Source organism: Nocardiopsis yanglingensis (assembly GCF_045809185.1).
GTDB classification, from domain to species: Bacteria; Pseudomonadota; Gammaproteobacteria; order Xanthomonadales; family Xanthomonadaceae; genus Stenotrophomonas; species Stenotrophomonas yanglingensis.
Genome location: NZ_JBJNRH010000021.1, coordinates 1 through 49,373, shown reverse-complemented (window position 1 = coordinate 49,373; position 49,373 = coordinate 1). Strand labels below are relative to the sequence as shown.

Annotated in this window: 49 protein-coding genes, 2 pseudogenes and 1 riboswitch; of the genes and pseudogenes, 21 read left to right on the top strand and 30 right to left on the bottom strand. The window is 67.5% G+C overall.

The window, feature by feature from the left end; all coding sequences use genetic code 11:
- Positions 1-153: 153 nt before the first annotated feature.
- A pseudogene (locus ACJ7C5_RS19760) lies at positions 154-1,569 on the top strand (aminotransferase-like domain-containing protein); the annotation flags it as partial.
- A 159-nt stretch (positions 1,570-1,728) separates the two neighbouring features.
- Here ACJ7C5_RS19760 and bioD read toward each other — a convergent pair.
- The gene (bioD, locus tag ACJ7C5_RS19755) at positions 1,729-2,412 is read right to left on the bottom strand and encodes a dethiobiotin synthase (protein ID WP_097048430.1); all 684 of its coding nucleotides are present in this window, start codon (positions 2,410-2,412) and stop codon (positions 1,729-1,731) included.
- Positions 2,413-2,480: 68 nt separating this feature from the next.
- On the opposite strand from bioD, the gene ACJ7C5_RS19750 reads away from it, so the two are divergent.
- Together ACJ7C5_RS19750 and ACJ7C5_RS19745 are read left to right on the top strand one after the other, a co-directional pair.
- Positions 2,481-2,963 (top strand): GAF domain-containing protein, encoded by a 483-nt coding sequence (locus ACJ7C5_RS19750; protein ID WP_004140850.1) that lies wholly within the window; start codon positions 2,481-2,483, stop codon positions 2,961-2,963.
- Positions 2,960-3,322 carry a TfoX/Sxy family protein gene (locus ACJ7C5_RS19745; RefSeq protein WP_032128727.1) on the top strand — a complete coding sequence of 121 codons (363 nt, stop codon included), beginning with the start codon at positions 2,960-2,962 and terminating at the stop codon, positions 3,320-3,322. Before ACJ7C5_RS19750 ends, ACJ7C5_RS19745 begins: the two co-directional genes overlap by 4 nt.
- Before the next feature lie 90 nt (positions 3,323-3,412).
- On the opposite strand, the gene ACJ7C5_RS19740 is transcribed toward ACJ7C5_RS19745, so the two are convergent.
- Positions 3,413-3,991, bottom strand: a complete 579-nt coding sequence (locus ACJ7C5_RS19740) for a histidine phosphatase family protein (protein ID WP_004140776.1) — start codon at positions 3,989-3,991, stop codon at positions 3,413-3,415.
- 132 nt (positions 3,992-4,123) lie between these two features.
- Positions 4,124-4,346, top strand: a riboswitch (cobalamin riboswitch).
- A 115-nt stretch (positions 4,347-4,461) separates the two neighbouring features.
- Between ACJ7C5_RS19740 and btuB the strand changes: the two genes are divergently transcribed.
- Complete coding sequence (btuB, locus tag ACJ7C5_RS19735; RefSeq protein WP_412704856.1) at positions 4,462-6,303, top strand: TonB-dependent vitamin B12 receptor; 1,842 nt, start codon at positions 4,462-4,464, stop codon at positions 6,301-6,303.
- A 141-nt stretch (positions 6,304-6,444) separates the two neighbouring features.
- Here the strand turns inward: btuB and gph are convergent, their stop codons facing one another.
- The 3 genes from gph to ACJ7C5_RS19720 all read right to left on the bottom strand — a co-directional run bounded on the left by gph (position 6,445) and on the right by ACJ7C5_RS19720 (position 8,883).
- A complete protein-coding gene (gene gph, locus ACJ7C5_RS19730; RefSeq protein WP_412704855.1) occupies positions 6,445-7,101 on the bottom strand; it encodes a phosphoglycolate phosphatase in 657 nt (218 codons plus the stop codon).
- Positions 7,102-7,165: 64 nt separating this feature from the next.
- Entirely contained in the window at positions 7,166-7,957 is a 792-nt protein-coding gene (locus ACJ7C5_RS19725) for a class I SAM-dependent methyltransferase (protein ID WP_412704854.1), read from the bottom strand.
- Positions 7,954-8,883, bottom strand: coding sequence for a LysR family transcriptional regulator (locus ACJ7C5_RS19720; protein ID WP_019338000.1), 930 nt, complete (start codon positions 8,881-8,883; stop codon positions 7,954-7,956). Before ACJ7C5_RS19720 ends, ACJ7C5_RS19725 begins: the two co-directional genes overlap by 4 nt.
- A 108-nt stretch (positions 8,884-8,991) precedes the next feature.
- Here ACJ7C5_RS19720 and ACJ7C5_RS19715 point away from each other — a divergent pair, with 108 nt between their 5' ends.
- Positions 8,992-9,630 (top strand): NAD(P)-dependent oxidoreductase, encoded by a 639-nt coding sequence (locus tag ACJ7C5_RS19715; RefSeq protein ID WP_412704853.1) that lies wholly within the window; start codon positions 8,992-8,994, stop codon positions 9,628-9,630.
- Between the two features lie 85 nt (positions 9,631-9,715).
- On the top strand, positions 9,716-10,627 hold the full coding sequence (locus ACJ7C5_RS19710; RefSeq protein WP_412704852.1) for an MBL fold metallo-hydrolase: 912 nt from the start codon (positions 9,716-9,718) through the stop codon (positions 10,625-10,627).
- Between the two features lie 306 nt (positions 10,628-10,933).
- Here the strand turns inward: ACJ7C5_RS19710 and dinB are convergent, their stop codons facing one another.
- Together dinB and ACJ7C5_RS19700 are read right to left on the bottom strand one after the other, a co-directional pair.
- Entirely contained in the window at positions 10,934-12,004 is a 1,071-nt protein-coding gene (gene dinB / locus ACJ7C5_RS19705) for a DNA polymerase IV (RefSeq protein WP_412704851.1), read from the bottom strand.
- A gap of 1 nt (position 12,005) precedes the next feature.
- Positions 12,006-12,197, bottom strand: coding sequence for a hypothetical protein (locus tag ACJ7C5_RS19700; RefSeq protein ID WP_141137970.1), 192 nt, complete (start codon positions 12,195-12,197; stop codon positions 12,006-12,008).
- Here ACJ7C5_RS19700 and fabA point away from each other — a divergent pair.
- Entirely contained in the window at positions 12,196-12,711 is a 516-nt protein-coding gene (gene fabA, locus ACJ7C5_RS19695) for a 3-hydroxyacyl-[acyl-carrier-protein] dehydratase FabA (RefSeq protein WP_005407930.1), read from the top strand. The two genes, ACJ7C5_RS19700 and fabA, sit on opposite strands and share 2 nt — an antisense overlap.
- Positions 12,711-13,919 carry a beta-ketoacyl-ACP synthase I gene (gene fabB / locus ACJ7C5_RS19690; RefSeq protein ID WP_412704850.1) on the top strand — a complete coding sequence of 403 codons (1,209 nt, stop codon included), beginning with the start codon at positions 12,711-12,713 and terminating at the stop codon, positions 13,917-13,919. The genes fabA and fabB overlap by 1 nt, the downstream gene beginning before the upstream one ends.
- 143 nt (positions 13,920-14,062) lie before the next feature.
- Here fabB and ACJ7C5_RS19685 read toward each other — a convergent pair whose 3' ends face one another.
- From ACJ7C5_RS19685 to ACJ7C5_RS19675, 3 genes are read right to left on the bottom strand one after another with little or no spacing between them, the layout of a single operon-like run.
- Positions 14,063-14,746 (bottom strand): HAD family hydrolase, encoded by a 684-nt coding sequence (locus ACJ7C5_RS19685; RefSeq protein WP_412704849.1) that lies wholly within the window; start codon positions 14,744-14,746, stop codon positions 14,063-14,065.
- A complete protein-coding gene (locus tag ACJ7C5_RS19680) occupies positions 14,743-15,444 on the bottom strand; it encodes a pseudouridine synthase (RefSeq protein WP_126928779.1) in 702 nt (233 codons plus the stop codon). Before ACJ7C5_RS19680 ends, ACJ7C5_RS19685 begins: the two co-directional genes overlap by 4 nt.
- Positions 15,441-16,505 carry a class I SAM-dependent methyltransferase gene (locus tag ACJ7C5_RS19675; RefSeq protein ID WP_043398893.1) on the bottom strand — a complete coding sequence of 355 codons (1,065 nt, stop codon included), beginning with the start codon at positions 16,503-16,505 and terminating at the stop codon, positions 15,441-15,443. The genes ACJ7C5_RS19680 and ACJ7C5_RS19675 overlap by 4 nt, the downstream gene beginning before the upstream one ends.
- Positions 16,506-16,662: 157 nt before the next feature.
- Here ACJ7C5_RS19675 and ACJ7C5_RS19670 point away from each other — a divergent pair, with 157 nt between their 5' ends.
- Entirely contained in the window at positions 16,663-16,926 is a 264-nt protein-coding gene (locus ACJ7C5_RS19670) for a hypothetical protein (protein ID WP_005407925.1), read from the top strand.
- A 162-nt stretch (positions 16,927-17,088) separates the two neighbouring features.
- Here the strand turns inward: ACJ7C5_RS19670 and ACJ7C5_RS19665 are convergent, their stop codons facing one another.
- On the bottom strand, positions 17,089-17,379 hold the full coding sequence (locus ACJ7C5_RS19665; RefSeq protein WP_119007517.1) for a DUF3247 family protein: 291 nt from the start codon (positions 17,377-17,379) through the stop codon (positions 17,089-17,091).
- A 43-nt stretch (positions 17,380-17,422) separates the two neighbouring features.
- Positions 17,423-19,411: a hybrid sensor histidine kinase/response regulator gene (locus ACJ7C5_RS19660; protein ID WP_412704848.1), complete on the bottom strand. Its 1,989-nt coding sequence runs from the start codon at positions 19,409-19,411 to the stop codon at positions 17,423-17,425.
- Positions 19,412-19,655: 244 nt separating this feature from the next.
- On the opposite strand from ACJ7C5_RS19660, the gene ACJ7C5_RS19655 reads away from it, so the two are divergent.
- The gene (locus ACJ7C5_RS19655) at positions 19,656-20,222 is read left to right on the top strand and encodes a DUF3016 domain-containing protein (RefSeq protein WP_088023925.1); all 567 of its coding nucleotides are present in this window, start codon (positions 19,656-19,658) and stop codon (positions 20,220-20,222) included.
- Between the two features lie 128 nt (positions 20,223-20,350).
- Here ACJ7C5_RS19655 and alr read toward each other — a convergent pair whose 3' ends face one another.
- Positions 20,351-21,418, bottom strand: coding sequence for an alanine racemase (alr, locus tag ACJ7C5_RS19650; RefSeq protein WP_412704847.1), 1,068 nt, complete (start codon positions 21,416-21,418; stop codon positions 20,351-20,353).
- Positions 21,397-22,701, bottom strand: coding sequence for a D-amino acid dehydrogenase (locus ACJ7C5_RS19645; protein WP_032128742.1), 1,305 nt, complete (start codon positions 22,699-22,701; stop codon positions 21,397-21,399). The genes alr and ACJ7C5_RS19645 overlap by 22 nt, the downstream gene beginning before the upstream one ends.
- Positions 22,702-22,850: 149 nt before the next feature.
- Here ACJ7C5_RS19645 and ACJ7C5_RS19640 point away from each other — a divergent pair, with 149 nt between their 5' ends.
- Positions 22,851-23,330 (top strand): Lrp/AsnC ligand binding domain-containing protein, encoded by a 480-nt coding sequence (locus tag ACJ7C5_RS19640; protein WP_004140558.1) that lies wholly within the window; start codon positions 22,851-22,853, stop codon positions 23,328-23,330.
- A gap of 57 nt (positions 23,331-23,387) precedes the next feature.
- On the opposite strand, the gene ACJ7C5_RS19635 is transcribed toward ACJ7C5_RS19640, so the two are convergent.
- A complete protein-coding gene (locus tag ACJ7C5_RS19635) occupies positions 23,388-23,555 on the bottom strand; it encodes a hypothetical protein (protein ID WP_194936649.1) in 168 nt (55 codons plus the stop codon).
- A gap of 171 nt (positions 23,556-23,726) precedes the next feature.
- On the bottom strand, positions 23,727-24,101 hold the full coding sequence (locus tag ACJ7C5_RS19630; RefSeq protein ID WP_412704846.1) for a hypothetical protein: 375 nt from the start codon (positions 24,099-24,101) through the stop codon (positions 23,727-23,729).
- 140 nt (positions 24,102-24,241) lie between these two features.
- Between ACJ7C5_RS19630 and msrB the strand changes: the two genes are divergently transcribed.
- The 5 genes from msrB (at position 24,242) to ACJ7C5_RS19605 (ending at position 27,518) form a co-directional block, all read left to right on the top strand.
- Complete coding sequence (gene msrB, locus ACJ7C5_RS19625) at positions 24,242-24,709, top strand: peptide-methionine (R)-S-oxide reductase MsrB (RefSeq protein ID WP_005412124.1); 468 nt, start codon at positions 24,242-24,244, stop codon at positions 24,707-24,709.
- A 91-nt stretch (positions 24,710-24,800) separates the two neighbouring features.
- Positions 24,801-25,655, top strand: coding sequence for a flagellar motor stator protein MotA (gene motA / locus ACJ7C5_RS19620; protein WP_032128746.1), 855 nt, complete (start codon positions 24,801-24,803; stop codon positions 25,653-25,655).
- A gap of 3 nt (positions 25,656-25,658) precedes the next feature.
- Positions 25,659-26,597 (top strand): flagellar motor protein MotB, encoded by a 939-nt coding sequence (motB, locus tag ACJ7C5_RS19615; RefSeq protein WP_088023908.1) that lies wholly within the window; start codon positions 25,659-25,661, stop codon positions 26,595-26,597.
- Between the two features lie 143 nt (positions 26,598-26,740).
- Positions 26,741-27,229 carry a hypothetical protein gene (locus ACJ7C5_RS19610; protein ID WP_412704845.1) on the top strand — a complete coding sequence of 163 codons (489 nt, stop codon included), beginning with the start codon at positions 26,741-26,743 and terminating at the stop codon, positions 27,227-27,229.
- 13 nt (positions 27,230-27,242) lie between these two features.
- Complete coding sequence (locus ACJ7C5_RS19605) at positions 27,243-27,518, top strand: DUF4031 domain-containing protein (protein WP_094000535.1); 276 nt, start codon at positions 27,243-27,245, stop codon at positions 27,516-27,518.
- An 81-nt stretch (positions 27,519-27,599) separates the two neighbouring features.
- Here ACJ7C5_RS19605 and ACJ7C5_RS19600 read toward each other — a convergent pair whose 3' ends face one another.
- Complete coding sequence (locus ACJ7C5_RS19600) at positions 27,600-28,142, bottom strand: DUF6630 family protein (protein WP_094000536.1); 543 nt, start codon at positions 28,140-28,142, stop codon at positions 27,600-27,602.
- A gap of 90 nt (positions 28,143-28,232) precedes the next feature.
- On the opposite strand from ACJ7C5_RS19600, the gene ACJ7C5_RS19595 reads away from it, so the two are divergent.
- The gene (locus ACJ7C5_RS19595; protein ID WP_012509930.1) at positions 28,233-28,481 is read left to right on the top strand and encodes a DUF3297 family protein; all 249 of its coding nucleotides are present in this window, start codon (positions 28,233-28,235) and stop codon (positions 28,479-28,481) included.
- 81 nt (positions 28,482-28,562) lie between these two features.
- Here the strand turns inward: ACJ7C5_RS19595 and ACJ7C5_RS19590 are convergent, their stop codons facing one another.
- The 3 genes from ACJ7C5_RS19590 to ACJ7C5_RS19580 form a co-directional block, all read right to left on the bottom strand.
- The gene (locus ACJ7C5_RS19590; protein WP_032128751.1) at positions 28,563-30,212 is read right to left on the bottom strand and encodes a Na+/H+ antiporter; all 1,650 of its coding nucleotides are present in this window, start codon (positions 30,210-30,212) and stop codon (positions 28,563-28,565) included.
- Between the two features lie 117 nt (positions 30,213-30,329).
- A complete protein-coding gene (locus tag ACJ7C5_RS19585; protein ID WP_412704844.1) occupies positions 30,330-31,118 on the bottom strand; it encodes a dioxygenase family protein in 789 nt (262 codons plus the stop codon).
- 31 nt (positions 31,119-31,149) lie between these two features.
- Positions 31,150-31,560 (bottom strand): DoxX family protein, encoded by a 411-nt coding sequence (locus tag ACJ7C5_RS19580; protein ID WP_412704843.1) that lies wholly within the window; start codon positions 31,558-31,560, stop codon positions 31,150-31,152.
- Positions 31,561-31,656: 96 nt separating this feature from the next.
- Here ACJ7C5_RS19580 and ACJ7C5_RS19575 point away from each other — a divergent pair, with 96 nt between their 5' ends.
- On the top strand, positions 31,657-32,538 hold the full coding sequence (locus ACJ7C5_RS19575; RefSeq protein WP_412704842.1) for a LysR family transcriptional regulator: 882 nt from the start codon (positions 31,657-31,659) through the stop codon (positions 32,536-32,538).
- A gap of 91 nt (positions 32,539-32,629) precedes the next feature.
- Here ACJ7C5_RS19575 and ACJ7C5_RS19570 read toward each other — a convergent pair whose 3' ends face one another.
- The gene (locus ACJ7C5_RS19570) at positions 32,630-35,581 is read right to left on the bottom strand and encodes a bifunctional diguanylate cyclase/phosphodiesterase (RefSeq protein ID WP_412704841.1); all 2,952 of its coding nucleotides are present in this window, start codon (positions 35,579-35,581) and stop codon (positions 32,630-32,632) included.
- A 287-nt stretch (positions 35,582-35,868) separates the two neighbouring features.
- Here ACJ7C5_RS19570 and ACJ7C5_RS19565 point away from each other — a divergent pair, with 287 nt between their 5' ends.
- Entirely contained in the window at positions 35,869-37,980 is a 2,112-nt protein-coding gene (locus tag ACJ7C5_RS19565; protein ID WP_412704840.1) for a M13 family metallopeptidase, read from the top strand.
- A gap of 245 nt (positions 37,981-38,225) precedes the next feature.
- Here the strand turns inward: ACJ7C5_RS19565 and ACJ7C5_RS19560 are convergent, their stop codons facing one another.
- On the bottom strand, positions 38,226-39,398 hold the full coding sequence (locus tag ACJ7C5_RS19560; protein ID WP_412704839.1) for an MFS transporter: 1,173 nt from the start codon (positions 39,396-39,398) through the stop codon (positions 38,226-38,228).
- Positions 39,395-40,609 carry an MFS transporter gene (locus ACJ7C5_RS19555; protein WP_412704838.1) on the bottom strand — a complete coding sequence of 405 codons (1,215 nt, stop codon included), beginning with the start codon at positions 40,607-40,609 and terminating at the stop codon, positions 39,395-39,397. Before ACJ7C5_RS19555 ends, ACJ7C5_RS19560 begins: the two co-directional genes overlap by 4 nt.
- 133 nt (positions 40,610-40,742) lie before the next feature.
- Here ACJ7C5_RS19555 and ACJ7C5_RS19550 point away from each other — a divergent pair, with 133 nt between their 5' ends.
- Positions 40,743-41,330, top strand: a complete 588-nt coding sequence (locus ACJ7C5_RS19550) for a TetR/AcrR family transcriptional regulator (protein ID WP_412704837.1) — start codon at positions 40,743-40,745, stop codon at positions 41,328-41,330.
- 230 nt (positions 41,331-41,560) lie between these two features.
- Here the strand turns inward: ACJ7C5_RS19550 and ACJ7C5_RS19545 are convergent, their stop codons facing one another.
- On the bottom strand, positions 41,561-42,490 hold the full coding sequence (locus tag ACJ7C5_RS19545) for an oxygenase MpaB family protein (RefSeq protein WP_412704836.1): 930 nt from the start codon (positions 42,488-42,490) through the stop codon (positions 41,561-41,563).
- Positions 42,491-42,799: 309 nt separating this feature from the next.
- Here ACJ7C5_RS19545 and ACJ7C5_RS19540 point away from each other — a divergent pair, with 309 nt between their 5' ends.
- The gene (locus ACJ7C5_RS19540) at positions 42,800-43,414 is read left to right on the top strand and encodes a hypothetical protein (protein WP_088023876.1); all 615 of its coding nucleotides are present in this window, start codon (positions 42,800-42,802) and stop codon (positions 43,412-43,414) included.
- Positions 43,415-43,453: 39 nt separating this feature from the next.
- On the opposite strand, the gene ACJ7C5_RS19535 is transcribed toward ACJ7C5_RS19540, so the two are convergent.
- The 6 genes and pseudogenes from ACJ7C5_RS19535 to ACJ7C5_RS19510 all read right to left on the bottom strand — a co-directional run bounded on the left by ACJ7C5_RS19535 (position 43,454) and on the right by ACJ7C5_RS19510 (position 49,314).
- Positions 43,454-43,798, bottom strand: a complete 345-nt coding sequence (locus ACJ7C5_RS19535) for a hypothetical protein (protein ID WP_412704835.1) — start codon at positions 43,796-43,798, stop codon at positions 43,454-43,456.
- An 18-nt stretch (positions 43,799-43,816) separates the two neighbouring features.
- A complete protein-coding gene (locus ACJ7C5_RS19530; protein ID WP_412704865.1) occupies positions 43,817-44,092 on the bottom strand; it encodes a LytTR family DNA-binding domain-containing protein in 276 nt (91 codons plus the stop codon).
- 168 nt (positions 44,093-44,260) lie between these two features.
- Positions 44,261-44,587 (bottom strand): annotated as a pseudogene (locus ACJ7C5_RS19525) (LytR/AlgR family response regulator transcription factor); the annotation flags it as partial.
- Complete coding sequence (locus ACJ7C5_RS19520) at positions 44,577-45,836, bottom strand: sensor histidine kinase (protein ID WP_094000548.1); 1,260 nt, start codon at positions 45,834-45,836, stop codon at positions 44,577-44,579. The pseudogene ACJ7C5_RS19525 and the gene ACJ7C5_RS19520, both read right to left, overlap by 11 nt.
- A 285-nt stretch (positions 45,837-46,121) precedes the next feature.
- Entirely contained in the window at positions 46,122-47,771 is a 1,650-nt protein-coding gene (locus tag ACJ7C5_RS19515; protein WP_088023866.1) for a M28 family metallopeptidase, read from the bottom strand.
- Between the two features lie 191 nt (positions 47,772-47,962).
- Positions 47,963-49,314, bottom strand: a protein-coding gene (locus tag ACJ7C5_RS19510; RefSeq protein WP_088026290.1) for an IS3 family transposase whose coding sequence is annotated in 2 segments (ribosomal slippage) — positions 47,963-48,867 and positions 48,867-49,314 — 1,353 coding nt in all. Because the reading frame shifts where the segments join, the coding sequence is not laid out codon by codon here.
- Positions 49,315-49,373: the final 59 nt, after the last annotated feature.

Here is a 49,373-nt window from a genome sequence, read left to right as displayed (position 1 = left end):
GCGGGCCGCCGGGGGGCCGAACCCCCCGCCGTCCCGGCGGGGGTGTGCGCCGCCCCGCGCCCGGCACTACCTGCACAAAAAAAACGCACGGCCATCCAGCCGTGCGTTTCGAAAGTATCGGCCGCACCCCGATCAGGCCCGGCCGACAACGACATGCTAGGCTCGCCATCATCATGGGTACAGCACCAGATGGCGGGCAGTTCGATGGATACAGATGACCAGAGCGCGATGATCCCACCCCGCTACCAACGGCTGTCCGACGAACTGGCCGAGGCCATTCACGGCGGTCGCCTTCCGGTTGGCAGCCGCCTGCCCTCGCTGCGGCAGATGGCCTCACAACGCAGGCTCAGCCTCAACACGGTAATTGCCGCCTATCGCCAGCTGGAGGACGCCGGCCTGGTCATTCCGCGGCCCAAGGCCGGCTTCGAGGTCGCGCCGCGGCTGTCGGTGCCGGAACGTTCGCTGCGCGACACCCCGTCCGCGCCCACCGCGCCGCTGCAGCAGGTGCTCATGGCCCGCGTGCTGGAGGCACAACGCCGCCCCGGTGTGATCGATCTGGCCTTTGCCGGTCCGCGTGGACGCCAGTTCTATCCCGGCGCGCAGCTGGCCCGGCATACCGCGCAGGTGCTGCGCCACGGCCAGCAGACGGTGGAGACCTATGCGCGACCGAACGGTTCGCCGCGGCTGCTGGCCCAGATCGTGCGACGTGGCCCGCGCATGGGCCTGCATACCCACAGCGAACGCCTGCTGCTGACCCACGGTGCGATGGAGGCCCTGCAGCTAGCGCTGCGCGCGGTCACCCAGCCCGGTGATGCGGTCGGCATCGAGGCGCCGTCCTACTTCAACCTCTACCCGTTGCTGGCCAACCTCGGCCTGCAGGCCATCGAACTGCCCACCCACCCGCAGCACGGCCTGGATGTCGATGCACTGGAATCGATGCTGGAGCACACGCCGCTGGCCGCACTGGTGGTGATGCCGACCGTGCACAACCCGCTGGGCTGCACCATGCCGACACCCGCCAAACAACGCCTGGCCGAACTGGTCAACGCGCGCCAGCTGCCGCTGATCGAAGATGCGGTGTACGCAGAACTGCAGTTCTGCGAGCCGCCGGCACCGCTGCTGAAGGCGTTTGATCGCGACGGCTGGGTGATGGTGGTCGGAGGTTTCTCCAAGACACTGGCACCGGATTACCGCATCGGCTGGCTGGATGGCGGCCGCTTCGCCGAGCGCATCGCGCTGCTGAAATTCCAGTCCACCGGTGGCGAACCGCAGCTGCTGGGCGACGCGGTGGCGGCGTATCTGGAAGCGGGCAGCTACGAGCACCATCTCCACCGCATGCGCCGGCTGTACCGCGAGCAGGTCGGGCGGCTGCGCCAGCTGGTGGCCGAACACTTCCCGGCCGGCACCCGTGCCACCGAGCCACAGGGCGGATTCCTGCTGTGGCTGGAACTGCCGGGCGTGGACACGCGCGAGCTGTTCGAGCGTGCACTGCAGGAGGACATCGTGTTCATGCCCGGCCAGGTGTATTCGCGCGGCGCTCGCTACCGCCACTGCCTGCGGTTGTCGTGCTGCCAGACGCTGGATGCGCGCTTCATCGGCGCGGTGGAGCGACTGGGTGGGATTGCGAGGGAGCTGGCGGCTGCAGCTGGGTTGGGCGGGCGGGTGGCGGCAAACCGGGGTTGCGCGGGGGGTCGGTTGTGCCCGCCCCGCGCCCGGCACTACCCAGGATCACTCAAGCAGATGCGCCGACAGCGCTTCGCCATTCGCACCCGGCAGATGCGGCAGCCGTCCCCAGCACGGCATCGGCAGGCGCTGCTGCAACGTCGCGATGTTCTCGTCCTGGCGCTGCATCGCCGGGTCGATGTGGTTGCCGATCCAGCCCAGGCACTCCACGCCGCTGGCCTGCAGCGACTGCGCAGTCAGCCGAGCATGGTTGACGCAGCCCAGTCGCATGCCCACCACCAGCAGTACTGGCAGCCGCAGTGCACGTACCAGGTCCAGCTGGTCCAGCGTGGCCGAGACCGGCGCCAGCCAGCCGCCAACGCCCTCCACCACCACGACATCGGCCTGCGCGCGCAATCGTGCGAACGCGGCCACGATCGGCGCCAACTCCACCTGCACGCCATCCTCGGCAGCGGCCAGCTCCGGTGCCAGCGGCTGCCGCAGCGCATACGGGTTCAGGTCGGCATAGTCCGGCACCGGCCAACTGGCCGCCTGCAGCGCCAATGCATCCTCGTTGCGCAGGCCCTGACCCAGGTCTTCGCTGCCGCTGGCCACCGGCTTCATGCCCACCGCGCGCAGGCCGCGCCGGCGCAGCGCATGCAGCAGCGCGGTGCTGGCCGCGGTCTTGCCGATCTCGGTATCGGTGCCGGTGACGAACAGGGCAGGCGGCAGCGTGGCAGGCAACAGCATCGACAAGCTCCAACGGGGCAACAGAGCGTGCATTATCGCCGGCCCGGCGCGCTTGCTAGACTGCGGGCATGTTCGCCAATGCCTCGCTCACCGGCAGCAAGCCGGAACAATACGCCCAGCTGCTGGAACAGGCCCGTGGCCTGGTCTACGCCGAGTCCGACCGCATCGCCAACGCGGCCAACCTCTCCGCACTGGTCTACCACGCCCTGCCCGACCTGAACTGGGTGGGCTTCTACCTGTACGACGGCAAAGAGCTGGTGGTCGGACCGTTCCAGGGCCTGCCGGCCTGCGTGCGCATCCCCCTGGACAAGGGCGTGTGCGGTGCCGCTGCCAGCCAGCGCGTGACCCAGCGCGTGGATGATGTCGATGCCTTCCCCGGCCACATCGCCTGCGATTCGGCCTCGCGTTCGGAGCTGGTGGTGCCGCTGCTGCGCGGCGATGAACTGATCGGCGTATTCGACATCGACAGCCCGAAGGTCGGCCGCTTCGATGCCGATGACCAGGCCGGCCTGGAAGCCATCGCCCGCGTGTTCGTCGAGGCGCTGGGATGAGCGCACCGAAGCTGCGCAACATCGGCCCCAAGAGTGCGGCGTGGCTGCGCCAGGTCGGCCTGCGCAGCCGCGAAGACCTGGTTGCGATCGGTGCCGTGGGCGCCTTTGTCAAGGTCAAGCGCGCGGGCTTCAAGCCCAGCCTGAACCTGCTGTACTCACTGGAAGGCGCACTGCTGGACTGCCACTGGCAGGAACTGAGCGAGCCGCAGCGTGAGGCGCTGGTGCAGGATTACGAAGCGCGCATCGCCGCGCATCCGTTGAAAGCGGCCGGCCCGGCCTCGGGCCCGGTACATGAGCAGCGCTTCGATGCCGACGATGACGCTGAGGACAGCGTGGCCGAGCGCGCGGACGAGGATTGACGGCCTGGTAGTGCCGGCCGCTGGCCGGCAACCTCAGGAACGTTGCAAAGATCGTGCAGCTGCCGGCCAGCGGCCGGCACTACCGATCGGTTACGGCTGCTGCAGCTCCAGCAGCTCGCCCACCAGCCCGACCTCACCGCGTTCCAGCCACACCCGCAGACGGGTGCCGTGGTCGATGCGCAATGCCCAGCACAGCGACATCGGCAGGCCACAGACCTGCGACAGCACCATGCGCAGCGGGCCGCCATGGCTGACCACCAGCGTCGGCACCGGGTCGTCATCATCGAGCAGGCGATCCAGCGCGCGCGCGATGCGCCGCTCGAAGTGGCCCCAGCTTTCACCGTTCGGCGGCGGGAATGCATGCGGATCGGCATGGAAGGCCGCCAGTGCATCCTCCGGCAGGTCGAACAGCGACTGCCCGTCCCAATCACCGAAATCCAGCTCTTCCCATTCCTCGTCCGCGTCCACGTCCAGCCCGCGCGGGGTGGCCAGTGCCATGGCGGTGTGCAGCGAGCGCAGGCGCGGCGAGCTGATCACCCGCTCCCAGGGATGCGCGGCGTAGGCCTCGACCAGTTCCTGTGGCAGGCGGGCCAGCTGCGGCGGATCGCTGCGGCCATCAAGGAATTCATCGCGACCATTGCCGGCGTGGCGGACCAGGTCGAGGATCATGCGTGCGTCCCATGCGGGCGACGCAGGTACAACGGAAAACGGGCGGACATCGGCAACGGCACCACGGGATCTGAGGGGCCATTCTAAGGGCAGTCGAGCAAGCTCGACGCTACGCGCTGCCTGCGATGCCGTAGACTGCGCGCACTTCCAGGTGACCTGCGGCCATGGCCGGCAGGTTGAAACGGGAAGCCGGTGACGCGTGTTTCCACGCCATGCCGGCGCTGCCCCCGCAACGGTAAGCACGTCAGTTCCAGGCAACACCGCCACTGTGCCGCAGGCATGGGAAGGCGCCTGGACGGTGGCCTCGCGCCACCTGGCGGCGAGCCCGGAGACCGGCCCGGAAGCCTAAGGTCGCGATGCGGTGGGCATGGCGCTGGATGATCGCGGCCTGTGCTGCGGCATCGGCGCGTGCCTGCCTTCGCGGCTCTTCCCCTTCGCCACGCGGGCGTGCGTGGCACCTGGAGTCCCCCATGAAGCTGCAGTCCCGAATGCTGTCCCTGGCCGTGCTGGCCGCCCTGCCCGCGCTGGCCCAGGCCACCGATGACACCACCGCGCTCGACCAGATCCTGGTCACCGCCACCCGCACCCCCATCGCCCTGCAGGACAGCATCGCGCCGGCGCAGGTGATCGACCGCGCGCAGATCGAATCCAGCCAGGCTACGTCGCTGCAGGAACTGCTGCGCGGCCGTGCCGGCATCAACCTGACCAACTCCGGCGGCCTCGGCAAGCAGAGCTCGCTGTTCCTGCGCGGCACCAACTCGGGCCACACCGTGGTGCTGGTCGATGGCGTGCGCATCAACAGTGCCGACCTCGGCCTGGCCATGTACCAGGACCTGCCGCTGGCGCAGATCGAACGCGTCGAAATCGTACGCGGCCCGCAGTCCAGCCTGTACGGTGCAGACGCCATCGGCGGCGTGATCCAGATCTTCACCCGCCGCAACCAGGGCGATTTCGCCCCGCACTTCCAGCTCGGTGGTGGCAGCAACGGGCTGCGTGAAGCCAGCGGCGGCATCGGTGGTGGCACCGAGCGCGGCTGGTTCGGCGCCGACATCGCCTACCAGCATTCCGATGGCATCGATGCCTGCCGTGGCTCGGCGACGCTGTTCACCGGTTGCTTCGCCGACGAGCCAGACCGCGACGGCTACCGCAACCTGTCCAAGAGCCTGCGTGGCGGCTACACCTTCAACGACCAGTGGAACGTGGAAGGCAGCGCGCTGCGCGCCGACGGCAAGAACCACTACGACGGTTACTACAACTACTCCGAAACCCGCCAGCAGGTCCTGGCCGGCAAGGTGCGCTACACCCCGTCCGAACGCCTGGCATTCACCGCCAATGTCGGCCGCAGCGACAACGAGTCGGACAACTTCGGCGCACCGGGTGTGTTCGGCAGTGCTCAGACCCATCGCGACAGCGCCTCGCTGCAGGGTGACATCACGCTGGCCGAGGGTCAGCTGCTGAGCACCGGCGTGGACTGGAGCGAAGACAACCTGGATGGCAGCAGCGCCGGATATCTGGTCGACAGCCGCCGCAACACCGGCGTGTTCGTGCAGTACCAGGGCCGCTTCGGCCGCCACCAGCTGCAGGTCAGTGCCCGCAACGACGACAACCAGCAGTTCGGCAATCACGCCACCGGCAGCGTTGGCTGGGCCATGGAGCTGGGCCACGGCCTGCGCGTCAATGCCAGCTACGGCACGGCGTTCAAGGCACCGACCTTCAGCGACCTGTACGACCCGTGGAGCGGCGTGCCGACGTTGAACCCGGAGAAGTCCAAGAGCGCCAACCTCGGTGTTTCGCAGCAGGGCCAAGGCTGGCACTGGGGCCTGGACGTGTACGAAACGCGCATCGATGACCTGATCACCTACGATGCGTCCACGATGAAAATGCAGCAGGTGGAGAAGGCGCGCATCCGTGGTGCCGAGCTGACCGGTGGCGTGCTGCTGGCCGGCTTCGACATCAATGCGCAGCTGAGCTACACCGACCCGCGCAACCGCACCCATGGCAGCACCCAGTTCGACAACTGGCTGCCGCGCCGCGCGCAGCAGACCGCGCGCCTGGACATTGATCGCCGCTTCGGTGATTTCCGCGCCGGCCTGACCGTGCAGGGTGCGGGCAAGCGCTATGACGATGCCGCCAACGCAGTGAAGGTCGGCGGCTACGGCACGCTGGACCTGCGCGCCGAATACGCGCTGACGCCGGAGTGGTCGCTGCTGGCGCGTGCCGCCAACGTGTTCGACCGCCGCTACGAGACGGTGGCGTGGTTCAACCAGCCTGGTCGCGAGTACCAGCTGAGCGTGCGTTACCAGCCGAAGTGACCGCATGGTTTTTGTTTGGGCGGGCGGGGGGCGGCAAACATCATGACCTTCGGCAACGTCCCCGGGGTTGCCGGCCAGCGGCCGGCACTACCCCTTGCGTCGGCCCGGATCACTGCCCGGCGACCGGCGTTATCCGTTGCATCAGTCCTGCAACCCCGGCAGTTCACGCAGGTCGTCGATCACCGCCACCGCATGCGCAGTGGCCAGGTCCAGGCCGCGCGGATAGCCGTAACGCACCAGCGCGATCGGCATCCCTGCATCTTCGGCGGCGCGGTAGTCGGTCAACGAATCGCCCACCATCAGGCAGGCGTCCACCGGCAGCCCGAAGTGCGCGGCGATGTGCCGCAGCGGCTCACCGCTGGGCTTGCGCTGTGGCAGCGAGTCGCCGCCCAGCACCAGCGCGAACGCATCACCGATGCCCAGGTGCTGCAGCAGCGGCGGCACCAGCGCTTCGGGCTTGTTGGTACAGATCGCCAGCGGCACGTTGCGTGCACGCAGTTGCGCCAGCGCTTCACCCACGCCATCGAACAGACGCGGGCTGCGCAGCAGGCATTCGCGATAGTGCACCATGAATACCGGCATCACTTCGGCCAGGTCGACCTCACGACCAGCGGCATGCACGGCCTGTTCGACCAGGCGGCGCACACCGTCGCCGATCCAGCCCAGCACCGTGGTTTCCGGCACGCGTGCCACGCCGATGTCCTCCAGCGTGCGGTTCAGTGCTTCGGCGATATCGGCGGCGCTGTCGACCAGCGTGCCATCGAGGTCGAACACGACCAGCGGATAGGGATACGACAAGGGACGGCACCTGCATGACGTGGGGCCGTCCATTGTACGCCGCTGGTTTTTGCGCCGATCCGCTTCAACCGATGCGGCGCGCGCGGGTGGCCAGGAAGGTGGGCAGATAGCGGTCGATCAGGAAACGCGGCTGCGGCTGCCAGTCTTCCATGAAGCGATCGATGACGAAGCCGGCATCGAGCTGACCACCGATCAGTTCGGTCAGACTGTGGCCGAAGGTCAGCGCGTCGCCACGGGCCAGCTTCGCCTCGCGCTCGGACGGCGCCAGGTCTTCCAGGTCCGAATAGGGAATGGCGTACTTCGGCCGGATCAGGCCTTGTGCATCCAGCTGCGGATCGCGCGCACCAACGAACAGCACCGGGTTGTAGAAGCTGGCCATCAGCATGCCATCGCGTGCCAGCACGCGGCGGCATTCGGTCCACACCGGGCGCACATCAGGCACATACAGGTTCGAGATCGGGTGGAACACCACATCGAAACTGTCGTTGGCGAATACGTGCAGATCGCGCATGTCACCCTGCACGGTGCGCAGCTGCAGGCCATCGCGCGCAGCGACCCTGCGGTCCTGTTCCAGCTGCCCATCGGACAGGTCGAACACGGTGACGTCTGCCCCGGCCGCCGCCAGCACCGGCGCCTGCTGTCCACCGCCCGACGCCAGGCACAGGATGCGGCGGCCGCGCACATCGCCCAACCAGTCCAGCGGCAGCGCGCGCGGGGTCAGATGTACCTGCCAGCGGCCCTCGCGCGCGGCGGCAATCGTTGAGCTTTCCACCGGGCGCGACCATTCGCGCACTTCGCTGGCCTGGCGGTCCCAGGCAGCACGGTTGTGGTCGATCAAGGCCTGTCCATGGTTCATGTGTTCTCCTTGCCCGGTGGGCGCCAATCCAGATCCTGGAAGGCCGGGCTGGCGAAACACTCGCCCAGGAAATCCAGGAATCGCCGCATGATAGCGGGCTGCTGGCGCCGTGATGCGTACACGGCATGAATGCCGAGTTCGTCCAGACTGAATTCGGGCAGCAGTTCGATCAGCTCACCACTGCGCAGCAGCGGCGCCACCTGGTAGGTCGGCAGCATGGCGATGCCGGCGCCGGCGCGCACCGCCTCCAGCAGCAGCGAGGCCTCGTTGGCGCTGATGTTGCCGCCCACCGCCACCGACAGCGAACGCCCATCGCGGTGCAGCTGCCACAGGCTCTTGCCGACGTAATGGTGGGTCAGGCAGTTGTGCGCGGCCAGGTGCTCCGGGGCGGTCGGTGTACCACGCGCCTGCAGGTAGGACGGCGTCGCGCACAGCACCGAGCGGCAGGTGGCCAGCCGCCGTGCGATCAGGCTGGGGTCGATCTGGCGCGCGATACGCACGGCCAGGTCCACCCGCTCCTCCACCAGGTTCACGGTGCGGTCGACCAGCAGCAGCTCGATGCGTGCCGCCGGATGACGCGCAACAAAGCCGGCCACCGCCCGGGCCAGGTGACTCTGCCCGAACGAGACGCTGGCGGTCACCCGCAGCGTGCCGTGCGGCTCGGGATCATCACTGGCCAGCTCGCCCTGCAGTTCTTCGCCGATCGCCAGCATTTGCCGGAAGCGCGCCAGCGCCGCCTCACCGGGGCCGGTCAGGCTGATCCGACGCGTGGTCCGGTGCAGCAGGCGCGCACCCAGCCAGCCCTCGACCTCTGCCAGGTAGCGGCTGACCATCGCCCGTGACATGTCCAGCACTTCGGCGGCGGCGGTGAGGCTGCCGCGCTCGGCGACCTCGACGAACACGGTCATGGCGGTCAATCGGTCCATATGCTCGATCCATGCAACAAACAAGCGCGTTATACGCTGTTTTTCGATCAACTACAGCAGCCTAGAGTGGCCCCATTCCCACCCCACACCGCCCCACGGAGTCCTGCCATGAAGATCGCCCTCGTTGGTTCCACCGGCAACATCGGCCGCCAGATCGCCCGCCACGTGCTGGCCCGCGGCCACGAACTCACCGTCATCGTGCGCAGCGCACAGGACCTTCCGGCTGAACTGGCCGGCGCCCACCCGGTGATCGCTTCGCTGGATGACCAGGACGCGCTGGTCGCCGCCATCGCCGGCCACGACGTGCTGGCCAGTGCCTACGGCCCGCGCCCGGGCGATGACATCGGCCGCGTCGGCGAGGTCGCCGCGCAGCTGGCTGCCGCCGCACGCAAGGCCGGCGTGCCGCGCCTGGTGGTGGTCGGTGGTGCCGGCAGCCTGGAAGTCGCACCCGGCGTGCAGCTGGTCGATACCCCCAACTTCCCGGAGGCCTACAAGCCGTACGCGCTGGCCCACCGTGAGGCGTTCAACCGCCTGCAGGCGGTGGACGACCTGGACTGGACCTTCTTCTCGCCGGCCGCGGAAATCGGCCCGGGTGAAGAGCGCGGCCAGTACCGCGTGCAGGCCAAGGCCTTCCTGGCCGATGCCAGCGGCCACAGCCGCATCAGCTACGCCGACTACGGCGCGGCGTTCGTCGCCGAGCTGGAAGCGCACGCGTATCCGAAGCAGATCATCACCGCGGCGTACTGATGCCAGGCCGCCGGGCATGGCCCGGCGCTACCCACCTGTAGAGCCAGGCCCACGCTCGGCTCGCCGTCCGCCACAAGGAATTCCCATGCGTACCGCTGCCCTGCTGCTTCCCCTCGCCCTGGCCGCCACTTTCACCAGTGCGCCGCTGCTGGCCGCGCCGGCCGCCGCTGCCCCGGCCACGGCAACGAAATCCCAGCTGCACCTGCAGACCTTCCATCCCGGCCCGCAGGCGATGTTCTCGGTGTCCTCGGTGCTGATCGAAGGCCGCCACGACGCGATCCTGGTCAATGCGCAGTTTGGTGCCAGTGACGCGCGCAAGCTGGTCGAGCTGATCCGTGCCAGCGGCAAGCAGCTGACCACGATCTACATCAGCCACGGCGATCCGGATTACTACTTCGGCCTGGCCACCCTGCAGGACGCGTTCCCGCAGGCACGCATCGTCGCTACCGCGCAGACCGTCGCCCACATCCAGCAGACCCAGGCCGGCAAGCTGGCCTACTGGGGGCCGAAGATGGGTGCCGACGTGCCGGCGCGCATCGTGGTGCCGCAGGTGCTGGACGGCGATGCCCTGCAGCTGGAAGGCCAGCGCCTGCCGCTGATCGGCCTGGATGGCCCGACCCCGGATCGCACGGTGCTGTGGGTGCCGTCGCTGCGCGCGATCGTCGGTGGCATTCCGGTGGTGGCCGGCGAGCACGTGTGGATGGCCGATACGCAGACGCCGAAATCACATGCCGACTGGCTGCAGACCCTGCAGCGGCTGCAGGCACTGAAGCCGAAGGTGGTGGTGCCGGGGCATTACGCGCCGGGCGCGGCGCTGGATGCCAGTGCGCTGCGGTTCACCGCGGACTACATCCGTGCGTTCGACGTTGAGGCGGCAAAGGCGAAGGACAGTGCGGCGTTGGTGAAGGCGATGCAGGCACGTTATCCGACGCTGGACGGCGTGGCGTCGCTGGAGCTGAGTGCGAAGGTGGCCAAGGGCGAGATGCAGTGGCCATGAGGTAGGAGTTTCTTTTGCAGGGCTGCGCCCTGCACCCGCTCAATGCAACAGCAACAGCCGAAGCAACAGCAGCAGCTGGCTATCCGTGGGATGGCGAGGTGGGTCCGGTTGCGGGGGACGCCGTGAATCCGTCCATGGAGGCTCGGTCGCGCCATCCATGGCGCTCACGCCCCCGCAACCGGACCCACCCCGCCTTCGACAGTTTCCCGCTATCTGTCGGAACCTGCTGCTGATGGTGGAGCCTGCTGCTGATGGTGGAACCTGCTGCTGTTGGTGGGTGCCGACCGTTGGTCGGCACGGCAATGATCAGTGCTCGAACAATTCCCCCTGCACCACCGGCTCTTTCTCACGGAACCCACCAAGCCCGACACCCACCAGGCGGTAGCGGGTCTCTGCCGGCAGGTCGACGCGGGCGCGCAGGGCCAGGGCGATGTCGCGCAGTTCTTCCATCGATTCCGGCGGGCGCTCCGGGGTGAAGCTGCGGGTGAGGATGCGGAACTGCGCGGTCTTCAGTTTCAGCACCACGGTGTGGCCGACGCGTTCGGTCTTGCGCGTGGCATTCCAAGTCTTCTCCGCCAGCTGCACGATCGCTTCGCCCAGGTCTTCCAGCGGCAGGTCTTCGGCGAAGGTGTCCTCCGAGGAAATCGACTGCACCTGCTGGTCCGGCTCCACCGGCCGCTCGTCGATGCCGCGTGCGCGGTTGTACAGGCTGCGGCCGAAGCTGCCGAACGCCTCTTCCAGATCGATCAAGGCCCACTGCCGCAGATCGCCACAGGTGACGATGCCACGCGCCGCAAGTTTTCCTTCCATCACCTTGCCGACGCCGGGCACGCGGTTCACCGGCAGCGGCAGCAGGAACGCATCCACCCGCTGCGGCGGAATCACGAACTGGCCATCAGGCTTGCGCCAGTCCGAAGCGATCTTGGCCAGGAACTTGTTTGGCGCGATCCCGGCTGAAGCGGTCAGGTTCGTCTCCTCGCGGATCTGCGCACGGATGGTGCGGGCGATATCGGTGGCCAGTTCGATGCCGCTCTTCGGCTCGGTCACATCCAGGTAGGCCTCGTCCAGCGACAGCGGCTCGACCAGGTCGGTGTGGCGCAGGAAGATCCCGCGCACCTGCTGTGACACCGCCTTGTAACGTGCGAAGTCCGGCGGTACGAAGATCGCATCCGGGCACAGGCGCTCGGCACGCACGGCCGGCATCGCCGAACGCACGCCGAACACGCGCGCCTCGTAGGACGCCGCGCACACCACCGAACGCGCGCCACGCCATGCCACAACCACCGGCTTGCCGCGCAGTGACGGATCGTCGCGCTGCTCCACCGACGCGTAGAACGCGTCCATGTCGACGTGGATGATCTTGCGCAGTCGGGTCATGTCAGGCGGAAAGGGCGGGGGCGTGCACAACGGGCCACACGCCGAAGTATGGTCGTTGCACATCAACAGGATGCGCGTATTCCATTGAAAACACTACGGTTGCGTACGGTTGAAATGTTTGATCGGCGCAGTTTCCACGGGCATCCTCGAGCGCTTGTTTCCCTGTTTCCCCGCTTCCAGGATTGTGCTTCATGACCCGTCTCCACGCGTTCAACCGCGAACAGCTGCTGGCCAGCGCACGCGGTGAACTGTTCGGCACCGCCGCCGGCCGTTTGCCCAACGATCCGATGCTGATGTTCGACCGCATCACCGACATCCGCGAGGATGGCGGACCGCATGGCAAGGGCATGGTACGCGCCGAACTGGATATCCGCCCGGACCTGTGGTTCTTCGGCTGCCACTTCATCGGCGACCCGGTGATGCCCGGCTGCCTCGGCCTGGATGCCATGTGGCAGCTGACCGGCTTCTTCCTGACCTGGCTGGGCGCCCCCGGCAAGGGCCGCGCACTGGGCTGCGGCGAGGTGAAGTTCACCGGCCAGGTCCTGCCGGAGGCCAAGCTGGTGCGCTACGAGATCGACATCAGCCGTGTCATCAACCGCAAACTGGTGATGGCCCAGTCGGACGCCCGCATGTACGTGGATGACCGTGAAATCTACAGCGCGCGCGACCTGCGCGTCGGCCTGTTCACTGAAACCGGGAGCTTCTGATGCGTCGCGTCGTCATCACCGGCATGGGCATCACGTCCTGCCTTGGCAATGATCTGGATACCGTTTCGACCGCGCTGCGTGAAGGGCGCTCGGGCATCACCGCCCTGGCCGACCACGCCGAAGCGGGCCTGCGCAGCCAGGTCGGCGGTCGTGTCGACCTCGATCTGGAGGCGCTGATCGACCGCAAGCAGAAGCGCTTCATGAGCGATGCGGCGGCCTTCGCCTACCTGTCCATGCGCGATGCCATCGCCGATGCCGGGCTCAGCCCCGAGCAGGTCAGCAACCTGCGCACCGGCCTGATCGCCGGTTCCGGCGGCGGCTCCAGCGAATGGCAGATCGGCGCGGTCGACCTGCTGCGCGAACGTGGTGTGCGCAAGGTCGGCCCGTACATGGTGCCGCGCACGATGTGCTCGACGGTCTCGGCCTGCCTGGCCACTGCCTACCAGATCAAGGGCGTCAGCTACTCGCTGTCGGCCGCCTGCGCGACCTCGGCACACTGCATCGGCGCCGCCGCGGACATGATCCGCCATGGCGCGCAGGACATCATGTTCGCCGGTGGCGGTGAAGACCTGCACTGGTCGATGAGCGTGATGTTCGATGCGATGGGCGCGTTGTCGACCAGCTTCAACGAGACCCCGGCCAGCGCCTCGCGTCCGTACGACAAGGACCGCGACGGCTTCGTCATCGCCGGTGGCGGCGGCATGCTGGTGCTGGAGGATTACGACCACGCCGTTGCGCGCGGCGCGCACATCCATGCCGAGCTGATCGGCTATGGCGTGACCTCCGACGGCGCCGACATGGTCGCCCCGTCCGGCGAAGGCGCGGTGCGATGCATGAAGATGGCGCTGCAGGGCGTCGATCGCCCGCTGGACTACCTCAACACCCACGGCACCTCCACGCCGCTGGGCGACGTCACCGAGCTCAATGCGATCCGCGAAGTGTTCGGCGATGCGGTGCCGCCGCTGTCCTCGACCAAGGCGCTGTCCGGCCATTCGCTGGGTGCGGCAAGCGTGCACGAGGCGATCTACTGCCTGCTGATGATGCGCGATGGCTTCGTCGCCGGTTCGGCCAACATCGGCGAACTGGACCCGAAGGTGGAGGGCTTCCCGATCCTGCGTGAGAGCCGCGATCAGAAGCTGGATACGGTGATGTCCAACAGCTTCGGCTTCGGTGGCACCAACGCCGCGCTGGTGTTCGGGCGGGTGTGACTGGGCTGGTGTGCCGACCAACGGTCGGCACCCACCGACGGATGTAGAGCCGAGCCATGCTCGGCTGCATTGAAAAGCGTGCCAACCAAGGTTGGCACCCACCAAAGCAGTAAAGAGTGCCGACAAACGGTCGGCACCCACCGTTACCTCGGCAGCAGCGGCAGCAGCAGTGCGTGCGCATCCACCAGCGAGCCGACGATGCGGTGGCCCAGCGCGCGCAGTTCTTCATCCGGATGCACCAGGTCCGGCACCTGGATCACGGTCATGCCGGCCGCCAATGCCGCGCGCGTACCGGCCGGTGAGTCTTCCAGCGCCAGGCAGCGTTCCGGGGCCTGGCCCAGCCGCTGCGCGGCCAGCAGGTAGATGTCCGGCGCCGGCTTCGGCCGCGCCACATCACCACTGGTGATAACGGCATCGAAGTACGGCAGCAGCCCAGCAGCGGCCAGCTTGCGGTTGGCCCGGGGCTGCCGCGTGGTGGTTGCCACCGCACGCGGTACCGCATTTGCCTTCAGCAGCTCCAGCAGCTCCAGGATGCCCGGCCGCAGCGGCAGCCCGGTCTGCGTGCGTGCTTCGTACAGCTCATGGCAACGTGCCGCCACTGCGTCGATCACACCGTCCTCGATGCCCTGCGCGCGCAGCAGCGCGTGCGTGTCACGGTCGCCAAGGCCGACCATGCGCAGGAACACCGCCTCGTCCAGGCCCAGCCCGAACTCGTCGGCGGCCTCGCTCCAGCAGGCCAGCGAGACCCGCTCGCTGTCGATCATCAGGCCGTCCATGTCGAAGATGACGGCGTCGGGGAGGAACGGCAGCGCAGCGATGGTGGTCATGGAGCGAACAGCGTATCCAGGTCGGTGGAGGTGAGCTGCCGCCATTGCCCCTCGTCCAGTCCCTGCAGGTCCAGCCCGCCAACACGACTGCGGTGCAGGGCCTGCACGTGGTTGCCGGTGGCGGCGAACATGCGGCGCACCTGATGGTAGCGGCCTTCATGCAGCACCAGGCGCGCGCGACGCGCATCCAGCACTTCCAGTTCAGCCGGCAGCAGGGGCGTCTTCTCGGACTCCAGCATCAGCGTGCCACTGGCGAACAGCGCTACCTCGTCGCCGCGCAGGTCGTCGCTCAACTCGACCTCATAGACTTTCGGCAGCTTCGACTTCGGCGAGATGATCCGGTGCAGCAGGCTGCCATCGTCGGTCAGCAGCAGCAGGCCGCTGGTCTCGCGGTCGAGGCGGCCCACGGTGGACAGCACCGGGTCGCGGTCGCGGAAGCGCGGCGGCAGCAGGTCGTAGATCAGGCGGCCGGTGTCCTTGGTCGAGCAGGTGTAGCCGGCCGGCTTGTGCAGCGCGATCGACAGGCCCACCGGCGGGTCCAGCGGCTCGCCATCAACCCGGATCGCCTCGTGCGGCACCTGGTCGTCGGCGTACAGCACCTCGCCGTCGGCGTCGGTAACGCGGCCTTCGCGGAACATCCACTGCACCTGCTTGCGGCTGCCATAGCCCAGGTTGGCGATGAGCTTGACCAGCTTCACTTGCCCTTCCCCTTCACCGCTTCCACCAGCTTGAAGCCATCACGCTCGGCGATCACACGCACTGCGCCAAAGCTCTCGTTGAGCGTGTACTCGTACGGCAGATGGCGGTTGGCCACTACGTACAGGCGTCCGCCCGGGCGCAGCGCCTGCGCGGCCACGGCGATGAAGCGCTGGCCGATGTCCGGGCGATCGGCGCGCGAGGGCGTGTGGAACGGCGGGTTGCTGATGATCACGTCGTAGCCCGGCTCGATGCCGGCGGTGACGTCCTGCCACAGGAAGCGCAGCGGCAGCGGGCGCGGCGGTGGTGCCAGGTTCAGCTCGGCCAGTGCCAGCGCGCGCTGCTCGGCTTCGTACAGGTCCAGCGCGGTGATCTTCGGGCAACGCTCCAGCAGCTCGCGCGACAGATAGCCGTAGCCGGCGCCAAGGTCGGCGGCGCGGCCGGCCAGGTCGGCCGGCAGGTGCTCGGCCAACAGCGCCGACGCCGGATCGATGCGGTCCCAGGCGAACACGCCCGGGCGGCTGAGGAAACGGCCGCCGACGATCGGCCGCACCGCGTCCAGTGCCGACCAGCGCTTGGCCAGGTCGGCGTCGTGCTGGCCCTGCATCGGGGCGGTCCAGTACACGCGGCAATGGTTCTTGGTCAGGCTGCCACCCAGGCCGGTCAGCTGCTTCAGATCGCCCTCACCCGAGCGCGCTCCTTCGTTGTTGGACTGGCAGGCAACGATGCGGCCGCCGTCGGCGACCAGCGCCAGCGCGCGGGCGAACAGCGCACGGGCTTCTTCACGCTGGCGCGGCGGCAGCACCAGCACCAGCGGGTAGCGGCCCTTGCCGGCCACATCATCCAGCTGGCCGCTGACGGTCCAGCCGGCGGCCTGCTGCAGCGGCTGCGCGAACGGGGCGAAGCTCTGCTCGCAGTGCACCTCGCGGTTGCCGGCCGCTTCGCGCAGCGGCCAGCCGTCGCGGGCACGCAGGAAGGCCACCGGGCCCTCCGGCCAGCGCAGGGCGCCTTGGGAGAACGGCAGGAACAGGGTCTGCAGGGGGGCGTCGTCGCTGGAGGCCATCGGCGCGGGTACTTCAAGCGTGAGGGCCGTCCATTGTACCGGCTTGGCCGGGCAGGCCCCGGTATGCCGCTTTGCGAAACCCGAACGGGGCCTTGATCTGCCAGCAACATTGAAACGTTCAGGGTAGAGGCTCCCCCGGAAACCCAGGAGAACCTGCATGCGAGCCTTGTTCGTCGGTGGCGTGGTCGACAACAGTGAAATGGACCTGGAAGGCAGCCATCCGCCCGTGCATTACCCCGAGGACACCGGCGGCGGCCACTCGCGCTACCGGCTGCACCAGGTCGGTCATGGCGCCGACGGCAGCGTGGCCTATGCGGTGTACGGCGCACCGGACCTGGCCGATGACGAGGTGGCCCGGGTGGCGGAAGAACGCGCCTACGCGCGGCGGTTCGAGGCGACGCCGACATTGTTCGAGCATTGAGCGCAGCAGCCACGCATGGCGTGGCTCTACCAGAGGTTGCGGTAGGGCCACGCCATGCGCGGATGGCGTGAGGCCTAGCCGATGACGAGGTCACGCACATCCATGCGTGGCCCTCTTTCCAGTAGATCCACGCCATGCGTGGATGGGGTTGGCAGGTTGCCGTCAGACTCTGGGCGGCAACCTGCGGATGCTGGCGATTTCGTCCAGCCACACGTGGTGCTGCTGCACCGGCGTGTCGTAGTCGTCCAGCCGCAACTGGCCGTTGCTGCCTTCGTCGCCGGCTTCGTTGCGGTACTGCTGCACCGTCGGTTTCACCGCCACGGTGCCGAGCAGGCGGCGACCATCGTGCAGGGTCAGTTCCACCTGCGTTTCGCCTTCCAGCTGGGGCAGCAGGGCTTCCAGGCGCGCGATCTGCGCCGGATCGGTATGGATGCGGGGAGCTATGCGGGACATCGGCGACCTCCTGCATGCAGGGTCGCCGATCGGCCGTGAATGCTCAGTGCAGCGCGCTGTCCGCGCGTGGCACCTGCACCTTGCGTACCGCAGCCACCAGTTGTGCCACCGAGTACGGCTTGGCGACATGTTCCTGGAAGCCTGACGCCAGCGCTCGGCGCCGGTCATCGGCACGCGCCAGCGCGGTCACGGCTACCGCAGGCAGGGTCATGGCATCCACGCCCATGTCCTCGCGCAGCGTGCGCACCAGACCATAGCCATCCATGCCCGGCATGCCGATGTCGGTCAGCATCACGTGGTACTGCAGGTGCCCGGTATCGGCCAGCAGCGCCAGCGCTTCACCGGCCGAGCTGGCGGCCGACACGCTCGCGCCCTGCTCTTCCAGCATGCGCCGCAGGTACTCCAGCACTTCCGGCTGGTCTTCCACCGCCAGCACGTGCATGCCCCGCAGCGGATAAGGCTCGACGATCACCGGCTCCAGGATCTGCCCTCTGATCACCTCGCGCAGCGGGCGCCGCTCGGCATCGGGAATGTGCTGCGGCAGGCGCACGGTGAAGGTTGCGCCGTGGCCATGGCCCTCGCTGGCGGCGGTGACAGTGCCACCGTGCAGTTCGACCAGCTGCTGCACGATCGCCAGGCCCAGGCCGAGGCCGCCATGACGGCGCGTGGTGGTGCCATCGGCCTGGCGGAAACGGCTGAACAGGTGATTGAGGAATTCGGGCGCGATGCCGTCGCCGGTGTCACGCACGGTGATCACCCAGTGGTTGCCGTCGGCCTGCAGCTGCAGGTCGATGCGGCCTTCGGCCGGGGTGAACTTGATCGCATTCGACAGCAGGTTCCACAACACCTGCTGCAGGCGGGTGGCATCGCCCAGCACCAGGCTGGGCTGCTCCGGCAGCAGCAGGCTCACGTCCAGCGCCTTGCCTTCGGCGACCAGCTCCTGCGCGCCGATGGCTTCACCCAGCAGGTCGCGCAGGTCCAGTATCTCCACCTCCAGCTGCACCTTGCCCAGCAGCATGCTGCTGAGGTCGAGCATGTCCGAGATCAGCCGCTTCTGCGCACCGGCGCTGTTGGCGATCACATTCAGGCCCTTGTACAGCGGGCTGGTGTTGTCCACGCGCTGCAGCAGCAGCTCGCTCCAACCGAGGATGGTGGTCAGCGGCGTACGCAGCTCGTGCGACAGCGTGGCCAGGAATTCATCCTTCAGCCGCGCCATGTTTTCCGCAGCGCTGCGCGCGGCACGCTCGGACTGCAGCAGTTCCTCGCGCGCCAGCTCGATCTCACGTCGTTCGGTCACGTCCGGGCTGCTGCCGGCCAGGCCGATGAAGCGGCCCATCCGCGAGAAGCGCGGGCGTGCGTTCATCTCCAGCCAGCGCCACTCGCCATCGGCGCGTCGGGCCCGCACCAGCGCATGCATCGACCGCTGCGCCTTCAGTGCTTCCTGCAGCTCATACTCGAACACCGATGCATCATCCGGATGCACCAGGCCGCGCCAGACATCTTCCGGCACGCGTGTTTCGTCGCCGCCGAAGAACTCACTGAAAGCGCTGTTGACGAAACGGGCATGGCCGCGCTCGTCGAGCACCCACACCGGCATCGGCAGGCCGTCGGCCAGCGCGCTGAAGCGGGCTTCGCTTTCGCCCAGTTCCACTTCCATCTGCTTGCGTGCGGTGATGTCGAAGAACAGGATGCCGACCTTGTCTTCGCCCGGACGGCCCACGCGCACCGCGTCAACCGCGAACGAGCGGCCCAGCGCGCGCGCTTCCATCTCGAACTGGGCAGGGCGGCCACTGCGTGCGACCTCGCCGTAGATGCGGAACCAGTCCTGCTCGTGGCCCGGCTCCAGCGCCGTCATGCGCTGGCCACGCGCGTCCTTCAGGCCGGTGTGACGCTCGAACGCATCGTTGACCTCGATGAAACGGTAGTCCACGGCGCGATCGCCCTCGAACAGCACCTGGATCACGCAGAAACCGGCGTTGATGCGCTCAAGCACGCCATGATGCAGGTCGGGTTCGGGCGCTGGCACCATCATCGGTGGGCGCTCCACGAGGGGCGGCAGTGTGGACAAGGGCGTCTGTGCAGGCCGGATTGGAAGCACAGCATCTTCCAAAGCGCGTATTCACAGCGTCAAGCGCCGTCAGTCATGGTTGACGACGATGAATTGGCGGCAACCACTCTTGCGAATGACGCAATCGGCCGTTGCGGCGACTGGAAAGCGGGATCACACTCGATCTGTAAACCGTATCGTCCCCATCGAAGGGGCGCAGGAGACCGTCATGAACCGCTCATTGGCCACTGCCCTGCTGCTGGCAGGCGCCCTCATGGCGGGCAGCGCGAACGCCGCGCCGCGCGCCGTCACCGATCCGGATGCGCCCCGTGCGCTGCAGGCCAATGGCCCGGTCAGCGTGAAGTGGGACGATCCGGCCAAATTCACCGAGATCCGCCAGAGCAGCAACCGCTTCGAGGCCGAACGCGGTGACTGGGTACAGCAGCTGGCCCGCTACGTGCAGACCACCGCTGCCAAGCCGCTGCAGCCCGGGCAGACCCTGGACGTGACGCTGGTCGACATCAAGCGCGCCGGTGACTACGAGCCCTGGCACGGCCCGCGTGGGCGCGACATCCGGATCATGCGCGACATCTACCCGCCACGGATCAGCCTGCAGTACACGTTGAAGGACGCCAGCGGCCGTATCGTCAGCGAGGGCGATGCGCGCCTCAGCGATACCGGCTACCTGCACAACCTGGGGCTGAAGAGCGACAGTGATCCGCTGCGCTACGAGAAGCGCCTGATCGATGACTGGGTGAAGCGCCAGCTGACCAGCCAGGCGACCGCTGCGCGTTAGACCGCCACGGCACCCGTACCGGGCGACCACTGCGCGTTGGGCCCATCGGCAGGTGTCGACCTTGGTCGACACGCATTCACGGCGCCGACCAGGGTCGGCGGCTACCGAAGCCGAGCGTGGGCTCGGCTCTACACGTACACCTTCGCCACCCGCTTGACCGCGCACGGCAGCTGGTACGCACTCACGCCACAGCGCGGCGCCAGCTCCGACAGCGTCGGCGCCGAACCCCACAGTTCCACCACGCTGCCGATGCCGGCCTGCGCATGCGCGGTCAGGTCGACCGTCAGCATGTCCATCGACACGCGGCCGATCAGGGCTCCGGGCTGACCATCGATCAGCACCGGCGTGCCATTCGGTGCGAACTGCGGATAGCCATCGGCGTAACCCAGCGCGACTACGCCCACGCGGGTGCGTGCCTTGGCCACGAAGCGCGCGCCATAGCCCACCGGCTCACCCGCCTCGATCCAGCGCTCGGCGATCACCTTCGACTGCATCGTCATCACCGGGCGCAGGCGCTCGGTCAGTGCCGTGTTGTCCGGCAGCGGGTTGGCGCCGTACAGCATCAGGCCCGGGCGGACCCAGTCGCTGCGTACATCCGGCCAGCCCAGCAGCGCCGGCGAGTTGCACACGCTGGTCTCGCCGTGCAGGCCGTCGATGGCGCGCGCGAAGGTCGCCGCCTGTTCGTGGGTGCGTTCGCTGTCCAGCTCATCGGCACGTGCCAGGTGGGTCATCAGCACGATGCGCTCGACCTGCGGCAGCGCCGACAGGCGCGCATGCGCGGCACGGAAGCTGTCCACGTCCAGGCCGAGGCGATGCATGCCGCTGTCCAGCTTCAGCCACACCGTCAGCGGGCGCGGGCTGTCGAACGCAGCGACGGCCTCCAGTTGCCACGGCGAACCGACGGCGAACCAGAAGTCATGCTCGGCCACCAGCGCCATGTCACTGGGCTCGAAGATGCCTTCCAGCAGCAGGATAGGCGCACCGATGCCGGCCTGGCGCAGCTCCAGTGCCTCTTCGATGGTGGCCACGCCGAAGCCATCGGCCTCGCCTTCCAGTGCCTGCGCACAGCGCACTGCGCCGTGGCCATAGGCATCGGCCTTGATGATCGCCAGGGCCTTGCCACCGCCCAGTTCACGGGCGAGCCGGTAGTTGCTGCGCAGGGCGCCCAGATCGATCAGCGCGCGGGCAGGACGCATGTGCGGTTCTCTTGTTGCGGCGCGTGACCGTACTGGCCGTAGCGGAAAATATCCAGGCCTTCGGTGCTGATCTGCGGCTGGCGCGCGCTCATCAGGTCAGCCAGGTAGCGACCCGAGCCGCAGGCCATGGTCCAGCCCAGCGTGCCGTGGCCGGTGTTGAGATACAGATTGCGGAACGGCGTGGCGCCGATCACCGGCGTACCGTCCGGCGTGGCCGGGCGCAGGCCGGTCCAGAACTGCGCGCGCGACAGGTCGCCGCCCTTCGGGTAGAGGTCGCTGACCACCAGTTCCAGGGTTTCGCGGCGGCGCTGCGACAGCGACAGGTCGAAGCCGGCCACTTCGGCCATGCCACCGACACGGATGCGGTCGTCGAAACGGGTGACCGCCACCTTGTAGCTCTCATCGAGGATGGTCGAGGTCGGCGCCATCGCCGGGTCGGTGATCGGCAGGGTCAGCGAGTAGCCCTTCAGCGGGTACACCGGCAGGCGCATGCCCAGCGATGCCACCAGCGCCGGCGAATAGCTGCCCAGTGCGACCACGAAGCGGTCGGCGGTTTCCAGCTTGCCGTCGATGCGCACGCCGGTGATGCGGTCGCCATCGAACTCCAGGCCGGTGATGTCCTGGTCGAAGCGGAATTCGACGCCGGCATCCACGCACATCTGCGCCAGGCGGCGGGTGAACAGCTGGCAGTCGCCGGTCTGGTCACGCGGCAGGCGCAGCGCGCCAACCAGGCCATCGACATGGGCCAGGGCCGGTTCGGCCTGGATGATGCCGGCGCGGTCCAGCACCTCGTACGGCACGCCGTACTGGGCCAGGATCTCGATGTCCTGCGCCGAGGCATCCAGCTGCTGCTGGGTGCGGAACAGCTGGGTGGTGCCCAGGTCGCGGCCTTCGAACTCGATGCCGATCTGCGCCCGCAGCTCGTTCAGGCAGTCGCGGCTGTACTCGGACATGCGCACCATGCGCGCCTTGTTGATCGCGTAGCGCTCATGCGTGCAGTTGCGCAGCATCTGCCACAGCCAGCGGTACTGAGCCAGGTCCATGCCCGGCTTGATCGCCAGCGGCGCGTGCTTCTCGAACAGCCAGCCGATCGCCTTCTTCGGCACGCCCGGTGCCGCCCACGGCGAGGTGTAGCCGAACGACAGCTGGCCGGCATTGGCGAAGCTGGTCTCCAGCGCCGGGCCGGGTTGGCGGTCGATGACCGTGACTTCAAACCCGGCCTGTCGCAGGTACCAGGCACTGGTGGTGCCGATCACGCCGCTGCCGAGAACTAGGACTCGCATGGGACTTCTCCAACCCGATCATTCCCTGCACTGGAGCGTGCCGGGACCATAATTGGGGAAGTATAGACAGCCAATACCAGTTGATTTGCCTGATTTGCAATCAACCGGCAGGATGTTCTCCTGCAATTCATTCCCCAAGGTTGACGGCCATGGCCACCCGTACCCGCGAACTGGACAAGATCGACCGCAAGATCCTGCGCATCCTGCAGGCCGAGGGCCGTATCTCCTTCACCGAACTGGGCGAGCGGGTCGGCCTGTCGACCACGCCATGCACCGAGCGCGTGCGCCGGCTCGAGCGAGAAGCGGTGATCACCGGCTACCACGCCCACCTCGACCCGGCGGCGGTGAAGGCCAGCCTGCTGGTGTTCGTGGAAATCAGCCTGGCCTACAAGTCCGGCGACATCTTCGAGGAGTTCCGGCGCGCGGCGCTGAAGTTGCCGAACGTACTGGAGTGCCACCTGGTGTCGGGCGATTTCGATTACCTGCTGAAGGCGCGGATCAGCGAGATGGCCTCCTACCGCAAGCTGCTCGGCAGCACGTTGCTGACGCTGCCGCATGTACGTGAGTCGAAGAGCTACATCGTGATGGAAGAGGTGAAGGAGACGCTGAGCCTGCCGATTCCGGATTGAGGCGTTTGCAGCAGGATGGGGTCAGAGCCCGCTGTGCGGGATCCGACCCCGATTCCGTCAGCGCTGCTGCGGGTGCTTCTGCGAACGCTGTTCCTGCTGCTTGCCACCCTTGTGCGGCTGCTGCGGCTCCATCTGCTGCTGCTGTTGCTGCTGTTGCTGCTGTTGCTGCTGCGGGTTGCGGCCCTGCGGTTCCTTGCCGGGATGACGGTTCTGCTGGTTTTTCATGATCGCGATCCAGTGGACGAAGGACATGCGGCGGCGGAATGCCGGCGCAGGGCCACGGTGGTCCCGGAACGGTTAATCGCAGGCGAAAAAGCAGTGATCGGCAGCAGGCTGTTTTCGTGCGTTCAGGCCGTACAGCATGTGGTGGCGGCCAACCTTGCCTGGCCCCCGAGGTCAGCGCTTGATCTGCTGCCCATCGCCGGCCGGCACGCTGTCGTAATAGCGGCCGGTACGCGAATCGAACACGCGGTTCGGACCGGCCGGACGCACCCCGGGAACGATGCGGCCATTGCGGTCATAGACCTTGTCGGCCGGCTTCGGTACCGGCGCCGGCGCGACCTGGGCGGGGCCGGTGGACTTGATCGGCTGCGCCGGCTGCGGCGACGGCAGCACCTGCGGCTGCGGGCGGGCCGCTTGCGGCGGTGGCATCACCGGCGGCGGTGCCACGGTGGTCGCACTGCGCGTGGCGGTCGGGTCGGCGGTAGGCACCTGGGCCAGCGCCAACGTGGGCAACAGGGCCATCAACAGCAGGGAAAGGGTCGGTTTCATGTCACGCTCCAGCGTGGGTCACCTTCACCTTGCGCCCGCACCTGTGTGCCGCCCATGAACGGCCATCACACTTGCAAGGCTGCGCCCGCAGCCCCACGTTTATCGGCATCCCCAGGCCATCGACCCCACGGAGAGCCGGCATGACTGCCTTCGATCTGACGCCCCCCACTGCCACCCAGACCGAGGCGCTGGTTGCCGGTCTCAGCAGCGAGGAACGCCGCGTGCTGCTGCAGCACGGCACCGAGGCGCCGTTCTGCGGCGTATTCCTCGACAACAAGCGCGAGGGCGTCTACTGCTGCCGTCTGTGCGCACTACCGCTGTTCCGCTCCAGTACCAAGTTCGATTCCGGCACCGGCTGGCCGAGCTTCTTCGCCCCGTTCGACCCGGCCCACGTGCGCGAGATCCGCGATACCAGCCACGGCATGGTGCGCACCGAGATCACCTGCGCGCGCTGCGGAAGCCATCTGGGCCACGTGTTCCCGGACGGTCCGCCGCCCACCTACGAGCGCCACTGCCTGAACTCCGTCTCACTTTCGTTCACCGGCAATGGCGAGCCCTGGCCCGACCCGTTGCAGCGTGGCGGCGCAGAAAGCGGTGTGGCGGGCTGAAACACCCCGCTGACCGATTTCACAGAATTCCCTCTTCAGAAAACCGGGCGACGGGCCGACAAGGAGATATCCCCTCTCCTTGCGTCGCCCCATGCTCATCATCGTTGGATTCCTGGTCGTCATCGTCAGCGTGATCGGGGGCTATCTCGGTGCCCACGGCCGCCTGGGTGCCCTCTGGCAGCCCTACGAGCTGGTCATCATCGGCGGCGCCGCGCTCGGCGCCTTCCTGGTCGGTACCCCGGCCAAGACGGTCAAGCAGACCCTGCAGGCCATGGTCGGCGTGTTCAAGGGCCCGCGCTACAAGCAGCAGGACTACATCGACGTCCTCAGCCTGCTCTATGAACTGCTCAACAAGGCCCGCCGCGAAGGTTTCATGGCGCTGGAAGACCATGTCGAGCGTCCGGCCGAGAGCGCGCTGTTCGGCAACTACCCCAAGGTGCAGGCCGACCACCACCTGATCGACTTCATCACCGACTGCCTGCGCCTGATGATCGGCAGCAACATCGAGCCACACGAGCTGGAGCCGCTGCTGGAACTGGAGCTGGAAAAGCACCATGCCGAGGCGATGGCGCCCTCGCAGGTGCTGACCAAGGTCGCCGACGGACTGCCCGGTTTCGGCATCGTCGCTGCAGTGCTGGGCATCGTCATCACCATGGGCTCGATCGGCGGCGACATCGTCGAGGTCGGCGGCCACGTGGCCGGCGCGCTGGTCGGCACCTTCCTGGGCATCCTGCTGGGCTACGGTTTCGTCGGCCCGATGGCGGCCGCGATGGAGGCCCGCGCCGAGCAGGACAGCCGCATCTACGAATCGGTGAAGACCGCCCTGCTGGCCTGCCTGCGTGGCTACAACCCGAAGATCGCGCTGGAATTCGCCCGCAAGACGCTGCCGTCGAACGTGCGTCCGGCCTTCTCCGATTTCGAGCAGCACCTGAAGACGGTCAAGTAAGCCATGGCCGAAACCAAGCCCACCGTCATCGTCCGCCGGGTCAAGAAGGCCGGTCACGCTGCCCATCATGGCGGTTCGTGGAAGGTGGCCTATGCCGACTTCGTGACCGCGATGATGGCCTTCTTCCTGGTGCTGTGGCTGATGGCCACCACCAACAAGAACGACCGTGCGGCCATTTCCGAGTACTTCCGCAACCCCAGCCCGCTGAGCGGGCAGAACGCCACGCCGGCGCCCGGCATGGCCGGCCCGGGCGGCGCCAGCACCTCGATGATCAAGCTGGGTGGTGCCACCGACGTCTCGCGGGGCAACAGCAACGATCCCTTCCAGAACCAGAAGGAAGCGGTGCCGCAGCCGGTGGACCAGCAGCAGCGCGACAAGCAGCAGCTGGAAGCACTGATGAAGGAACTGCAGGAGGCGATCAGCAAGAGCCAGGCGCTGGAGCCGTTCAAGGACCAGCTGCTGCTGGACCTGACCCCGGAAGGCCTGCGCATCCAGATCGTGGACAAGCAGAACCGGCCGATGTTCGACCTCGGCAGCGCCACGCTGAAGCCGTACACGCAGCAGATCCTGCACGAGCTGGCCAACTACCTGAACCACGTGCCGAACCGGATCAGCCTGACCGGCCACACCGACATCACCGCCTATTCGGCTGCGCGCGGTTACGGCAACTGGGAACTGAGCGCCGATCGTGCCAATGCCGCACGCCGCGCACTGGTGGACGGCGGCCTGGAGGACAGCAAGATCACCCGCGTGGTCGGCCTGTCTTCGTCGGTGCTGTTCGACAAGGGCGACCCGCAGAACCCGATCAACCGCCGCATCAGCATCGTAGTGATGACCCAGGCCGCCGAAGCGGCCGCCCTGGCCGGTGCCGGCCCGCAGGTGGGGCTGTCGGCACCCGCGGCAGACCCGGACGTGCAGGCTGCGCAGGGGCCGGCAAAGTAAACGGTGGGTGCGGACCTTGGTTCCGCACATCGGGCACAGAGCGTGCGGACCAAGGTCCGCACCCACCAAGGCCATGCCCGGCGAGCGCACCCTGCAGCACCCGCTACAATGGCGGTCTTTCCGTTTCCAGGTGACCCCACCCCATGTCCCAGAACTCCAAGGCCAAGCGCGACAAGCGCAAGAAGCAGCAGGCCAAGCGCCCGTTCCTCCGCCTGAACGCCCAGCAGCAGGTGCAGAACCATGCCGTGCTGACCAGTGAAGACGGCCAGGTGGTCGCGGCCATCGGCCTGCAGGGCCGTGAGTGGCTGCTGGCCATCGGCGGCCAGACCATGGGCAACGCCGAAAACCCGGTGCCGATGCTGGCCATGCTCAAGCACCTGGCCAACGTGCAGGAGAAGGAAGGCCGCAAGGTCAACCTGGAGTACTCCGAGCTGCTGCAGAAGCTGCTGGACACCCTGGCGGCCGAATCCGAGCAGACCGCTGACGAGTACCTGGACAAGCTGGTCGCCGAGTTCGAAGGCGTCGACGCTGCCGAGGGCGAGGAAGGCGAAGCCGCCGAGGGCGACGTGGCCGAAGACGCCGCTGCCGAGGCCGCTCCGGCCGCTGACAGCGACAGCAAGCCGCAGGCCTGAACCGGCCGCGGCGGTGACGGTCTACGTCGATGACGCGGTGCATCCCTGGCGCGGACAGCGCTGGGCGCACCTGATGGCCGACACCCTGGCCGAGCTGCACGCGATGGCGGCGCAGCTCGGCATTCCCCCGCGGGCCTTCCAGAACAAGGCCAGCGGCGCCCACTACGATGTCACTGCCGAGCTGCGTGCGCAGGCCATCGCGCTGGGTGCCCGCGCGATTTCCCGGCATACCGACCGCGCGCTGGTGAAAGCGGTGATCGCCACCGCCAGGGCGCAGTACCGGCCGTAGACGGTTAGCGCCGGGCCATGCCCGGCGAGCGCGCAGCGCGGTGAGAAGCCGCCGGGCATGACCCGGCGCTACCGATCAATCTCAGAACGGGTCGCTGCCCAGCCGGATTTCCACGTTCAGCAGCGAGCACAGCGCCAGCATCGCGTCGTCGTCGCGGGTCAGCGCCATCACGCCGGTGAAACCGTCGCTGCCGGCATCCACGCTCCACAGCGTGTAGTTGTGCTCGCGCAGGCGGTCGAAGGCGGTGGACATCAGCTGCACGCCGTCCAGGTCTTCGGCGAAATCCTCGTCGTCCAGGTCGCCGCCCCAGTCCAACTGCAGGTTGAAGCGCGCCGACAGCTCGTTCACCGCCGACTGCAGCGATTCCAGATCATCACGCTCGACCTCGAAACCGGACTGCCAGGCAATGGCCGTGAACAGCGCTGGCAGCCAGTCGCTGTCTGCCTCCAGCGGCTGCCCGTCCTCGGCCAGGTGCTCGCGCCAGCGGTTGAACTGCTGCAGGGCCAGCTCTTCGTCGCCCGGGTTGATCAGTACCAGCAGGTTCCAGACCCGCGCCTCGAAGCCCTCCTCGTCGAAGTCGTGGATGTCTTCCTCGAAGTCGAAATAGTCGCTGTTGTCGGGCATGGCGGAACTTCCTCTGGGGCAGGCCGGCATTCTACGGTTTATCCTGTGCCGCTGAAGCCGGCCTTGGTGGCCGTCACTGTGAATGAAGCGATGAGCGATACCCCTCCCGACCACCTGGCGATCAACCCGGCCAGCCCCTTCCATGATGCACAGGCGCTGGAGCGTGGCGTTGGCGTGCGTTTCAACGACGTCGAGCGCGACAACGTCGAGGAATACTCGGTCAGCGAAGGCTGGATCCGCGTGCAGGCCGGCAAGGCCCGCGACCGCCGCGGCAACCCGATGACCATCAAGGTCAAGGGCAAGGTCGAGGCGTATTTCCTGGAAACGAAGCCGGAATAAGCGCGGCTCTCGGATCCTGGGGTCAGATCCCTTTCCTGCGGAAAGGGATCTGACCCTGATCGACGGCGCCCGACCGCGACGTCATTCGCGCTTGCGCGATTCCAGCAGGTCCAGGTTGCGGATCAGGCGCCGCGAGATCTCATCGGAGATCACCCCGCGCCGGGTCAGCCGGAACAGCTCTTCGCGCTCGGCATTCAGGCCCGCGCTGCGCAGCTGGCGGTAGCCCAGCTCCATGCGCCGCACCTTCTCCGGGTCCACGTCGGGCCCGTCGCTGTCTTTCTCCAGGTGGCGCTGGTACAGCAGGCTCACCCGCGAGGCGGCGTCGTTGTACAGCTGCACGTTCTCGGTGTTCTGGTTCATCACCATCTGCTGGCGCATGCGCTCGACACCGGCCAGTGCGGCCTTCGACGACAGCCGGCGCGCCAGGTCCTCTTCCTTGCGCTCACCCGAATCGGACGGCAGCTGCAGGCCCTTCAACAGCCGCGGCAGCGCGATGCTGGCGCCCAGCAGCGAGAACAGGATCACCGACGCGGCCAGGAAGATCACCAGGTCACGCGCCGGGAACGCACTGCCGTCGGGCAGGAACAGCGGCAGGGTCAACACACCGGCCAGGGTGATCGCACCGCGCACGCCGGCCACCGAGGTCGCCACCACGATGCGCCAGTTCGGAGCCTCGCCCCGCTCCAGGCCGCGACGACGCGCGCGCAGCAGGTTCCAGCGCAGCGACAGCCACACCCACAGCAGGCGCAGCACCACCAGTGCCAGATTGATCACCACCACATACACCAGCAGCCACCACGCACTCTGGTGGCCGGTCTCGTTCATGGTGGTGGTGGCGCGTTCGACGATGCCCGGCAGCTGCTCGCCCAGCAGCACGAACATGATGCCGTTGAAGCTGAACTGCAGCATGTTCCAGACCCCGGCGCGCTGCACGCGCATGCTGCCGGAGACGCGGCCGGTCAGCTCGACATAGCTCATTGCGATACCGGCGGCGACCGCGGCGAGAATGCCCGAGGCATGGATCTCTTCGGCCAGCAGGTAGGCCGCGAACGGAATGAGCAGGTTGACCAGCATCGCCGCGCCCGGCTCTTCGCCGAAGCGGCGCCACAGCCAGCGCTGGAAGGTGGACACACCCAGCGTCACCGCCACGCCCACCGCCAAGCCCGCCACCGCCACCCACACGAAGGTCAGCGAGGCCGTGGCCAGCGAGAAGGTGCCGGTCATCACCGCTGCCACCGCGAAGCGGAAGCAGACCAGGCCGGACGCATCGTTCAGCAGCGACTCGCCCTCAAGGATGTGCATCAGGCGCTTGGGAATGGGCGCCTTGGAGGCGATCGCCCCGACCGCCACCGGATCGGTCGGCGACACGATGGCCGCCAGCGCGAAGCACACCGCCAGCGGCATCACCGGAATCAGCCAGTGGATCAGGAAACCGGCGCCGATGACGGTGAACACCACCAGGCCGAACGCCAGCTCGAGGATCGCGCCCTTGTCGCGGAACAGGCCCTGCTTGGGGATGCGCCAGCCATCCAGGAACAGCAGCGGCGGCAGGAACAGCAGGAAGAATACCTCCGGCTCCAGCGCATGGCCGCGGTTGAACACCCCGGCGATGACCGCGCCCAGGCCGATCTGCACCAGCGGCAGCGGCAACGAAAACGGCAGGACGCGAACCAGGTAGCCGCTGGCGACAACGGCCACCAGCATCGCCAGGACGACTTCAATGGTATGCATGCTTCTTCCAGGAAGCGGCGCGCGGGGAGGCTCGAGGGCCAGCGCCGGAAACCCGGAAAAAACTACCACATGCGGCCATGACCGCGACGGCCGGGGCCGTCGCGCGTCAGCCCCGGCTCATGCCCCGTCGAAGCGGTACAGATCCATGGCAAGGAAGCCGGCATCGATGCCGGCGTCGATGCGGCGTGCACCGAAGCCGCCCTCGCCGGCCGCGCCCATCGCGAAGAACAGCGGCAGCAGGTGCTCATCGGTCGGGTGCGCGCGTTCGGCGAACGGCGCCTGCCGGCGGTAATCCAGCAGGGCCTTGCGGTCGTCGGCGGCCAGGCGCTGCTCCACCCATTCGATGAAGGGCCGCACGTACGGCGCTTCCTTGCCATCCTGGTAGTCTCCCCAGTCATGCAGGTTGTGGGTGATGCTGCCCGAGCCGACCAGCAGCACGCCCTGATCGCGCAACGGCGCCAGCGCGCGGCCGAGCGCGAACTGGTGCTCAGGGCCGAGCAGCGGTTGGATCGACACCGGCACCACCGGGATGTCGGCCTGCGGGCGCAACAGCCGCAGCGGCACCCAGGCACCGTGGTCGAGGCCACGCTGCGGGTCGAGTGCCACCGGCAGGCCAGCGGCGGCGATGCGGCCGGCCACCTCTTCGGCCAGCGCCGGATCGCCCGGCGCCGGATACTGCAGTTCGAACAGCGCGCGCGGGAAGCCGCCGAAGTCGTGGATCGTCGGTGGCTGCGGATGCGCGCCGACCAGCGGCTGCCGGCCCAGCCAGTGCGCCGAGGCCATCACGATGGCGCGCGGCGTCGGCAGGTCGCGCGCCAGCTCGGCCAGGCGCACGCCGACCTGGCCCGGATGCAGGGCGGTCATCGGCGAACCATGCGAGATGTACAGCGAAGGCAGGCGGGACATGGAATTCTCCAGTTGCAGGGTCAGGCGGCGATCAGCGCGAACGCAGGGTCCACTTGCCATCACCGACCAGGAACAGCACCACCAGCGCCAACGCCCAGAACGCCGGGTATTCCCAGCCGCCGCCGGCATTGGCGAAACCGAAGCCGTTGGCGCCATGCACGGTGACGATGGTGCCCAGCAGCAGCGGCACACCGACCAGGCCCACCCAGCGCGCGTAGATGCCCAGCAGCAGCGCGGCGGTGATCACCAGCTCGACGCCGATGGTGAGGTAGCCGAGCACGCCGGGCAGGCCCAGCGACTCGAAGAACGCCGCCGTACCGGCCGGGGTGAATACCAGCAGCTTGATCAGCGCATGGACCAGGAACAGCACGCCCAGGGCCAGGCGCAGCAGGGTGGCGCCGTACGGGGCCAGCGGCGAAACAGGAGCGGTCGTGGTGTACATGGGGAACCACCTTGAAGGGAGTAGGCACAGGTTATTGCGCCTTCACGGGCCGATAAATACGATCGTTTGACCGTATTTATTTCAGAAGGCGCAACAATGGACACCCTCGAGGCGATGCGCGTGTTCGTGGCGGTGGTCGAGCGCAACGGCTTCAGCGCCGCCGCCCAGGCCCTGGACATGTCCACTGCCGGCGTCACCCGCCAGGTCGCGGCACTGGAAAAGCGCCTGTCCACCCGTCTGCTCCATCGCACCACGCGCCGGGTCAGCCCGACCAGTGCCGGCGCTGCCTACTACGCCCAGTGCGTGCGCCTGCTGGCCGAGTTCGACGCGCTGGAGGCCAGCATCGGCGCGCAGGCGCTGAAGCCCTCGGGCACGCTGCGCATCAACGCCCCGGTCAGCTGGGGCATTGCCCGCCTCGGCCCGTTGCTCGCCAGCTACCGCGAACGCTTCCCGCAGGTGGAGCTGGACCTGGCCCTGTCCGACCGCCTGGTGGACATGGTCGAGGAAGGCTATGACGTGGCCATCCGCATCACCCGCGAGCCCGGCCCCACGCTGATCGCCCGCCGCCTGGGCGAATCGCGGGTGAGCCTGTGCGCCGCGCCGTCCTACCTGGCCGCACGCGGCACCCCACAGACGCCGCAGGACCTGCAGGCACACGCGTGCCTGAGCTACAGCTACTGGGCCGCCGGCAACAACTGGCCGCTGCAGGGGCCCGGCGGCGAAGTGAAAGTGGCGGTGAACAGCCTGCTGCACGCCAACAACGGCGACGTGCTGCGCGAAGCGGCGATCGCTGGCATGGGCGTGATCCTGCAGCCGGATTTCCTGCTCGAAGACGCTTTGGCCGATGGCCGCCTGGTGCGTGTACTGCCCGAGTGGGAGGCCGCGCCGATCGGCATCTTCGCGGTCTATACCAGCCGCAGCCATCTGGCGCCAAAGGTGCGCAGCTTCATCGACCATCTGGTGGAGGCCGGGGTATAGCCGAGTCTGGCGTCTGCCGGCCAGCGGCCGGCACTACCGTCATGTTGCGGTCGGATAGTGCCGGCCACTGGCCGGCAGATGCGAAACCCGATCAGGCAGGAACTTCATCCAGCGCGTCGATGATCCGTTCCAGCGGCGCCGGCCGCCCCAACAGATAGCCCTGCACCTGGTCACAGCCGTGCGCAGCCAGCCAGTCCAGCTGCCCGGGCGTTTCCACGCCCTCGGCGATGATGGTCAGGCCCATGCTGTGGCCCAGCGACAGCAGCGCGCGGCAGATCGAGGCATTGCGCGGGTTGGTTTCCACATCGGCAACAAAACTGCGGTCGATCTTGAGGATGTCCAGCGGCAGATGCTGCAGGTAGGACATGCTGGAATAGCCGGTGCCGAAATCATCCAGCGACACGCTGATGCCCTGCTCGTGCAGGCGCTGCATGGTCTGCATCGCCTGCGCCGGCTTGCGCATCAGGCTGCTCTCGGTCAATTCCACGTGCAGCGCGCCGCGGGCCAGGCCGAACTCCTGCTGGGCGCGGGTGAACTCGGCCACCAGGTCGCTGTTGAAGAACTGCACGGCGGACACATTGACTGCGATCGGCAGCTCGCCCCAGCCGGCCTCGACCAGCCGCCGCTGCGCCTTGGCCGCCGCACGGATCACCCAGCGGCCCAGCGCCAGGATCAGCCCGGTGTCCTCGCACAGCTGGATGAACTCGTTGGGCGGAATGAAGCTGCCATCGGCCTGTGGCCAGCGCAGCAGCGCCTCCAATGCCGCCGGGCTGCCATCGCTGGCGTGCCGGATCGGCTGGAAATACAGCTGGAACTCGTTGTCGATGGCCGCATGGATGCGCCCGGCCAGGCGCAGGCGATCGGCCAGGCGCGTGGTCACCGCCGCGTCGAACCAGACCACCACGTTGCCCTCGGCGCGCGCGGCGTGTGCGGCCTGTGCCGCCATGCCGATCACCTGCTCGGCCGAGTGGCCATCACCCGGCACATGCACGGCCACACCGATGCGCGGCTCGAACTGGTGCAGCGAATCCTTGCCCCGCATCGGCGCCGACACGATCTGCAGCAGATCGTCCAGCACGCGCTGGGTATCGTGCCCGGCACCGATGGCGAACACGAAGTCCTCCGCCGGCTGGAACGCCAGCGTGCCGCAGCGCGCACCCAGGCCACCGAGCCGGGTCGCCATCGACTGCAGCACCGCATCGCCGATCTCGCGGCCCAGCGTATCGGCCACCAGCTGCAGGCCGCGCAGCTGCACGAAGGCGATGGTGTAGCCCTCTTCCTGCTCGTCCAGCTGCTCGGTCAACGCGCGCACGTTGAGCAGGCCGGTGGCCGGGTTGTGCCGCGCCTGATAGGCCAGGTCGCGCTCATAGGCCAGCCGTTCGCTGACATCCTCGGCCAGCACCAGGCACGCGGGCTGGCCATCGAAATCGAGCCGGGACAGGTGTGCGCGCACTTCGAACACACTGCCATCCTTGCGCCGGTGCAGGCGCACGGTGGCATCCTGCAGCTCGCCGACACGGGCCTTGGCGATCGCGCCCTTCACCTCGTCCCAGCCTTCGCGCGGGCGGATGTCGAGGATGCTCATCGCCAGGAATTCCTCGCGGCTATAGCCGTACTGGCGCACGGCCGCATCGTTGACCTCGATGAAGCGCAGCGTGTCCGGATCGAACACCCAGAACGGCGCCGGATTGCGGTCGAACAGCAGGCGGAAGCGGCGCTCCACTTCGCTCATCTGCTCGCGGGCCTGGTAGCGCTCGGTCAGATCGCTCAGCGCACCGATCATGCGCCGCTCGCTGTCGGCCACTTCCACCCGCTGCCCACGCGCGCCGACCCAGCGCACCTGGCCACCGGGCAGCACCAGGCGGAACACCTCGTCGAGTACCGCGCCGCCGGCGAAGGCCTGGTCGAAGGCCTGCTGCAGCCGTGCCGCATCATCGCGGTGCACGCGTGCGAAGAAATCCGCTACGGGCAGCGCATCGGTCTGCACGCCGAAGATCTCGCGTGCCAGCGGCGACCAGCGCAGCAGCGCGGCGTCCTCGTCCACATACCAGGTGCAGATGCGGCCCACCTGGTGGGCCAGGCGCAGCTCGGCGTGGCCCGCCTTCAGCTCCTCGGCCATCGACTGCTGGCGGCGGGTACTGCGGCGCACGGCGTACAGCAGCACCAGCAGCACCACGGTGTAGGCCAGCACGATCGCCACCGACGCCTGCAGGTACGGCCACCAGGGTGCCAGCACGTCCTCGTTGGCCAACCCGACCTGCACCGCCAGCGGACTGCGCTCCAGCGTGCTGATGGTGATGATGCGCGGCACGCCATCCACCGCGCCCGGCAGGCTGCCCAGCTCGACCACCGCCTGCTTGCCAAGCAGGTCGCGGCGCGGCAGATCGTAGCGACGGCCGACCGTGCCATGCGGGTCCGGCACGCGGGCCAGCATGTAGCCTTCGGCGTCGCTGATCGAGACCAGTCCGTTGGGGCCAACATCCAGACCACCGATGATGCGCTGCAACTCACCGCAGCGCAGCCGCGCCAGCAACCAGCGATCGCCCGTCATCGGCAGCGCCAGCGGAACCACCCAGCCATCGTCGCTGGCGCGCTGGGGCGGGCCGATGTACAGCGCGCTGCCCTGGCCACGGCGCTGCGGGTCGGTCCACAGCGGCAGGTTCAGATCACCCTTGCCGGCGGTGATCGAGCGGCCATGGCGATCGAGTACGACAATGCTGTGCAGTTCGGCATGGCGGCGCAGCACGCCGTCGATCGAGGCATCCAGCAGTGCCGGCGCCTGTGCGGGCACGCTGCGGAACAGTTCGGCAGCGTCGGCTGCAATGCCGGACATCGCCCGTTCCAGGTTGCGCAGCTCCAGCGCCAGCAGGCGCTCGCTGCCCACCGCCAGCGCGCGGCTCTGGCGCTGCGCGGCCTCCAGCCGGCGCTGGTGGTCGTTGATCAGCATGGTGGCCAGGCCAGCCACCAGCAACACGCCCAGCAGCACTCCGCCCCAGGTAATGGCGCGCAGTGGCCGGGCCAACGCCCGTTTCAGCGCGGGCATCGGTTGAGCTTCCTTGTGCTGTCGGCTGGCTTCATGCGCGAACGAATCCTCCACATCCCCGACCTCAACGGCCGGCGGACGCCATTCTTGACGCCTGACCCGCCCCCGCATGGCCACCTCCCCGTGTCCGCGCAGGGCTCCTGGGGCCAGCATGCACCACGCCGGTGACGGCGTGAAGATCGCTTCGGCGCGTTCAGCCAGATCCTGCACAGGACAGGCGGCACCAGGGGACGGCGGGCCGGGCCGGAGCGGATTAGACTTGGGGTTTTCCGCTGCAAGAGAAGTCCATGTCCAAGCTGCGCCGTCCCACCCTGGCACTGGCCATCGTTGCCAGCCTGTCCCTGGCCGCCTGCGACCGTCCGGCCGAACCGGCGGCCGGCACCGCCGCGCCGGCCGATGCCGCGCCCGCTGCGGCCAAGCCGATGCTGGGCAGCTTCGGCTTCGATGCCAGCGGCATGGACCGTAGCATTGCCGCCGGCGATGACTTCTTCGGTTTCGCCAACGGCACCTGGGTCAAGAACACCGAGATCCCGGCCGACCGCTCGCGCTTCGGCAGCTTCAACGTCATCGCCGAGAAGACCCTGGCCGACACCCGCGCCATTCTCGAAGGCGCCGCCGGCAACACCCAGGCCAGCGGTGACGACAAGCTGATCGGCGATTACTACGCTGCTTACATGGACGAGGCCGGCATCGAGCAGCACGGCATCGCACCGGTGCAGCCGCAGCTGAAGGCCATCGAGGCCATCACCGACAAGGCCGGCCTGGCCCGCACCCTCGGTGGCGAAATGCGTGCCGACGTCGACCTGCTCAACGCCACCAATTTCTACACCGACCGCCTGTTCGGCCTGTGGGTGTCGGTGGACATGCTGCAGCCGGACCGCACCGCGCCCTACCTGGTGCAGGGTGGCCTGGGCATGCCGGACCGTGACTTCTACCTGGGCGGCGGCCGCATGGCCGAGCTGCGCAAGCAGTACCAGGCCTACATCGCGCAGATGCTGCAGCTGGCCGGCGTTGCCGACCCGGCCGGCAAGGCACAGCGCATCCTTGCGCTGGAGACCAAGATCGCGCAGGCGCATGCCACCCAGGAAGAAACCAACGACGTGACCAAGGGTGCCAACCCCTGGACCCAGGCCGATTTCAATGCCAAGGCGCCGGGCATGGACTGGAACGCCTTCCTCGATGCAGCCGCGCTGGGCAAGCAGCAGGACTTCATCGTGTGGCAGCCCAAGGCCGTGGCCGGCCTGTCCAGGCTGGTCGCCACCGAGCCGCTGGACGCCTGGAAGGACTACCTGGCCTTCCACGCGCTGGACCGCGCCGCCGCGTACCTGCCGAAGAAGTTCGCCGATGCCCGCTTCGCCTTCCATGGCACCGCGCTGAGCGGCACGCCGCAGCAGAGCGACCGCTGGAAGCGCGCCGTGGATGACGCCAACCATGCGGTCGGCGAAGCCATCGGCAAGCGCTATGTCGAGAAGCACTTCGACGCGAAGACCAAGGAGCGCGCGGACGAGATGGCGAAGAACATCATCGCCGCCTTCGCCAAGCGCATCGATGCGCTGTCGTGGATGTCGCCGCAGACCAAGGCGCATGCCAAGGCCAAGGTGGCCGGCCTGACCGTGGGCATGGGCTACCCGGAGAAGTGGCGCGACTACGCCGGTCTGGAGATCCGCCGCGATGACGCACTGGGCAACGCACAGCGCGCCGAACTGTTCGAGTACCAGCGCAACATCGCCAAGCTGGGCAAGCCGGTCGACCACAGCGAGTGGGCGATGCTGCCGCAGACCATCAACGCGATGAACGTGCCGCTGGAAAACCGCCTGGTGTTCCCGGCCGCGATCCTGCAGCCGCCGTTCTTCGACGGTGCTGCCGACGACGCGGTGAACTACGGCGCCATCGGCGCAGTGATCGGCCACGAGATCAGCCACGGCTTCGACAACGCGGGCGCACTGTTCGACGAAACCGGCAAGCTGCACAACTGGTGGACCGCCGAGGACCTGAAGCAGTTCAACGCGGCCGGTGATGCGCTGGCCGCGCAGTTCAGCAGCTACGAGCCGTTCCCGGGCGTGCATGTGAACGGCAAGCTGACCCTGGGCGAGAACATCGCCGACGTGGCCGGCCTGGGCACCGCCTACGATGCCTACCAGCTGTCGCTGCAGGGCAAGCCGGGCCAGACCCTGGAAGGCTTCACCCCGGACCAGCGCTTCTTCCTCGGCTTCGCCCAGGCGTGGCGCAGCAAGAGCCGCGAGCAGGCCCTGCGCAATTCGCTGCTGACCGACGTGCATGCACCGGGCCAGTTCCGCGCACTGACCGTACGCAACATCGACGCCTGGTACCCGGCGTTCGAAGTGAAGGAAGGCCAGAAGCTGTACCTGGCGCCGGACAAGCGGGTCAAGGTGTGGTGATGTAACCGGAACGGGCGCCGCAAGGCGCCCGTTTCATTTCCCGGTAGCTGCCAACCCTGGTCAGCACAAGCCTCGCTCTGGTAGCTGCCAACCTTGGTTGGCAAATGCCCAGCTCTGGTGGGTGTCGACCTTGGTCGGCACATGCCTCGGCTCTGGTGGGTGTCGACCTTGGTCGGCACATGCCTCGGCTCTGGTGGGTGCCGACCTTGGTCGGCACGGGGTAGGAATCCACGCATGGCGTGGATCTACCGGCGGGTGGTGGCAACCATCAGCAGAGCGCTCGCAGCCAACACCGCGGCAACCCACAGATTCGCATGCAGGCCCATGCCATCCAGCAGCCGGCCACCGCCCCACGCGCCGAGCGCGATACCGATGTTGAACACGCCCACATACAACGCGGTGGCGATCTCCACGGCCTGCGGTGCCGCCTTCATCATCCAGCTCATCAGACCCACCGATACGCCGCCATAGGCCATGCCCCACAGCAGCAGCACCGCGATGCCACCGCTCGGTGTGTTTCCCACCCACAGGAACAGCAGCGGCGTCAGCAGCAGGCCCGAGGCGATGGCCAGCACCGTACCACGTGGATGCCGCGCAGCCAGCGGCCCGGCGATGAAGTTGCCGGCGATGCCAGCCAGCCCGTACCCAAACAGCAGTGCACCGATCCACGATGCATCCACGCCCGATACGTACGTCAGCAGCGGCCGCACGTAGGTGAAGGCGATGAAGTGCCCGGACACCAGCAGTACGGTCAGCCACAGGCCACGCCGCAGATCGCGCTGGCCAAGCTGCTGCGCGAACTGCCGCGGCCGCACCGATGCGCTGACCGGCAAGGCGGGAACCACCCGCAGATGCAGCAGCATCACCGCCGTACTGAACAACGCCATCGCCACGAACGCGCTGCGCCAGCCCAATGCATCGCCGATCAGCGCACCCAACGGCACGCCCAGCACCGATGCCGCGGCCACCCCACCGAAGATGATCGAGGTGGCCATGCCGGTGCGGTGAGCCGGCACCAGGCGCGCGGCCAGACCGCCGGCGATGGCCCAGATGCCGCCCATGCAGAACCCCACCAGTACGCGCGCGGCCAGCAGCCAGCCGATGCCCGGTGCCAGCGCCGAAGCGATGTTGGCGACCAGCAGAAGCGCAAGCAGCGCGCACAGGATGCGCCGGCGATCGATGCCACCGGCTGCGATCACCACCAAAGGCGCGAACAGCGCCGCCAGCAGGGCCGGCAGGGAGATCATCAGGCCGGCGGTACCGGTGGAGGCGCCGAGATCGTCGGCGATCGGGGTCAACAGGCCCACCGGCAGCATTTCGGTGGTGACCACCGAGAAGGTGGCCAGGCCGACGGCGGAGGCTGCCCACCACGGATGGCGGGGCACAGGTGCGGCATGCGCAGGCGATGAAGCGCTCACGGGATGATTCCTTCAGGGGATGTGGTCGAAGCAGACGGGCGCAGCGCACGTTGCGCGAGCACGGCGAACAGCAGCACGCCACCGCCTGCCACCAGCGCAACGACAAAGCCGCTGCGCACGCCCCCCGCATCGACGCTCTGCCCGGACAGCGCGGCACCCAGCGCCACACCGATGTTCAATCCGGCCAGCAACCAGGTCATGCCTTCGGTCAGGCGCGATTCGGGCACGCGCTGTTCGACCAGCGACATCGCCACGATCATCGTCGGCGCGAAGAACAACCCGGCCACCAGCACCGCCACGGCCAGCGCCGGCAGGCTGCCGACCCACAGCAGCGGCAGCGTGGTCAGCGCGGTGGCCGCTGCGCCCAGCAGCAACAGGCGCTGCAGCGGCGCCCGCAGCTTCAGTGCACCGAACAGCAGGCCCGCCGCGCAGCTGCCCAGCGCATAGGCCGACAGCACCCAACTGGCAGCCAGTGGCTGCCCGCGCTGTTCGGCGAAGGCCACGCTGGTGATGTCGACGGTACCGACAATCACACCCATCGCCAGCATCAGCAACGCCAGCAGGCGGATCTCCGGCTGCCGCAGCAGCGAGCGCGAGGGTGTTACGCCTTCGCAGCGCTGCAGCGGTGGTTCGGTGCCACGCTGCAGGACCAGTGCGGTCACTCCGATCACCAGCAGCAGGGCTGCAGCCAGCACGCCGGCCTGTGGCCATACCGCTACCGACAACCCGACGGACAACGGTGGCCCGGCGATGAAGGTCACCTCGTCGAACACGGTCTCCAGCGAATACGCAGTCTGTAGCTGCGGGCGTCCGCGATGGATCGCGGTCCAGCGCGCGCGCACCATCGCCGACACGCTGGGCATGCAACCGGCCAGCATCGCCGCAATGAACAGCGTCCAGTCCGGCGCGGCCAGCAGCGTGCACGCAAGCAGCAACAGCAACCCGGCCGCACTGGCCGCCGTAGCCCACGGCAGCACCCTGCCCTGCCCGCGTCGGTCGACCCAACGCGACACCTGCGGCGACAGCAACGCGTAGGTCAGCACGAAGGTGGCCGACACCGCACCGGCCAATGCATAGCTGCCGCGCAGCTGCGACAACAGGGTGATGATGCCGATACCGGTCATCGGCAACGGCAGGCGTGCCAGCAGCCCGGCCAGAGCGAGGCCGGCGGTGCCGGGGGCCGCGAACAGGTCGCGATAGGGGGTGGCCATCAGGTTCTCCAGGGCAGCGACTTGCCTGGCGCACGCGGCGCCACGACAATACATACAGAACGTATGAATAAGAGGCTACATTCATACGCGCCGTATGTAAATAATCATGCACTGTGTATGTAAGGAGCTCCGGATGGTTCGTCGCACCCGCGCCGAGATGGAAGAAACCCGCGCCACCCTGCTGGCCACCGCCCGCCGGGTGTTCAGCGCGCATGGCTATGCCGCCACCTCGATGGACGACCTGACCGCCCAGGCCGGGCTGACCCGCGGCGCGCTGTACCACCACTTCGGCGACAAGAAGGGTCTGCTGGCGGCTGTCGTCGCCCAGCTCGATGCCGAGACCGACCTGCGTCTGCAGGCGATCAGCGATGGCGCGGATGATGCCTGGGACGGCTTCGTGCAGCGTTGCCGCGCCTATCTGGAGATGGCACTGGAGCCGGAAATCCAGCGCATCGTGCTGCGCGATGCGCGCGCAGTACTGGGTGGCGCCTCACCGGAATCGCAGCGGCACTGCGTGCACTCGATGCAGCACCTGATCGAACAGTTGATCGCGCAGGGCGTGATGGCAGCGGTGGATGCGCAGGCGCTGGCGTCGCTGATCTACGGCAGCCTGGCCGAGGCCGCGTTCTGGATCGCCGAGGGCGAGGATGGCGACGCGCGCCTGCGGCAGGCGACGGCGGCGCTGGAGATGCTGTTGCGTGGGTTGAAGTCGACCGGGTGAAGCGCGTCCACGCACGGCGTGGATGAAGCGTTATCGCGCAACGCATGCCAACCAAGGTTGGCACCCACCAGAATCATGGTGTCAGTAGATCCACGCCATGCGTGGATGAAGCTTTATCGCGAAACGCGTGCCAACCAAGGTTGGCACCCACCAGAATCATGGTGTCAGTAGATCCACGCCATGCGTGGATGAAGCTTTATCGCGAAACGCGTGCCAACCAAGGTTGGCACCTACCGGAGCAGTTCGGGCCACTCGCGCAGGACTTCCACCGGCACGCCCATGCGCATGCAGGCGCGGCTGGCGAGGCCATCAGGCAGTGCGCGGCGGAACAGCGGCGCCATGCCCTGCATCAGCTTCGCCGACGCCGCCGCCTGCGCACGCTGGCGTGCATTGCGTTCCAGCATGCCCTCGGCCCAATCCGGCAGCAGCGCCGCACCGGCGCCGAGGAACACTTCGCGCGACAGCCCCGGCACCGGTACCGGCAGGCGCACGCCGGACAACACCTCCAGCACCTCACGCGAGCGTTCGTCCACGCGCAGCTCAGGCTGCCGCGCGCAGAAGTACGCCGCCACTTCCGCCTCACTGCGCGGCACATCCACCGCGCCCAGTGCCTCGGCAACGCAACGGTATTCGTCGTAGTAACGATCGGCGATGTGCTCCGGCACCTCGCGTCCGTAACGACGGAAGCCCTGCAGGAAACCGAAGGCTTCGGTCACATGCACCCAGGTCAGCAGTTGCGGATCATCGGCAGCATAGGTCTCGCCCTGCGCGGTCTGGCCGCGGATCTGCGCATGGATGCGGCGTACCTTCGCCACCAGCGTCTCCACTTCGCTGCCAGGCGCATAACTGGTGCCTGCAACAAAAGCGGTGGTGCGGCGCAGGCGGCCCACCAGGTCCTGCCGGAAGTTGGAATGGTCGTAGACCCCGGCCAGTGCGCGCGGGTGCAGGGTCTGCAGCATCAGTGCGCACAGGCCACCGGCCAGCATCGACGGGAATTCCGCATGCAGTCGCCAGGTGACGCTGTCCGGGCCAAACCAGCCCGGGTCACCCAGCGGGTGGTCGTAATCGATGCCGCTCTGGCCACGCGGGAAGGCCTCCAGGACCCAGCGCCGGATCGGCGCGGTCACGGGGCGGGAGAGTCGCTGCAGCAAAGCCGGCATCACAGGTCCAGGAAAGGCGGAAGAACGGCCACGCGTTGCGCGGTCGGCCCCGATTCTGGTCGATCACGACGCCGACGGCGAGTCTCCGCGCTCAGCTCCGGTTTCATGTGCGCCCGCAGCACGTTTCACCCTGCGACATCCTGTCGCAGGCTGCGACAATGATGCTGCAACGCAACAACATTCACCCATTCAGACAAAACCCTTACGCCGCTAGGCATTCCGCCCATTGCACGGCTCGCTGGAAGTGCTAGAACTGAACCCGCCACACCGTCCAATGCTGATCGACGCACGTTCCACAGGGAGCCAGCCATGATTGCTTTGTTCAAGGGTTTGGGACTACTGCTTCGCGACAACGAGCTCTACAGCAGCCCGTTCGACAAACAGGTCGCGCACTGGCGCAATCTGAGTGAGCAGCAGATCCGCGATGAAGTGGCTGTGCTGGCCCAGGCCAAGTGCCAGTGGCTGATCGCCTCGATCGTCGGCTGGCAGGCAGCGTCACTGCTGATCCTCGGCCTGATCACCAACTACCTGTGGCGCGACGATTACCACATCACTTTCACCCGTGTGGTGGTGGTGTTCGGCTCATGGATCTCGATCCTGTTCGTGATCTGGTTCATGGCCAACATGTTCGACCGCACCGCTGGTTTCGAGCGCTGGATGAAGGCCTTCAACAGCCGCGCCCGCATCAGTTCCAAGGCCGACAGCGTCGAGCACGTGGCCGAGGCGCTGGAGCTGGCCGAGCACTATCCGGAAGTGCTGGACTACAAGCAGGCGGTCACCGCCCGGCGCGAACTGCGCCATGAGGACATCCGCATCATGACCGAGATCGGGCGCATGAAGCAGCACTCCGAACTGGTCGGTCGCCTCAACCATGTCGGCGAGAACGAACACCACCATGACCTGACACTGCAGCCTGCCTACTGACCCTTCAGGGAAGCGGGGGGACCCACAATGCCACCGTGATCACTCACGGTGGCATTGTTCTATAGGGTCCTGGCTGACGCACTGGCGGAAGCCCTTGGGCAGGTCGCGCATCGCCTCGGTTTGTCCCACCGCCACTGCGAACCGGCGCAGCGGTGGCTTTGCGCACGCCGCATCGGTACTGCAGGCAGGGTCCAGCACCAGGTAGTGGCAGTGGCCACTGCTGCTGGCAATGCACTGGAACCGCGCCTCGCCATCGGCCACGGTGCCCTTGCTGTACAGCGTATCCACGCCATTGGCACGGGTGCGGGTGATCGAGGTATTGCTGGACATATCGCAGCCGGCCAATGACAGCGCAGCGATGCAGGCAAGCAGGAACAGGCGCATGGTGCCTCCAGGATGCGGCTACATGCCGCGGAACAGGCTCATGAACGGTTGGCTGACCACCAGTGTCTCGGCACGCCCCCGCAACCGCAGTACACCGCGGCCGGTATCGTCGCGGCTGACCGCCGCCACCGCCTTCATGTTGACGATGGTCGAGCGGTGGATCTGGCGGAAGTGCTGCGGATCAAGCACTTCCAGCAGTTCGCGCAACGGCGTGCGCAACAGGCTCTCACCGGCCGCGGTCACCACGGTGGTGTACTTGTTGTCGGCCCGGAAGTAGGCCACGTCCTCCAGCATGATCAGCTGCGTCTCGCGGCCGTTGCTGGCGGTGATCCAGGCCAAGGGCGGGCGCTCGGCAGCGCCCTGCGATGGGCCCAACCGCTGCAGCAGGCGTTCGAGTACGGCATCGTCCTGGCGCGTTGATGGCAGCCGCGAGAGGATGCGTTCGCGCGTGGCCAGCAGGCGCTCGTCGCTGACCGGCTTCAGCAGGTAATCCATCGCGCCCTGCTCGAACGCGTCGATGGCGTACTGGTCGTAGGCGGTGACGAACACCACCTGGGTACGCGGACTCAGCTCGGACAGCGAGCGCGCCACCTCGATACCACTGATGCCAGGCATGCGGATGTCGAGGAAGGCAATGTCCGGCTGTTTCTCGGCCAGCTGTTCCAGCGCACTGGCACCATCCTCGCACTCGGCCACCAGCCTCAGGTCCGGCCACAGCCGGCCCAGCTGTTCCACCAGTGATTGCCGCAGCAGTTCTTCGTCTTCAGCAATCAGCGCTTCAAGCGGCATGGCTGCGCTCCTTGTTCGACTGCGGCAGGGTCATGGTCGCGGCCACGCCGCTGGGGAAGTTGGCCACGATCGCCACACCGGCCTGCTCGCCGCAGGTCAGGCGCAGGCGCTCGCGCAGATTTTTCAGGCCGATGCCGGTGCCACTGGTGCCCTGGCCGAAGCCGAGGCCATCGTCGGCCACGGTCACGGTCACATGGTCATCGAAGCCACGCGCCAGGATCCAGATCGTGCCACCGCCGGGCTTGGGTTCCAGGCCATGCTTGATCGCGTTTTCCACCAGCGTCTGCAGCGCCATCGCCGGCAGGTGCACGCCGTGCAGTTCGTTGGGCACCTGCACTTCCACCGCCAGCCGCGCGCCCATGCGGATGCGCAGAATCTCCAGGTAGGCGCGGGTGCGCTCCAGCTCCACGCCCAGCGTGGATACCGATTCGTCCACCTGCGGCAACGAGCTGCGCAGGTACTGGATCAGGTGGCCGAGCATCTGCTCGGCACGCGCCGGGTCGGTGCGGGTCAGTACCTGCGCGTTGGCCAGCGTGTTGTACAGGAAGTGCGGTTCCACCTGCGCATGCAGCAGGTTCAAGCGCGCCACCGACAGCTCCTTTTCCACCTGGGTCTGTTCGGCTGCGGCCTGCTCGTCACGGCGCTGGTCGGCCACGCGGCGGCTGATCGCACGGGTGACCGCTTCGGCGTTCTCGAAGTTGCTGCCTTCGTCCAGCGCCAGCAGGTCGGCCCACCAGCCAGCATCGGGTTCGAACAGCAGGGTGACGGTGCTGGTGCCCTGCCCCGGCGTGACCGTGGCCAGCACGCTGTTGCGCTTGATCGCCAGCCGCGCCGGCAGGTTCCAGCGCGACGGCTGGCGGCCGTTCCAGAGATCGACCCGGCGAACATAGGCGCGCACCTGCAGGCTGCCGGCCGAGCTTTCCACCTCCTCCACCCGCGGCAGCTCGCCCACCGCCGCCTCGACCACCGCGAAGGCGTGGCCGGCATCCATCGGCAGTTCGATCTGCCGGCGCTGGCGCCCGGACAGGGTGGCGCCATCGAGGCGGCCGGCCACCAGCCAGACCCGGCGCACATGGGTCACCGCACTGCCCAGCGCCGAGATCATCAGGAACATCACCAGCAGCCCGAACACCCATCCGGGGCCGTCGTTCATGCCGCTGAAAATGCCGCTCCAGACCATGCCGGCCACGAACAGTGCCGCGGCCCAGGCCAGCAGGTGACGGAGGATGAGGGAGAGGCTGGCGATCACGGCGGCGCCTTGGTGGAAGGGGGTGAGCCGAGCATAGGGCGGCCCGCCGGGCAAACAAGCGGGTTGCGACGAAGGCCGGGAAAGCGGGGACGGAAGCCGTTATGGAAACGCCGGGAACGCGCCTGCGCATTCGCGCTGGCGCTCCCACGGCTCGCCTGCGCAAGCCGTGGGCCCCATCTCACCAGCACCCACACCCCCGCGCCTATGGCGCCGCCCCCTGACTCAGGGGACGGTTGCCCGGACCGAGTGCCGTTGCCGGCCAGCGGCCGGCACTACCGAACGCCGCTATTTGCGCTGGTCGGCGCTGGCGTCACGCACGGCGCGGAACGACTCGTCCTTGCTCCAGTTCGGCCAGCTGCGCGAGTTGGCCAGCTGGTTGCCCAGCGTGTACAGCACTTCCAGGTCACGGGCGGCACCGGCGAACACCCAATCCGGCTGCCACTCGTCGCCCTGCTGGTGGTAGCGCTTGGCGGTGTAGTCCTCGGACGCCTTCTTGCCTGCGGCCACGCCACCGTCCACCCAGTCCTGGCCGGCCGACCAGGACAGCGCCGGCACGCCACGCTTGGCGAACGGGAAGTGATCGGAGCGGAAGAACAGGCCGGCTTCCGGCTTCGGGTCTGGCGTGTAGCGGATATCCCAGCCCTTGGCCACGTCCTTCAGCTGATCCAGCAGCTCGAAGCGCGCCGCACCGTAGATGCCGAAGTCACGCGACGGGCCGAACGGCGCCATGCCGTCCATGTTGATCACCGCCACGGTCTTTTCCAGCGGGTACAACGGATGGGTGGCGTAGTACTCCGAACCCAGCAGGCCCTTTTCCTCGGCAGTGACTGCCAGGAACACCACCGAGCGCTGCGGGCGTTTTTCCTTGGCGAAGCCGCGCGCCAGCTCGATCAGCGAGGCGGTACCGCTGGCATTGTCCAGTGCGCCGTTGAAGATGCGGTCGCCGCGCGCGTCCGGTTCACCCACGCCGATGTGGTCCCAGTGCGCGCTGTAGATGATCGTCTCGTCCGGGTGGCGGCTGCCTTCCAGGCGCGCGGCCACGTTGTGCGAGGTGATCACTTCGGTCTTCACCGCGTACTTCGCGTCCAGGCTGGCGCCGGTCAGCGGCACCGGGGTGAAGTCGCGCTGCTGCGCCTTCTTCTTCAGCGCTTCGAAGTCCTGCCCGGCCGAGCGGAACAGCTCCACCGCCAGGTCACGCTGGATCCAGCCTTCCAGCAACGGGTGGCTGTCGGCAGGGTTGTCGCGCACCACGTCGAACATGGTGTTGGTATTGGAACCGGCCACGGTGGCCCAGCCGTATGACGCCGGTGCGGTCTCGTGCACGATCAGCACGCCCAGCGCACCCTGGCGGGCGCCTTCCTCGTACTTGTAGGTCCAACGGCCGTAGTAGGTCATGCCCTTGCCGTCGAAATCACCCTGGCCGGTTTCGAAGTCCGGGTCGTTGATCAGCACGACGGCGATCTTGCCCTTCAGGTCCACGCCCTTGAAGTCGTCCCAGTTGCGCTCCGGGGCCTTCACGCCGTAGCCGAGGAACACCAGCGGGGCCTTGCTGATGTCGACGTTGCTGGCGCCGTTCATGGCGGCACGCACGGCAATCTGCTTGCCCTGCTCCAGCGCAACCGTCTTGCCGCCCTGGTGCAGCGCCAGCTGCGGTGCGCCGACGATGTCGCCCTTGCGCAGCGGCACGGCCTGGGTCCACAGGCGCTTGCCGTCCTTGAGGTCGCCGCCGGGCTGCAGGCCAGCGTCGGCAAACTGCTTGCTGAGATAGGCGATGGTCTTCTCTTCGCCGGCGGTGGCCGGCGAGCGGCCTTCATAGGCGTCGGAGGCCAGTTCCTTGACGTCGGCGGAGATCCGCGCGCCATCGAATTTCGGGGTGGCCGCCATCAGTGCGCTCGACACCGACAGGGCCAGCACGCCCAGTACCACTCGTTTCATTGCTCTCTCCAGCAGGGAAATCCTTCTGGAGTGTAATGGGATTCGGCAGGGCTGCGCCCTGCACCCGCCGAAACAACGGCAACAGCCGAAGCAACAGCGGGAGCTGGCTTCCTGAGGGTAGGCGGGGTGGGTCCGGTTGCGGGGGACGCCGTAAACCCTTCCTTGAAGTGACCCCCGAGACTTGGACGGTTTCAGGCGGCCGATTGGGCCTGCTCCCGGTACTGTACCGGGCTCAGGCCTTTCAGTTTCAGTTTGATGCGCTCTTCGTTGTAGTACTGGATGTATTCCACCAGCCCGGCCTCCAGACTCTCGATGCTGTCAAAGCTGTTCAGGTAGAAGAACTCCGACTTCAGCGTCCCAAAGAAGCTCTCCATCGCCGCATTGTCCAAGCAGTTGCCACGCCGGGACATGCTTTGCTTCAACGAGTGCTTTTCCAGCATGTGCCGGTAGTTTTCATGCTGGTACTGCCAGCCCTGGTCGGAGTGGATCATGGGGCGCTCATCCGGAGAAAGCTTGCTGATGGCTTCGTCCAGCATCTGGCCTACCAGATCGAACACGGGCTGGCGCTTGATCTGATAAGCCACGATTTCGCCGTTGTAGAGGTCCATGATCGGCGACAGGTATAGCTTCATGCCTTGCACCTTGAACTCGGTCACGTCAGTCACCCACTTCTGGTTGGGCCGCTGGGCATGGAACTGGCGATTGAGCTCATTGCCAACCACAACATTGGCGGCCCCCTTGAAGGACCGGTAGCGCTTCACGCGTACCCGTGATTTCAGGCCCATCTTCCCCATCAGGCGCTGTACCCGCTTGTGATTGGTCCGATGGCCCTGGTTGGCCAATTCCAGCGTCACCGTGCGATAGCCATAACGCCCTTGGCTTTGATCGTAGATTGCACGGATGCGCTCGCACAGGGCTGCCTCATCCTGATCCGGATGGGCCAGGACATGGTTCTGGTAATAGAACGTACTGCGTGACAGCTCTGCCGCTTCGAGCAGAAGCGACAACGTATGAACCTGCCTCAATCCTTGGATGGCTTGCGCTTTGCGTCCTGCGCCGCCTGCTCTTCCCGGATCAAGGCATCGAGTTTTTTTAGGTAGTCGGTCTCCGCACGCAGATAGGCGACTTCCTTGAGCAGCTCATCGCGGCTCATATCCTCAGGCGGCTTGGACGAACGGGTCTTTTTCATCGGCTTTCGGGGCGGCGGCAGGGGCGGTGCCAACGCTTGGGCACCACCCTGAGCATACAGGCGCCGCCACTGCCCGACTGCGCCGGCATCGCCAATCTGGAAGTAGGTGGTGGCCTCCCGCCCGGACAGGCCGTCCCGGCTCATCTTCTCCAGGACCGCCAGCTTGAAGGCGAGGTCATAGGACCGGGGCTGGCGGCGAAACCCACGCCAACCGTGCAGCCGATAGGTCGCTACCCAGCGCCTGACCGTGGAGAACTCCAAGCCGTGGCGACGGGCAATGGCTTTGACCGATGTGGAGGTCTTGCAGGCCTCTTTGGCGACCTGCAGTTTGAAACGCGCGTCGTATTTGTTCATGTATCCCTCGGGGTTGGATCTGGCGTCCAACTCCCGGGGGGCACTTCACCCTGGGGGCT

Excerpts from the sequence above, each read along its gene's own strand:
- ACJ7C5_RS19570 (WP_412704841.1), bottom strand. The coding sequence starts at position 35,581 with ATGCCCGCGCTGAAACGGGCGTTGGCCCGGCCACTGCGCGCCATTACC.
- ACJ7C5_RS19630 (WP_412704846.1), bottom strand. The coding sequence starts at position 24,101 with ATGAAACCGACCCTTTCCCTGCTGTTGATGGCCCTGTTGCCCACGTTG.
- btuB (WP_412704856.1), top strand. The coding sequence starts at position 4,462 with ATGAAGCTGCAGTCCCGAATGCTGTCCCTGGCCGTGCTGGCCGCCCTG.
- ACJ7C5_RS19670 (WP_005407925.1), top strand. The coding sequence starts at position 16,663 with ATGCGAGCCTTGTTCGTCGGTGGCGTGGTCGACAACAGTGAAATGGAC.
- ACJ7C5_RS19535 (WP_412704835.1), bottom strand. The coding sequence starts at position 43,798 with ATGCGCCTGTTCCTGCTTGCCTGCATCGCTGCGCTGTCATTGGCCGGC.
- ACJ7C5_RS19585 (WP_412704844.1), bottom strand. The coding sequence starts at position 31,118 with ATGTCCCGCCTGCCTTCGCTGTACATCTCGCATGGTTCGCCGATGACC.
- ACJ7C5_RS19640 (WP_004140558.1), top strand. The coding sequence starts at position 22,851 with ATGGCCACCCGTACCCGCGAACTGGACAAGATCGACCGCAAGATCCTG.
- ACJ7C5_RS19545 (WP_412704836.1), bottom strand. The coding sequence starts at position 42,490 with ATGCCGGCTTTGCTGCAGCGACTCTCCCGCCCCGTGACCGCGCCGATC.
- ACJ7C5_RS19515 (WP_088023866.1), bottom strand. The coding sequence starts at position 47,771 with ATGAAACGAGTGGTACTGGGCGTGCTGGCCCTGTCGGTGTCGAGCGCA.
- ACJ7C5_RS19655 (WP_088023925.1), top strand. The coding sequence starts at position 19,656 with ATGAACCGCTCATTGGCCACTGCCCTGCTGCTGGCAGGCGCCCTCATG.
- ACJ7C5_RS19750 (WP_004140850.1), top strand. The coding sequence starts at position 2,481 with ATGTTCGCCAATGCCTCGCTCACCGGCAGCAAGCCGGAACAATACGCC.
- ACJ7C5_RS19715 (WP_412704853.1), top strand. The coding sequence starts at position 8,992 with ATGAAGATCGCCCTCGTTGGTTCCACCGGCAACATCGGCCGCCAGATC.
- dinB (WP_412704851.1), bottom strand. The coding sequence starts at position 12,004 with ATGACCCGACTGCGCAAGATCATCCACGTCGACATGGACGCGTTCTAC.
- ACJ7C5_RS19685 (WP_412704849.1), bottom strand. The coding sequence starts at position 14,746 with ATGACCACCATCGCTGCGCTGCCGTTCCTCCCCGACGCCGTCATCTTC.
- motB (WP_088023908.1), top strand. The coding sequence starts at position 25,659 with ATGGCCGAAACCAAGCCCACCGTCATCGTCCGCCGGGTCAAGAAGGCC.
- ACJ7C5_RS19665 (WP_119007517.1), bottom strand. The coding sequence starts at position 17,379 with ATGTCCCGCATAGCTCCCCGCATCCATACCGATCCGGCGCAGATCGCG.
- alr (WP_412704847.1), bottom strand. The coding sequence starts at position 21,418 with ATGCGTCCTGCCCGCGCGCTGATCGATCTGGGCGCCCTGCGCAGCAAC.
- ACJ7C5_RS19710 (WP_412704852.1), top strand. The coding sequence starts at position 9,716 with ATGCGTACCGCTGCCCTGCTGCTTCCCCTCGCCCTGGCCGCCACTTTC.
- ACJ7C5_RS19590 (WP_032128751.1), bottom strand. The coding sequence starts at position 30,212 with ATGCATACCATTGAAGTCGTCCTGGCGATGCTGGTGGCCGTTGTCGCC.
- ACJ7C5_RS19675 (WP_043398893.1), bottom strand. The coding sequence starts at position 16,505 with ATGGCCTCCAGCGACGACGCCCCCCTGCAGACCCTGTTCCTGCCGTTC.
- motA (WP_032128746.1), top strand. The coding sequence starts at position 24,801 with ATGCTCATCATCGTTGGATTCCTGGTCGTCATCGTCAGCGTGATCGGG.
- ACJ7C5_RS19595 (WP_012509930.1), top strand. The coding sequence starts at position 28,233 with ATGAGCGATACCCCTCCCGACCACCTGGCGATCAACCCGGCCAGCCCC.
- ACJ7C5_RS19580 (WP_412704843.1), bottom strand. The coding sequence starts at position 31,560 with ATGTACACCACGACCGCTCCTGTTTCGCCGCTGGCCCCGTACGGCGCC.
- fabA (WP_005407930.1), top strand. The coding sequence starts at position 12,196 with ATGACCCGTCTCCACGCGTTCAACCGCGAACAGCTGCTGGCCAGCGCA.
- ACJ7C5_RS19530 (WP_412704865.1), bottom strand. The coding sequence starts at position 44,092 with ATGCTGGAGGACGTGGCCTACTTCCGGGCCGACAACAAGTACACCACC.
- bioD (WP_097048430.1), bottom strand. The coding sequence starts at position 2,412 with ATGCTGTTGCCTGCCACGCTGCCGCCTGCCCTGTTCGTCACCGGCACC.
- ACJ7C5_RS19660 (WP_412704848.1), bottom strand. The coding sequence starts at position 19,411 with ATGATGGTGCCAGCGCCCGAACCCGACCTGCATCATGGCGTGCTTGAG.
- ACJ7C5_RS19555 (WP_412704838.1), bottom strand. The coding sequence starts at position 40,609 with ATGGCCACCCCCTATCGCGACCTGTTCGCGGCCCCCGGCACCGCCGGC.
- ACJ7C5_RS19610 (WP_412704845.1), top strand. The coding sequence starts at position 26,741 with ATGTCCCAGAACTCCAAGGCCAAGCGCGACAAGCGCAAGAAGCAGCAG.
- ACJ7C5_RS19700 (WP_141137970.1), bottom strand. The coding sequence starts at position 12,197 with ATGAAGCACAATCCTGGAAGCGGGGAAACAGGGAAACAAGCGCTCGAG.
- ACJ7C5_RS19540 (WP_088023876.1), top strand. The coding sequence starts at position 42,800 with ATGATTGCTTTGTTCAAGGGTTTGGGACTACTGCTTCGCGACAACGAG.
- ACJ7C5_RS19550 (WP_412704837.1), top strand. The coding sequence starts at position 40,743 with ATGGTTCGTCGCACCCGCGCCGAGATGGAAGAAACCCGCGCCACCCTG.
- msrB (WP_005412124.1), top strand. The coding sequence starts at position 24,242 with ATGACTGCCTTCGATCTGACGCCCCCCACTGCCACCCAGACCGAGGCG.
- ACJ7C5_RS19575 (WP_412704842.1), top strand. The coding sequence starts at position 31,657 with ATGGACACCCTCGAGGCGATGCGCGTGTTCGTGGCGGTGGTCGAGCGC.
- ACJ7C5_RS19725 (WP_412704854.1), bottom strand. The coding sequence starts at position 7,957 with ATGAACCATGGACAGGCCTTGATCGACCACAACCGTGCTGCCTGGGAC.
- ACJ7C5_RS19740 (WP_004140776.1), bottom strand. The coding sequence starts at position 3,991 with ATGATCCTCGACCTGGTCCGCCACGCCGGCAATGGTCGCGATGAATTC.
- ACJ7C5_RS19645 (WP_032128742.1), bottom strand. The coding sequence starts at position 22,701 with ATGCGAGTCCTAGTTCTCGGCAGCGGCGTGATCGGCACCACCAGTGCC.
- ACJ7C5_RS19600 (WP_094000536.1), bottom strand. The coding sequence starts at position 28,142 with ATGCCCGACAACAGCGACTATTTCGACTTCGAGGAAGACATCCACGAC.
- ACJ7C5_RS19745 (WP_032128727.1), top strand. The coding sequence starts at position 2,960 with ATGAGCGCACCGAAGCTGCGCAACATCGGCCCCAAGAGTGCGGCGTGG.
- ACJ7C5_RS19635 (WP_194936649.1), bottom strand. The coding sequence starts at position 23,555 with ATGAAAAACCAGCAGAACCGTCATCCCGGCAAGGAACCGCAGGGCCGC.
- fabB (WP_412704850.1), top strand. The coding sequence starts at position 12,711 with ATGCGTCGCGTCGTCATCACCGGCATGGGCATCACGTCCTGCCTTGGC.
- ACJ7C5_RS19720 (WP_019338000.1), bottom strand. The coding sequence starts at position 8,883 with ATGGACCGATTGACCGCCATGACCGTGTTCGTCGAGGTCGCCGAGCGC.
- ACJ7C5_RS19565 (WP_412704840.1), top strand. The coding sequence starts at position 35,869 with ATGTCCAAGCTGCGCCGTCCCACCCTGGCACTGGCCATCGTTGCCAGC.